This is a genomic window from Nitrosospira sp. Nsp11 (assembly GCF_900142705.1).
Classification (GTDB): Bacteria; Pseudomonadota; Gammaproteobacteria; order Burkholderiales; family Nitrosomonadaceae; genus Nitrosospira.
Map to the genome: position 1 here is coordinate 1 of NZ_FRBV01000012.1, position 57,671 is coordinate 57,671.

Annotated in this window: 58 protein-coding genes and 1 pseudogene (1 of these 59 running past the window's edge); 24 read left to right on the forward strand and 35 right to left on the reverse strand. The window is 51.0% G+C overall.

What is annotated here, in order from left to right; genetic code table 11:
- Positions 1-405 precede the first annotated feature (405 nt).
- The 13 genes from BUA28_RS11865 to BUA28_RS11925 all read right to left on the reverse strand — a co-directional run bounded on the left by BUA28_RS11865 (position 406) and on the right by BUA28_RS11925 (position 12,321).
- A complete protein-coding gene (locus BUA28_RS11865; RefSeq protein WP_072768336.1) occupies positions 406-795 on the reverse strand; it encodes a hypothetical protein in 390 nt (129 codons plus the stop codon).
- 61 nt (positions 796-856) lie between these two features.
- Positions 857-1,744: a succinate--CoA ligase subunit alpha gene (gene sucD / locus BUA28_RS11870; RefSeq protein WP_072768337.1), complete on the reverse strand. Its 888-nt coding sequence runs from the start codon at positions 1,742-1,744 to the stop codon at positions 857-859.
- Entirely contained in the window at positions 1,745-2,935 is a 1,191-nt protein-coding gene (locus tag BUA28_RS11875; protein ID WP_072768338.1) for a malate--CoA ligase subunit beta, read from the reverse strand.
- Between the two features lie 366 nt (positions 2,936-3,301).
- A complete protein-coding gene (locus tag BUA28_RS11880) occupies positions 3,302-4,252 on the reverse strand; it encodes an HpcH/HpaI aldolase/citrate lyase family protein (protein ID WP_072768339.1) in 951 nt (316 codons plus the stop codon).
- Between the two features lie 273 nt (positions 4,253-4,525).
- Positions 4,526-5,515 carry an endolytic transglycosylase MltG gene (gene mltG, locus BUA28_RS11885; protein WP_072768340.1) on the reverse strand — a complete coding sequence of 330 codons (990 nt, stop codon included), beginning with the start codon at positions 5,513-5,515 and terminating at the stop codon, positions 4,526-4,528.
- Positions 5,516-5,893: 378 nt separating this feature from the next.
- A complete protein-coding gene (fabF, locus tag BUA28_RS11890) occupies positions 5,894-7,141 on the reverse strand; it encodes a beta-ketoacyl-ACP synthase II (protein ID WP_072768341.1) in 1,248 nt (415 codons plus the stop codon).
- A 34-nt stretch (positions 7,142-7,175) separates the two neighbouring features.
- Positions 7,176-7,412 carry an acyl carrier protein gene (gene acpP, locus BUA28_RS11895; RefSeq protein WP_011380423.1) on the reverse strand — a complete coding sequence of 79 codons (237 nt, stop codon included), beginning with the start codon at positions 7,410-7,412 and terminating at the stop codon, positions 7,176-7,178.
- Between the two features lie 159 nt (positions 7,413-7,571).
- Positions 7,572-8,312 carry a 3-oxoacyl-ACP reductase FabG gene (gene fabG / locus BUA28_RS11900; protein WP_178298029.1) on the reverse strand — a complete coding sequence of 247 codons (741 nt, stop codon included), beginning with the start codon at positions 8,310-8,312 and terminating at the stop codon, positions 7,572-7,574.
- A gap of 82 nt (positions 8,313-8,394) precedes the next feature.
- Positions 8,395-9,345, reverse strand: a complete 951-nt coding sequence (fabD, locus tag BUA28_RS11905; protein ID WP_072768343.1) for an ACP S-malonyltransferase — start codon at positions 9,343-9,345, stop codon at positions 8,395-8,397.
- A 198-nt stretch (positions 9,346-9,543) separates the two neighbouring features.
- Positions 9,544-10,503 (reverse strand): beta-ketoacyl-ACP synthase III, encoded by a 960-nt coding sequence (locus tag BUA28_RS11910; RefSeq protein ID WP_072768344.1) that lies wholly within the window; start codon positions 10,501-10,503, stop codon positions 9,544-9,546.
- Positions 10,500-11,561: a phosphate acyltransferase PlsX gene (gene plsX, locus BUA28_RS11915; protein WP_072768345.1), complete on the reverse strand. Its 1,062-nt coding sequence runs from the start codon at positions 11,559-11,561 to the stop codon at positions 10,500-10,502. Before plsX ends, BUA28_RS11910 begins: the two co-directional genes overlap by 4 nt.
- 57 nt (positions 11,562-11,618) lie before the next feature.
- Positions 11,619-11,798 carry a 50S ribosomal protein L32 gene (gene rpmF / locus BUA28_RS11920; protein ID WP_072768346.1) on the reverse strand — a complete coding sequence of 60 codons (180 nt, stop codon included), beginning with the start codon at positions 11,796-11,798 and terminating at the stop codon, positions 11,619-11,621.
- Between the two features lie 25 nt (positions 11,799-11,823).
- A complete protein-coding gene (locus BUA28_RS11925) occupies positions 11,824-12,321 on the reverse strand; it encodes a YceD family protein (RefSeq protein WP_072768347.1) in 498 nt (165 codons plus the stop codon).
- A gap of 227 nt (positions 12,322-12,548) precedes the next feature.
- Here BUA28_RS11925 and BUA28_RS11930 point away from each other — a divergent pair, with 227 nt between their 5' ends.
- Together BUA28_RS11930 and BUA28_RS11935 are read left to right on the forward strand one after the other, a co-directional pair.
- Positions 12,549-13,145, forward strand: a complete 597-nt coding sequence (locus BUA28_RS11930; protein ID WP_178298031.1) for a Maf family protein — start codon at positions 12,549-12,551, stop codon at positions 13,143-13,145.
- A complete protein-coding gene (locus tag BUA28_RS11935) occupies positions 13,142-13,849 on the forward strand; it encodes an SAM-dependent methyltransferase (RefSeq protein WP_072768348.1) in 708 nt (235 codons plus the stop codon). The genes BUA28_RS11930 and BUA28_RS11935 overlap by 4 nt, the downstream gene beginning before the upstream one ends.
- Positions 13,850-13,868: 19 nt before the next feature.
- On the opposite strand, the gene BUA28_RS11940 is transcribed toward BUA28_RS11935, so the two are convergent.
- Positions 13,869-14,825, reverse strand: coding sequence for a S49 family peptidase (locus tag BUA28_RS11940; protein ID WP_072768349.1), 957 nt, complete (start codon positions 14,823-14,825; stop codon positions 13,869-13,871).
- A 182-nt stretch (positions 14,826-15,007) separates the two neighbouring features.
- Entirely contained in the window at positions 15,008-16,027 is a 1,020-nt protein-coding gene (locus tag BUA28_RS11945; protein ID WP_256598314.1) for an RluA family pseudouridine synthase, read from the reverse strand.
- 416 nt (positions 16,028-16,443) lie between these two features.
- Here BUA28_RS11945 and BUA28_RS11950 point away from each other — a divergent pair, with 416 nt between their 5' ends.
- Positions 16,444-19,272, forward strand: a complete 2,829-nt coding sequence (locus tag BUA28_RS11950) for an Rne/Rng family ribonuclease (protein ID WP_072768351.1) — start codon at positions 16,444-16,446, stop codon at positions 19,270-19,272.
- Positions 19,273-19,452: 180 nt separating this feature from the next.
- On the opposite strand, the gene BUA28_RS11955 is transcribed toward BUA28_RS11950, so the two are convergent.
- From BUA28_RS11955 to glnE, 5 genes are all read right to left on the reverse strand, one after another.
- Positions 19,453-19,950 carry a low molecular weight protein-tyrosine-phosphatase gene (locus BUA28_RS11955; protein WP_072768352.1) on the reverse strand — a complete coding sequence of 166 codons (498 nt, stop codon included), beginning with the start codon at positions 19,948-19,950 and terminating at the stop codon, positions 19,453-19,455.
- A 221-nt stretch (positions 19,951-20,171) separates the two neighbouring features.
- Positions 20,172-21,548 carry a phosphomannomutase/phosphoglucomutase gene (locus BUA28_RS11960; protein WP_072768353.1) on the reverse strand — a complete coding sequence of 459 codons (1,377 nt, stop codon included), beginning with the start codon at positions 21,546-21,548 and terminating at the stop codon, positions 20,172-20,174.
- A gap of 122 nt (positions 21,549-21,670) precedes the next feature.
- Complete coding sequence (locus BUA28_RS11965; RefSeq protein WP_072768354.1) at positions 21,671-21,877, reverse strand: zinc-finger domain-containing protein; 207 nt, start codon at positions 21,875-21,877, stop codon at positions 21,671-21,673.
- A 38-nt stretch (positions 21,878-21,915) separates the two neighbouring features.
- Positions 21,916-22,836, reverse strand: coding sequence for a branched-chain amino acid transaminase (locus tag BUA28_RS11970; RefSeq protein WP_072768355.1), 921 nt, complete (start codon positions 22,834-22,836; stop codon positions 21,916-21,918).
- Between the two features lie 162 nt (positions 22,837-22,998).
- The gene (gene glnE / locus BUA28_RS11975) at positions 22,999-25,788 is read right to left on the reverse strand and encodes a bifunctional [glutamate--ammonia ligase]-adenylyl-L-tyrosine phosphorylase/[glutamate--ammonia-ligase] adenylyltransferase (protein WP_072768356.1); all 2,790 of its coding nucleotides are present in this window, start codon (positions 25,786-25,788) and stop codon (positions 22,999-23,001) included.
- Between the two features lie 219 nt (positions 25,789-26,007).
- Between glnE and BUA28_RS11980 the strand changes: the two genes are divergently transcribed.
- The 4 genes from BUA28_RS11980 to tldD all read left to right on the forward strand — a co-directional run bounded on the left by BUA28_RS11980 (position 26,008) and on the right by tldD (position 33,566).
- A complete protein-coding gene (locus BUA28_RS11980; RefSeq protein ID WP_256598313.1) occupies positions 26,008-29,841 on the forward strand; it encodes a YhdP family protein in 3,834 nt (1,277 codons plus the stop codon).
- A 273-nt stretch (positions 29,842-30,114) separates the two neighbouring features.
- Positions 30,115-30,735: a GNAT family N-acetyltransferase gene (locus tag BUA28_RS11985; RefSeq protein ID WP_072768357.1), complete on the forward strand. Its 621-nt coding sequence runs from the start codon at positions 30,115-30,117 to the stop codon at positions 30,733-30,735.
- A 472-nt stretch (positions 30,736-31,207) separates the two neighbouring features.
- On the forward strand, positions 31,208-32,071 hold the full coding sequence (locus tag BUA28_RS11990; protein WP_072768358.1) for a carbon-nitrogen hydrolase family protein: 864 nt from the start codon (positions 31,208-31,210) through the stop codon (positions 32,069-32,071).
- A gap of 34 nt (positions 32,072-32,105) precedes the next feature.
- Positions 32,106-33,566: a metalloprotease TldD gene (gene tldD, locus BUA28_RS11995; RefSeq protein WP_072768359.1), complete on the forward strand. Its 1,461-nt coding sequence runs from the start codon at positions 32,106-32,108 to the stop codon at positions 33,564-33,566.
- 121 nt (positions 33,567-33,687) lie between these two features.
- Here tldD and BUA28_RS12000 read toward each other — a convergent pair whose 3' ends face one another.
- From BUA28_RS12000 to BUA28_RS12015, 4 genes are all read right to left on the reverse strand, one after another.
- Positions 33,688-34,167 (reverse strand): RDD family protein, encoded by a 480-nt coding sequence (locus BUA28_RS12000; RefSeq protein WP_371915218.1) that lies wholly within the window; start codon positions 34,165-34,167, stop codon positions 33,688-33,690.
- A gap of 73 nt (positions 34,168-34,240) precedes the next feature.
- Positions 34,241-34,627, reverse strand: a complete 387-nt coding sequence (locus BUA28_RS12005) for a DUF3106 domain-containing protein (protein WP_072768360.1) — start codon at positions 34,625-34,627, stop codon at positions 34,241-34,243.
- A complete protein-coding gene (locus BUA28_RS12010; RefSeq protein ID WP_072768361.1) occupies positions 34,609-34,977 on the reverse strand; it encodes a DUF3619 family protein in 369 nt (122 codons plus the stop codon). The genes BUA28_RS12005 and BUA28_RS12010 overlap by 19 nt, the downstream gene beginning before the upstream one ends.
- The gene (locus BUA28_RS12015; protein WP_072768362.1) at positions 34,974-35,546 is read right to left on the reverse strand and encodes an RNA polymerase sigma factor; all 573 of its coding nucleotides are present in this window, start codon (positions 35,544-35,546) and stop codon (positions 34,974-34,976) included. The genes BUA28_RS12010 and BUA28_RS12015 overlap by 4 nt, the downstream gene beginning before the upstream one ends.
- 757 nt (positions 35,547-36,303) lie before the next feature.
- On the opposite strand from BUA28_RS12015, the gene BUA28_RS12020 reads away from it, so the two are divergent.
- The 6 genes from BUA28_RS12020 to BUA28_RS12045 all read left to right on the forward strand — a co-directional run bounded on the left by BUA28_RS12020 (position 36,304) and on the right by BUA28_RS12045 (position 40,128).
- Positions 36,304-36,789 carry a TlpA family protein disulfide reductase gene (locus BUA28_RS12020; RefSeq protein ID WP_072768363.1) on the forward strand — a complete coding sequence of 162 codons (486 nt, stop codon included), beginning with the start codon at positions 36,304-36,306 and terminating at the stop codon, positions 36,787-36,789.
- Positions 36,790-36,805: 16 nt separating this feature from the next.
- Complete coding sequence (locus BUA28_RS12025) at positions 36,806-37,444, forward strand: energy transducer TonB (RefSeq protein ID WP_072768364.1); 639 nt, start codon at positions 36,806-36,808, stop codon at positions 37,442-37,444.
- Between the two features lie 3 nt (positions 37,445-37,447).
- On the forward strand, positions 37,448-38,212 hold the full coding sequence (locus tag BUA28_RS12030; RefSeq protein WP_072768365.1) for a MotA/TolQ/ExbB proton channel family protein: 765 nt from the start codon (positions 37,448-37,450) through the stop codon (positions 38,210-38,212).
- Positions 38,212-38,631, forward strand: a complete 420-nt coding sequence (locus tag BUA28_RS12035) for an ExbD/TolR family protein (protein WP_072768366.1) — start codon at positions 38,212-38,214, stop codon at positions 38,629-38,631. Before BUA28_RS12030 ends, BUA28_RS12035 begins: the two co-directional genes overlap by 1 nt.
- A 104-nt stretch (positions 38,632-38,735) precedes the next feature.
- Entirely contained in the window at positions 38,736-39,254 is a 519-nt protein-coding gene (locus BUA28_RS12040) for a FecR domain-containing protein (protein ID WP_072768435.1), read from the forward strand.
- A 157-nt stretch (positions 39,255-39,411) separates the two neighbouring features.
- The gene (locus BUA28_RS12045) at positions 39,412-40,128 is read left to right on the forward strand and encodes a type 1 glutamine amidotransferase (protein WP_072768367.1); all 717 of its coding nucleotides are present in this window, start codon (positions 39,412-39,414) and stop codon (positions 40,126-40,128) included.
- Between the two features lie 14 nt (positions 40,129-40,142).
- On the opposite strand, the gene BUA28_RS12050 is transcribed toward BUA28_RS12045, so the two are convergent.
- The 5 genes from BUA28_RS12050 to BUA28_RS12070 all read right to left on the reverse strand — a co-directional run bounded on the left by BUA28_RS12050 (position 40,143) and on the right by BUA28_RS12070 (position 46,472).
- Positions 40,143-40,628: a YajQ family cyclic di-GMP-binding protein gene (locus BUA28_RS12050; protein ID WP_072768368.1), complete on the reverse strand. Its 486-nt coding sequence runs from the start codon at positions 40,626-40,628 to the stop codon at positions 40,143-40,145.
- A gap of 76 nt (positions 40,629-40,704) precedes the next feature.
- Positions 40,705-41,946: an argininosuccinate synthase gene (locus tag BUA28_RS12055; RefSeq protein ID WP_371915219.1), complete on the reverse strand. Its 1,242-nt coding sequence runs from the start codon at positions 41,944-41,946 to the stop codon at positions 40,705-40,707.
- Between the two features lie 64 nt (positions 41,947-42,010).
- Entirely contained in the window at positions 42,011-42,934 is a 924-nt protein-coding gene (gene argF, locus BUA28_RS12060) for an ornithine carbamoyltransferase (RefSeq protein WP_072768437.1), read from the reverse strand.
- 88 nt (positions 42,935-43,022) lie between these two features.
- Entirely contained in the window at positions 43,023-44,195 is a 1,173-nt protein-coding gene (locus tag BUA28_RS12065) for an aspartate aminotransferase family protein (protein WP_072768369.1), read from the reverse strand.
- A gap of 297 nt (positions 44,196-44,492) precedes the next feature.
- The gene (locus BUA28_RS12070) at positions 44,493-46,472 is read right to left on the reverse strand and encodes an aminotransferase class I/II-fold pyridoxal phosphate-dependent enzyme (protein ID WP_072768438.1); all 1,980 of its coding nucleotides are present in this window, start codon (positions 46,470-46,472) and stop codon (positions 44,493-44,495) included.
- 144 nt (positions 46,473-46,616) lie between these two features.
- Here BUA28_RS12070 and BUA28_RS12075 point away from each other — a divergent pair, with 144 nt between their 5' ends.
- Positions 46,617-48,026 (forward strand): NfeD family protein, encoded by a 1,410-nt coding sequence (locus BUA28_RS12075; protein ID WP_072768370.1) that lies wholly within the window; start codon positions 46,617-46,619, stop codon positions 48,024-48,026.
- A 28-nt stretch (positions 48,027-48,054) separates the two neighbouring features.
- Positions 48,055-48,831, forward strand: coding sequence for a slipin family protein (locus BUA28_RS12080; protein WP_072768371.1), 777 nt, complete (start codon positions 48,055-48,057; stop codon positions 48,829-48,831).
- Between the two features lie 270 nt (positions 48,832-49,101).
- On the opposite strand, the gene rpsT is transcribed toward BUA28_RS12080, so the two are convergent.
- Entirely contained in the window at positions 49,102-49,368 is a 267-nt protein-coding gene (rpsT, locus tag BUA28_RS12085) for a 30S ribosomal protein S20 (RefSeq protein ID WP_072768372.1), read from the reverse strand.
- Positions 49,369-49,745: 377 nt separating this feature from the next.
- Here rpsT and BUA28_RS12090 point away from each other — a divergent pair, with 377 nt between their 5' ends.
- The 4 genes from BUA28_RS12090 (at position 49,746) to pgl (ending at position 51,709) form a co-directional block, all read left to right on the forward strand.
- A complete protein-coding gene (locus tag BUA28_RS12090) occupies positions 49,746-50,210 on the forward strand; it encodes a hypothetical protein (RefSeq protein WP_072768373.1) in 465 nt (154 codons plus the stop codon).
- 221 nt (positions 50,211-50,431) lie between these two features.
- Complete coding sequence (locus BUA28_RS16445; protein ID WP_371915220.1) at positions 50,432-50,503, forward strand: helical membrane plugin domain-containing protein; 72 nt, start codon at positions 50,432-50,434, stop codon at positions 50,501-50,503.
- Between the two features lie 13 nt (positions 50,504-50,516).
- Positions 50,517-50,927 (forward strand): DoxX family protein, encoded by a 411-nt coding sequence (locus BUA28_RS12100; protein WP_072768374.1) that lies wholly within the window; start codon positions 50,517-50,519, stop codon positions 50,925-50,927.
- A gap of 68 nt (positions 50,928-50,995) precedes the next feature.
- Complete coding sequence (gene pgl / locus BUA28_RS12105) at positions 50,996-51,709, forward strand: 6-phosphogluconolactonase (protein ID WP_072768375.1); 714 nt, start codon at positions 50,996-50,998, stop codon at positions 51,707-51,709.
- A 60-nt stretch (positions 51,710-51,769) separates the two neighbouring features.
- On the opposite strand, the gene BUA28_RS12110 is transcribed toward pgl, so the two are convergent.
- On the reverse strand, positions 51,770-52,411 hold the full coding sequence (locus tag BUA28_RS12110) for a helix-turn-helix transcriptional regulator (RefSeq protein ID WP_072768376.1): 642 nt from the start codon (positions 52,409-52,411) through the stop codon (positions 51,770-51,772).
- A 210-nt stretch (positions 52,412-52,621) separates the two neighbouring features.
- Between BUA28_RS12110 and BUA28_RS12115 the strand changes: the two genes are divergently transcribed.
- A complete protein-coding gene (locus tag BUA28_RS12115; protein ID WP_072768377.1) occupies positions 52,622-53,050 on the forward strand; it encodes a hypothetical protein in 429 nt (142 codons plus the stop codon).
- A 60-nt stretch (positions 53,051-53,110) separates the two neighbouring features.
- On the opposite strand, the gene BUA28_RS12120 is transcribed toward BUA28_RS12115, so the two are convergent.
- The gene (locus tag BUA28_RS12120; protein ID WP_072768378.1) at positions 53,111-53,893 is read right to left on the reverse strand and encodes an N-acyl homoserine lactonase family protein; all 783 of its coding nucleotides are present in this window, start codon (positions 53,891-53,893) and stop codon (positions 53,111-53,113) included.
- Between the two features lie 56 nt (positions 53,894-53,949).
- Positions 53,950-54,252, reverse strand: coding sequence for a hypothetical protein (locus tag BUA28_RS12125; RefSeq protein ID WP_072768379.1), 303 nt, complete (start codon positions 54,250-54,252; stop codon positions 53,950-53,952).
- A 434-nt stretch (positions 54,253-54,686) separates the two neighbouring features.
- Between BUA28_RS12125 and BUA28_RS12135 the strand changes: the two genes are divergently transcribed.
- Complete coding sequence (locus tag BUA28_RS12135; protein ID WP_072768381.1) at positions 54,687-55,097, forward strand: nitrosocyanin; 411 nt, start codon at positions 54,687-54,689, stop codon at positions 55,095-55,097.
- Positions 55,098-55,668: 571 nt separating this feature from the next.
- Complete coding sequence (locus BUA28_RS12140; RefSeq protein ID WP_072768382.1) at positions 55,669-55,827, forward strand: DUF3309 domain-containing protein; 159 nt, start codon at positions 55,669-55,671, stop codon at positions 55,825-55,827.
- Positions 55,828-56,145: 318 nt separating this feature from the next.
- On the opposite strand, the gene BUA28_RS12145 is transcribed toward BUA28_RS12140, so the two are convergent.
- Both BUA28_RS12145 and BUA28_RS12150 read right to left on the reverse strand, forming a co-directional pair.
- Entirely contained in the window at positions 56,146-56,613 is a 468-nt protein-coding gene (locus tag BUA28_RS12145; protein ID WP_072768383.1) for a nucleoside deaminase, read from the reverse strand.
- 231 nt (positions 56,614-56,844) lie between these two features.
- Positions 56,845-57,117, reverse strand: coding sequence for a helix-turn-helix domain-containing protein (locus BUA28_RS12150; protein ID WP_072768384.1), 273 nt, complete (start codon positions 57,115-57,117; stop codon positions 56,845-56,847).
- A gap of 135 nt (positions 57,118-57,252) precedes the next feature.
- Here BUA28_RS12150 and BUA28_RS12155 point away from each other — a divergent pair.
- Both BUA28_RS12155 and BUA28_RS12160 read left to right on the forward strand, forming a co-directional pair.
- Positions 57,253-57,593, forward strand: a pseudogene (locus BUA28_RS12155) (type II toxin-antitoxin system RelE/ParE family toxin).
- On the forward strand, positions 57,590-57,671 hold the start of the coding sequence (locus BUA28_RS12160) for a helix-turn-helix domain-containing protein (protein ID WP_072768385.1). It continues 251 nt past the right edge of the window; 82 of the gene's 333 nt are visible here — the first part of the coding sequence; the start codon lies at positions 57,590-57,592; its stop codon lies beyond the right edge, outside the window. Before BUA28_RS12155 ends, BUA28_RS12160 begins: the two are co-directional and overlap by 4 nt.

Consider the following 57,671-nt stretch of genomic DNA (forward strand, 5'->3'; position numbering starts at 1 on the left):
GTGACCAGCTTCAGCCAAGGTTTGACAACCATTTGTTCTCTCCTTTACTCCGTGTTGATTTGTTGTGTTCAATATCCAGACTTGAAACCATGATCGTCAAGCAATCAGGGCCTCTCCCTTGTCCGATATCTGTCTTTTCTGTAAAACCCCCAGGACTATCCCCAAGGCCTCCCTAAAACACCGCGTAGCCTAAACGTACAACTACTTTGTGTCAAGAAAATTGAGGGCGACGTAGCGAACAAATAAATTGTCCGCGCCTGTACAAATGATCTGTCCGAGCCTGTCATTCCGAAAAAAAGCGCGAACAAACGGCTGGAGTAGCCGCGAGAGATATGCAATACGAAGTTGGAAAAATCACAGGAGGAAAAAGATGCAAGTTTATAGGAAACGTTCAAGACCCGGACATTATCTCGTCGCCAGCCAGAATACGAAACCGGCCAGCACGCCAACCAATGAAATACATGCAATCAGCAGAATCTTTACCCGGACCCGAAAAACTTCGATAGCCTCAACGACAAGTGCATTCTGTTCGGCGAGCGATTTGATCAGCTCAGCAGACGACCTCTGTTCATTGCTCAATTCGATGATTTTTGCCTCTAACAGACGAACCCGTTTATCCAGCTTATCCGGATTAACCGACCCGTCGCCCATTGGCGAGCTTGAAGCCTCCGCAAAACTGCCCGGATCGGACTTTGCCGCGGAAAAAACCTGTTTCGCCGCTTTGACGATATGGGGCGCGGATTCCAGCACGCTTCCCCAGGGAATGATTTTTAACGCCGTTATCCAGATTGCCATTTTTAACCTCGCTCTCAATCACATCTGGCAATACCATGATTCGCCATGATTCGCGTAGAAGTTACATTCTGGACAATACCGCTGCAACTGTTTCACCAATGGCAGAAGGCGTCGGACAGATTGTGACACCAAGGTCTCTCAGCATAGCGACTTTTTCTGCCGCACTTTCGCCCGGAGATGAGATAATCGCGCCGGCATGCCCCATGCGACGACCTTCAGGTGCGGTCAAGCCCGCGATATAGGCAATCACCGGCTTGCTCATATGATCTCTGGCAAAAATACCGGCTTGAACTTCCTGCGGCCCCCCGATTTCGCCAATCATGACGACTACTTCGGTTTCAGGATCTTCTTCAAATTTTTCCAGGATATCACGATGGGAGCTGCCTATAATCGGATCTCCGCCAATGCCTACCGACGTAGATATGCCGATACCCAGAATCCTCATCTGGTCCGCTGCTTCATAACCTAGCGTTCCAGACCGCCCGATAACCCCGACTTTACCTTTCTTATAGATGTGCCCGGGCATGATCCCCAGCATTGACCGGCCTGGGCTGATCGTACCGGCACAATTCGGGCCTGTAAGCACCATTCTATCTTCGATAGAAAAACGCCGCAAAAAGTTCTTGACCGTCATCATATCCTGTGTGGGGATCCCGTCAGTAATAGCCGCACAATATCTGATACCGGCCTCCGCCGCTTCCATGATCGAGTCCGCTGCAAACGCGGGTGGCACAAATACGATGGTGGCGTCGGCGTCGACTTGTTCCACAGCTTCCTTTACCGTATTGAAGACGGGTAGACCCAGGTGTTGCTGTCCGCCCTTGCCGGGGGTTACGCCTCCCACCACGTTTGAACCGTAGTTGATCATGTCCTGCGCATGGAAAGTACCGGTTTTACCTGTAAAGCCCTGAATTATAATGCGTGTGTTTTCATCAATTAAAATAGCCATTTACATTCCTTTACATTCTTTCGCAATCACCTCATTACGGGCTTGGACAACTTTATCCGCAGCTTCCGCCAACGTTTTCGCCGTGATAATGGGGAGGCCGCTCTCAGCAATGATGCGCTGACCTTCCTCAACATTTGTACCTGATAAGCGCACAACCAGCGGGACTTTAATACCAATATTGTTTACGGCATGCACGACGCCTTCCGCGATCCAGTCGCAACGGTTGATCCCGGCAAATATATTGACCAATATTGCCTTAACCCCTTTATCGGCCAATACCAGACGAAAGGCTTTTTCTGTACGCTCAGCAGATGCACCCCCGCCAACGTCAAGAAAATTTGCTGGCTCTCCGCCAGCCAACTGAATCATATCCATGGTAGCCATGGCCAGACCGGCGCCGTTAATCACGCAACCGATGTCGCCATCCAGTCCGATATAACTCAGTCCTTGATCGCCAGCCGCCATCTCCCGCGGGTCTCCCTGAGTTTTATCGCGCAATTCAGCAACTTCATGACGTCGAAACAGGGCGTTGTCGTCAAAGCTCATTTTTGCATCCAGCGCGATGAGTTCGCCGCTAGCCGTAACAACCAGGGGGTTGATTTCCAGCATATTCGCGTCGAGATCGCGTAACGCGCGATAACAACCTTTTATCGTTTTGACAGCATGGGTTAATTGCGAAGCTTCCAACCCTAGCGCAAAAGCCATCTCCCGTGCTTGAAAATCCAGGAGACCGACAGAGGGCTCAATGTAAACTTTTTTTATGGCATCAGGATCTGTTTCAGCCAACTCCTCGATTTCCATTCCGCCTCGGGCAGAACCTATCATGACGACCCGCTCTGAACTCCGATCGATCAAAAAGCAAAGATAGATTTCTTTGGCAATTTGCGTCCCTGCTTCAACGTAAACCCTTGAGCAAATTTTACCCATCGGCCCGGTTTGATGAGTTATCAAATATTTTCCCAATAATTCTTCCGCAGCCGCTTTAACTTCATCATGCGTGTTGCAGATCTTGATACCACCGGCTTTACCGCGCGCTCCTGAATGAATTTGTGCTTTTACTACCCAAACATTCCCGTCAATTTCTCTAGCCCGCTGCACGCTTTCATCCGGGCTGTAAGCCAGACCGCCTTCCGCGATCTTAACGCCATATTTCGTCAGAATCTCTTTCGCCTGATATTCGTGTATATCCAAGATGCATCACCTTATTTTATTGTCAAATAGTTTTATCCGGTTATCTCATGAGGCTGTTCAGCAGAACAGACTACGCCAATCGATGAGAACCATGCCCGTCTTAACAAGTCCCGGTACGGAATTGATCATTTTTGAAGGCACGAAACCATCCGTGCGATGCTGCCAATCGAAACAGATCAAGATTCACGGGCGCCACCCCCTCAACGCTCTATCATACTGGGCAATGATGGCTGGAAACTGGCCATGTACAGATGGGACTTCGGTGCAGCTACTGTTTTCAATAGAAATGGTTTCCCGCAATTCCATAACCTGATAAATCAACGACCAACAAAGAAAAAGGCCGCTAAACGCGGCCTCGAAAGTGCATTACACGCCTTTGGCGCGCATTGCCTCCGCCATTTTGACTACGTTGTTGGCCATCCTTGCGGAAGCGGCGTCGATAAGTCGGCCATCCAATGCAGCTGCGCCTTTACCTTGAGCGGCCGCCTCTTTTAAAGCATCCAGAATTCGTTGTGCTTTTTCGATTTCCGCGGCAGGCGGCGTAAATACATCGTTGGCGAGTGCGACTTGAGAAGGATGGATAGCCCATTTGCCTTCACAACCTAATGCCGCAGCCCTTCTCGCCGCTAATTTGAAGCCATCCGGATCTTTTATATCACCAAACGGGCCATCGATAGGACGTAACCCAAAGGCACGGCACGCCACGGTCATGCGGCTAATGGCGGCATGCCATTGATCACCCGGGTAGTCCGGATTGAGCCCCCCAATATTTGTCGTCCTGGCGCGATTACTGGCAGCATAATCAGCCACCCCGAAATGTAGTGCTTCAAGGCGGCCTGTGGCGCCGTTACGTGCAATATCTTCTACATTTGCCATTCCTAAAGCGGTTTCGATCAACGCCTCAATACCAATTCTGTTTTTTAGCCCTTGTTGCATTTCCAGCTGGTTCAGCATGGCTTCAACCATATAGACATCAGAATAAACTCCTACCTTCGGAATTAATATGGTATCCACCTTATCGCCTGCTTTCTCAACCAGATCCACCACGTCGCGCACCATGAATTGCGTGTCCAGGCCATTTATGCGTACCGAGACGGTAATGCCGTGCGCTTTCCAATCCAGATCATTGAGCGCTTCGATAACGTTTTTGCGCGCGGTCAACTTGTCGTCGGGAGCAACCGCGTCTTCAAGATCGAGGAAGATGAAATCCGCGCCACTTTTCAACGCCTTTTCAAACATGCCGGGGTTCGAACCGGGAACAGCTAATTCGCAGCGTTGGATGCGCAAGACGGACGCTTCATATAATGTATGACTCATTAATCTTCCTGATAGAATTTAATTGATTTGGAGGCGGAGTTGGGGGGGAGCTGCGGTATTTTCAATGTTCAGCCGAGGTTGAACATTGCAACCTGGCCCCATTTTGTTGTTTATTGATAACTCGCCATTCTACTTTTGAAGATGGTAATGTCAATTTACTTTTAATAAATAGAGGAAATCATCGACCGGAGTCCAGGCAAGCATTAGATGGACCGTCAGTTCCACCGTATTTTTTCCGCGATTAAATACATTATGAATGAGCGCGTTCTGGCGCTATTGTTTTTGATATCTTGATACCGCGCGGTTATGCTCCGCCAAATCATTGGAGAAGTGCGATTCGCCCTTTCCTTTGCCGACAAAATAGAGCGCTTTCGTCGTGGCGGGATTGAATACAGCCTGAATGGAGGCCAGTCCCGGCAAAGCGATGGGCGTTGGCGGTAAGCCGCGGCGAGTATAAGTATTGTATTCCTGATCAGTTAAAAGGTCTTTTTTTCGGAGATTGCCATCAAATTTGTCACCAAGACCATAAATAACGGTGGGATCGGTTTGCAGCAGCATGTTTAGTCTCAACCGGTTGAGGAAAACACCAGCCACCAGGCCGCGATCACTTTCCTTTCCGGTTTCTTTTTCGACGATTGAAGCGAGAATCAAGGCCTCGTAGGGGCTTGCCAGCGGCAGATCTGCCGAGCGCTCGGCCCACGCTTTGGCCATATGGTTCTGCATCACGTGATAGGCGCGTTTCAAAATTGCCACGTCACTGCTGCCACGAGCAAAAAAATAGGTATCGGGAAAAAACAATCCTTCCGCTGCGGTTTCGGTTGCGCCGATCAGTTGCAGAATTTCGCCGCTGGTCAAACCGGCAGTGTCGTGCCGAAGAGCCGGATGCTCATCCAGCGTCTGCCTGAGCTGAGAAAAGGTCCAGCCTTCTATAAATCTGATCTCGGTCTGATTGATGTCACCACTGGTGATACGTTCAAGCAATTGCAGCGGCGAAATACTGCGACCAATCTCATAATCGCCCGCCTTGACCGATGATGCAACTCCCATTACCCGCGACAGCAAGACAAAGGACCACATGTCCGGCAAAATGCCTGCATCGGCTAATTGCTTTGCGATGCTTTTTAAACTGCTGCCCGGCTTGATGGAAAATTCGTAAGGGACCGTAGGGGGCTGAACGGGGACATTAAGTTGGTAAGCGAGCCATCCAGTGAACAGCAAGACTCCGGCAAAGGCAAGAAAGATCAAGCGTTTTAGCGTACGCAAAAGAACCTCTGAATAAGTCCATGAAGCGCTCGGCCGGCAGCTCGGTTGGCAAAATCGGGATGATCGCAAACGCGTGAAGCGAGCGAGGGAGGGCCAGGAGTATGACGGAGTGGATGGACCATTTTACCGTAACCGAAAGACAAGTAACTTACGGACGGCGTTGCCAGCTCGATGCCGAAAGGACACTCCTTGACGCTGCACGAGAGGTCCGCGAAGCACGATAGCAAATCTGGATGCGGTTGCCGGGCTTCTGGAGTTCGCTTTTCCCCCGGGATGGCGCCTGCTTCGAAAGGCATTACTCCACCTGCACGATCTGGCCCACTTTTATAGATTCCTTCGTTTATAGATTCCCTGGTTTAGATTCCTTAGCCGGGAAAATCAGGCTTTACGGAAAATGAGTGTACCATTTGTGCCGCCAAAGCCAAACGAGTTTGACATTGCCGCGTTAATTTCCATTTTCCGAGCGGTATTGGGAACGCAATCCAGATCACACTGGGGATCCTGATCGAAAATATTAATAGTGGGCGGCGCCACCTGGTGATATAAGGCCAAGGCGCTAAATATGGCTTCGATCCCGCCAGCGGCGCCGAGCAGATGTCCGGTCATCGATTTTGTAGAGTTCACTACAAGTTTTTTCGCGTGTTCGCCAAAGCAGCGCTTCACCGCGACAGTCTCCGCTATATCTCCCAATGGCGTCGAGGTGCCGTGCGCGTTGATATAGTCCACTTCTGTGGAATTCATCCCTGCATTTCTAAGTGCATTATTCATACAGCGCGCGGCACCTTCTCCATCTTCGGAGGGTGCTGTCATATGGTAGGCGTCCGCGCTCATGCCAAAGCCGGCTAGCTCAGCGTAAATTTTAGCGCCGCGACGTTTGGCATGCTCCAGTTCTTCCAGAACCAGGATCCCGGCGCCTTCCCCCAGAACAAAGCCATCCCGACCCTTGTCCCATGGCCGACTGGCGGTAACAGGATCGTCGTTGCGGGTCGACAGCGCCCGCGCCGAGGCAAAGCCGCCAATAGCCAGTGGCGTAACACATGACTCAGCACCACCCGCCACCATCACATCCACATCTCCATACTCGATCAGCCGAGCTGAGTCGCCGATGCAGTGGGTGGCGGTGGTACAGGCAGTGACAATGGCGAGATTCGGTCCTTTGAAGCCAAACATAATGGACAAGTTACCCGCAATCATGTTTATGATGGTGCTGGGAATGAAAAATGGAGAGATCTTGCGCGGACCGCCAGCGTGATAAACATCGTGCGTGGCCTCGATCATCGGTAAACCGCCGATGCCGGAACCGATATTGACACCAACACGCTCGGCATCAAGACGGGTACTGGCTATATCGTCAATACCTGCGTCCCGGACCGCCTGGATTGCTGCCGCCATACCGTAGTGAATGAAGATATCCATACGACGCGCGTCTTTAACGGAAAGATACTCCGTAACGTCAAAATCCTTTACTTCTCCAGCTATCTGAGAAGCAAATGCGGAAGCATCAAAACGAGTAATTCGTGTAATGCCGGATTTTCCAGCGAGAACGTTAGTCCACGCATCTGAGACGGTGTTACCGACAGGCGAAATCATGCCCAGTCCGGTGATAACTACCCTACGCTTGGACAAGGTGGCTCCGATTAGGATGTGCTTGAAGCAAAAATTAATTGCTGTGGGAATTGATGTAGTCGATAGCCTGCTGAACAGTATTGATTTTCTCTGCCTGTTCATCAGGGATTTCGCATTCGAATTCTTCTTCCAGTGCCATAACCAGCTCTACGGTGTCAAGCGAATCGGCACCCAGGTCATCCACAAAAGAAGATTCGCTCTTGACGTCGGCCTCATTCACTCCTAACTGCTCAGCCACTATTTTTTTTATACGCTGCTCTACATTTTCCATCTAAATACCTCTTCCGGTAAGAAAAACGCCGTCATTCTAGCAAGTTTTTGGCATTAATAAAATCTGAACGCTTTGAAGCTCAAAAGTAATCAACCTGGTTCATAAAGGGGTTTCCTTGGTAATTTACGGTTGAATGGCAAAAAATTTATGGATGCCCTATTAATCCATATACATTCCGCCATTCACATGAAGAGTTGCGCCGGTAATATACGCTGCGCTTGGCGACGCAATGAAAGCGACTGCAGAAGCGACTTCTTCCGGACGCCCCAATCTGCCCAGAGGGACTTGCTGGAGCAGAAGTTGCTGTTGTTTTTCGGTGAGAGAGCGTGTCATGTCAGTCTCTATGAAACCGGGTGCAATACAATTGACAGTAATATTGCGGCTACCCACTTCACGCGCTAAAGATTTGCTGAAGCCAGATATGCCGGCTTTGGCAGCGGCATAGTTAGCCTGACCCATATTGCCGGTAGAGCCTACTACAGAGGAGATATTGATTATGCGCCCATAACGGGCCCTCATCATGGCTCTAAGCACAGCGCGGCTCAAACGGAATACTGATTTGAGATCCGTTTCCATGATTTCATCCCATTCCTCATCTTTCATTCGAAGAAGTAAGTTGTCGCGAGTGATGCCGGCATTATTCACCAGGATTGCGATATCGCCAAATTCCTCTTGTACAGCTTTAAGAACGCTTTCAATCTGCGCAGCATCGTTTACGTTCAATATCATGCCCGCGCCCTTGAGGCCCGCCTCCTTGAGGTAGCCGCTAATGACCTGAGCCCCTCCCTCAGTGGTGGCGGTGCCTACCACAACGGCATCTTGTCTAGCCAGCTCAAGCGCAATGGCCCGCCCTATGCCCCGGCTGGCGCCAGTTACGAAAGCAATTTGATTTTGCAGCATTATTCTCCAGTTCGCCCAGTCAAATCAACAACGATAACCTCTGCGCTATAAAAGCCGCAAGGCTCATCAATGGTATTGCAACCTACAACAATATGTCGGCCGCATGGTGAAGCGCTACGCTATCGGCGAGCGCCAGGCTCTGCAAATTTGCATCTATGCGTTTATTAAGCCCAGACAGCACTTTTCCTGGCCCACACTCCACCACGTGGGTAACGCCGGAGGAAGCAAAAGAACGAACGGTTTCGGTCCAGCGCACCGGGCTGCATAATTGCCGTATCAGAATTTTTTTAATGCCTTCCGTATTTTCGTGCCGCTGCGCATCAGCATTATGCAACAGTGGAGTTTCCGGCGACTGGAGCATGAGCGGTTCTAACCGCTTATGCAGCTTGTCAGCCGCCAGGCTCATCAGGGAACAATGCGACGGTATGCTTACAGGCAACATCAGCGCCCGCTTTGCGCCTTTAGACCGGGCCAGTTCCATCCCGCGCAGCACCGCACTTTTGTGGCCGGCAATCACTATCTGCCCAGGTGAATTAAAATTTGCCGGCTCCAGCAATTCTCCACATGAAGAGTTTGTGATTTCGTCGCAAAGCGCTTCCACCACCTCATCGTCAAGTCCGAGAATTGCCGCCATGGCACCCGTACCTTCCGGTACGGCCTGTTGCATTACGTCAGCTCGAAAACGCACCAAGGGCAGCGCATCCGAAAAAGCCAGGGCGCCCGACGCCACCAGGGCGGTATATTCTCCCAAGCTATGGCCGGCCATGAGTACCGGGTTCACGTTCCCCAGGCTCCGCCAAGCTCGATACACCGCGATCCCGGCCATCAGCATCAGCGGTTGAGTATTAACCGTCAGATTAAGCTCATCGGACGAACCATCATTGACCAGCGTCCAAAAATCCTGCCCGAGCACAGAAGATGCTTCGTCAAAGGTTTCACGCACAACAGGAAAATCAGCATAACCTTTCATCATGCCTATTGATTGCGAGCCCTGCCCAGGAAAAACACATGCAAATTTTACGGAAGCAGTCATTGTTGCCCGCATTCATTTGAACAGAATCGGCTGATAATTCTTTGATATCTTTGGATGGGAGTAAAATCGGGATAATAGTGCCGTATTAAATTAGGGAATAGCATTCTTCTAGTGCCTTATTGCGACAAACAATAAAAGCGAGGGATAATCAGTTGGTAAAAACAAGCTTCTTGTGATTTACGCAGAGGTTAGCAGCTTCTACCATGAAATTAATACCGCTCCCCAGGTAAATCCTCCTCCTACACCCTCCAGCAGTACATGCTGACCGGATTGAATGCGGCCATCTCGGACGGCAACATCCAATGCCAACGGAATGGAGGCGGCTGAAGTATTGCCATGCTTGTCTAGCGTGGCAACCACCTTCTCCATTGGTATACCCAATTTTTTTGCAGTGGAAATAATGATACGGATATTAGCCTGGTGGGGAATCAACCAATCAATATCGGACACCTCCAGATTGTTTTCCGCCAAGGCCTCGCGTACCACATCTTCCAGAACTTTTATAGCAAATTTGAAGACTGCATTGCCTTCCATCATAACAAACGGGCTGCCTTGAATCCTGCCACGAGAAAAACTCCCAGGCGCCGTCAGAATATCTTTATAGCTTCCGTCCGCATGTAAGTGGCTTGAAATTATTCCCGGGCGATCGCTCCGGGTGAGTACAACAGCACCCGCGCCGTCGCCAAATAGCACGCAGGTACTGCGGTCGCTCCAGTCGAGTATGCGTGAGTAGACTTCGGCCCCTACGACCAAAGCCGTACGATATTTTCCTGCACGAATAAACATATCGGCGGTGGCAAGCGCATAGATAAAGCCGCTGCACACCGCCTGTACGTCAAATGCGGCGCAATCCTTCACACCGAGCTTATCCTGCAGAATGCAGGCTGTACTGGGAAAAATTACGTCCGGCGTGGTGGTGGCAACAATAATCAGATCGATCTCTCCAGCATCAACCTTCGCTGCCTTCATTGCTTCACGGCTGGCATTGAGCGCAAGATCGCTCGCCATCTGGTCATCCGTAGCGATGTGCCGCTGCGCGATACCGGTGCGACTGCGTATCCACTCGTCGCTGGTATCCACCATTTGCTCAAGATCACGATTGGTGAGAATTTTTTCAGGCAGATAGCTGCCCGTCCCGATAACCCTGGAGTACATCATGCGCGCTTCTCTTCTGCCAGGGGCCGAGGATATGAGGATGAGTTTTCCGGATGATGTGGCAGTTGCGCAACGCGTTCGCTGATGTGATTCAGCATTCCGCCGCGAACCTCATCCACCGCCCGGGCAATAGCAAAACCAAACGCGTGACTATCAGCCGAGCCATGGCTTTTAATGACGACCCCACGCAATCCCAGCAAGCTGGCGCCATTGTACCGGCGGTGATCCACTCGACGCTTGAATGCATTAATGACTGGCGAGGCAATGAGTCCCGCAAATTTCGTGAACAGATTGCGCCTGAATTCCTCACGCAAGTAAGTGGAAAGCATTTGCGCCACCCCTTCCGACGTTTTCAGGGCCACATTCCCCACGAATCCGTCGCACACAACCACATCAGTTGTTCCTTTATAAATGTCGTTACCCTCGATATTGCCGTAAAAATTAAGTCCGCTGTTACGTAGCAGCTCTGCTGCCCGCTTCACTACCTCGTTGCCCTTGATCTCTTCCTCGCCTATATTCAGCAAGCCGATGCTGGGCTTCTCGTTATTTTCCACGGAAGAAACCAACGTGGCCCCCATCAACCCGAATTGAAGCAGATGCTCCGCGTTACAATCCACATTGGCGCCTAAGTCGAGGACATATGTGTGTCCCTTTATGGTGGGCAATACCACAGCCAGAGCCGGTCGATCGATTCCAGGAAGTGTTTTCAGCACGAACCGGGAAGTTGCTATCAATGCGCCGGTGTTACCCGCGCTGACACACGCCTGTGCTTCACCGCTCTTTACCAGATTGATAGCAACTCGCATCGAGGAGTTTTTCTTGCCGCGTAACGCCAGCGCCGGCGACTCGTCCATGCCCACTACTTCACTTGCGGCCTGAATCCTCAACCGGGGGCCAAGTGCAGCCTTGGCGACGCGCAATTCAGCTTCGATAACGTCGGGCAGCCCTACCAGAATGATGTCACTTCCGGTGTTACGATGGAGATACTCGACGACTGCAGGAACCGTCACATGAGGGCCGTGATCGCCACCCATGCAGTCTACAGCTACGGTGATATTCAATTTTGGGACGCCCTTGAGATGGGGATAAATTTAATATCCCCTGAACGGCGGGGCGATTTAATCTCCTTTTGATTTGACGACCTTTCTGCCCCGGTAATAACCCGTCGGACTGATGTGGTGACGCAAATGTACTTCGCCAGTGCCGGGATCTACCGTCAACGGCGAACTGGTCAGAGAATCATGCGAACGGTGCATGCCGCGCTTGGATGGGGATTTCTTATTCTGTTGGACTGCCATGGTATTCAGCTCCTTAAATATATTTTCAATGCAGGTTTTTCAGTGCCGCCAGTGCAGCAAAAAGAGATCTTTCCCCTGCCGTGTCCTTACTATCCTGCTTGATCGAACATTCACTTTCCCCGTGACGTGGGGAAGTTGGCAAACTCAGGATTATTTCATCCTCAATCAGCGCCACAACATCCATGTCGGGGGTCGCCAGAACACACTCGACTGATTCATCTTCATCAAGGCGACACAGCTCATTTTCATTTTGCGCCAGCAGCAGATACGCCTGCAAATCCAGCACATATCCGTATTCCCCCAGACAACGCTGGCAACGGAGATTTATCGACCCCTGAACATCTATTTTCAGGAGCGGCCTGGCATTTATGTCCAGCGCGCCAGTAATCGCGTACTGCAACTCGCCGCCCCCGGACGTCAGATAATCCTGTAACCGCTCGAACTCGGACAGTGCGATTTTACCATGATGCGCTTCGGCATTACGGGCAAAATCGAGAGCATCAATGATGAGCCGTACCGCCATAGGAGTAGAAATCTTTTTTATAAAATGAAAATGTGAATATTCTCTTTTGCGTATCGCCCACTACGCTGCTTCAATTTCATCCGTCAATGCTGTTCAATTGATAAATTTGCGTATTTAAGATTAAAATCTCGCGGGCATGTATTCTTGTGTGCATGTATGTATACGGTATACGGCGCGCATAATATATTTTTTGCCTCTGAGTGTCAAAAACCTGATAAAGATAAACTTTGAAAACACAACAAATTGCCCAGCCACTTGTATTGGGATCCAGTTCCATATATCGCCACGAACTGCTTCGGCGCCTGCAAATTCCATTTGAAGTTTATAATCCGGAAATAGATGAAACTCCGCTGGCTGGAGAGAGTCCTGACACTACTGCCTTGCGCTTGGCGGCCGCAAAGACTCGCATGGTTGCCGTAAATTACCCTGGTGCCTTGATCATAGGCGCTGACCAGGTGGCGGTATTGGGAGGGATTCAACTCGGCAAACCACTCAATCATGCAAATGCCACCCAGCAGTTGCGCCTCATCCGCGGAAAAGAGGTAGTGTTTCATACTGCATTGAGCCTTCTTAATAGCGATAAAGACAATATGCAGATACGGCTCGTCTCGTCCCGCGTCAAATTCCGAAAATTAAGCGATCAGCAAATTGACAACTATCTCGATAGAGAACAGCCGTATCACTGCGCCGGAAGCGCCAAACTGGAAGGATTGGGGATAGCGCTGATCGAACATATAGTAAGCGAGGATCCCAGTGCACTGATTGGGTTACCGCTGATTGCACTGGTGGAAATGCTGACGCGCGAAGGGGTAGAGATAGTGTGAATTCCGGTACTCTCTATCTCATTCCCGCTCCCTTGGGCCCATGCGATATCACCTGGATAATCCCCCCCGCTGTCCGGCAATGCATAGCGGCGCTGGATCATTATATTGTCGAGCATCCAAAAACCGCGAGGCAATTTCTGAAACAAATCGGTTGCGTCCTGCCATTACAGCAAATCAGCATGCAGGTATTGGATGAACACACTCACGCCAGGGAATATGAAAAACTGCTTGCACCCCTCCTCGAAGGTAGCGACATCGGACTTTTGTCTGAAGCGGGTTCTCCGGCGGTGGCGGACCCTGGGGCGGGATTAGTGCGCCTTGCTCATCAAAAAAAAATCCGGGTGATGCCACTGGTAGGACCATCCTCCATACTGCTGGCTTTGATGTCGTCGGGATTGAACGGTCAGCGCTTCACTTTTCACGGTTACCTTCCCGTTGAAAATAACAGGCGCGCCAAAAAAATAGCTGAGCTGGAAAAAGATTCGATAACTGGCGATCAAACCCAGATATTTATCGAAACGCCATATCGCAACCAAAAGTTACTGGAATCTATTCTTTTTAACTGCCGCGATGACACTGCTCTTTGCATCGCCTGCAATCTGACCTTGACAAATGAATTCATTTCAACCAGAACAGTCAAAGAATGGAAACATACTTTACCCGATATTCATAATAAACCCGCTATCTTTTTGCTGCAGGGTTGACTGACAGGCAAAATTGTAATCACCGCAACCCTCCACCGATTCCCGTGGTAATCAGCGCCTCCGCCGCTACAGCGCCGAAACGGCGAGCGAGACGCTCGCTGAATCCTTCCCGGGTCGTGTAATCCACAATGCGTTCGGCCTTGATAATTTCCCGCGCGACGTAGTCCGCACTGCCCATTGCGTCGACGAGCCCCAGCTCTATGCTTTTTTCGCCCGTCCAGACGATGCCGCTGAATATCTCTGGCGTTTCCTTCAGGCGCACCCCCCTTCCCTCCTTCACCACCTGGATAAATTGTTCGTGGATATCGTTGAGCATTTTTTTGGCGTATTCCTCCTGGCTGGGGTTGGTAGGCGAAAAAGGATCAAGAAAGCCTTTGTTTTCCCCTGCCGTGAGCAACCGCCGTTCGACGCCAAGCTTTTCCATTGCGCCGGTAAAACCGAATCCGTTCATCAGCACGCCGATGGAACCGACCATACTGGCCTTGTCCACGTAAATTTTATCGGCGGCGACGGCGACATAATAACCACCGGATGCGCAGATATCTTCTACCACGGCATAAAGAGGAATTTCAGGATACTCGGCACGCAGACGGCGGATCTCATCATTGATGTAGCCCGCCTGTACCGGACTCCCCCCCGGGCTGTTGATACGCAGAATCACACCCTGCGTTTTTGCATCCTTGAATGCATGTTGCAAGCCGGCATTAATATTATCAGCGCTGCTAACGCTATCGGGGGAGATTACGCCCCGCAACTCGACCAGGGCAGTATGTTTACGGGACATGGACATATCGTCCCCACCGAACCAGCCAGAAAAGATGAATAACAAAATAAACAAATAGATAAATGTAAGCGACTTGAAAAATACGCTCCATTGACGCGCCTTGCGTTGTTCCTGCAAAGAAGACAGCGCTAATTTTTCAAGCACCTGCTTTTCCCAACCTTCGGTGCGATTTTCTGATTCTGAATCTGCCATGTTATTTCAACCCCTCAAATGAAGTGATATAGCGAACTGCGCGGAACCGGGCCTACCAAAAACGTTACGCTTTCTCATCTATTTCCGCAAACCCATACTTTTCCTCTTGCATGAGTCAGCGATAGAATCCTGGCAGGCTCCATCTGTCGAAAAAATCAGGTATATCGCTCCCGCCGAGCCTATTATGGGCACAAAGGGGTGGTATCGGCATCCAGCTCAAGCAAAAACTTGCTTAGATCTTCCGCCAGCGGCGCTTCAATACGAAGCTTTCTCCCGGTTACCGGATGCGTAACTTCGACTGTAAAGGCATGCAGGAACATGCGCTTGAGACCTCGTTCGGGACCGCGCTTCATCAACTCCCTGTTCAACGCGAAGTCTCCATACTTATCGTCGCCCGCAATGGGGAAACCCAGATGAGCGAGATGCACGCGAATTTGATGAGTACGGCCCGTTTTTAACTCCGCTTCCAACAAACTGAAATTCTTCCAGGATTTTTTCAGATTAAAAACGGTGTGAGCGCTCTTTCCCTCTTCGCTTCCCTTCCCCTCGGCGATCACCGCCACGCGCCGTTCGCCTGCGGGCGTCACGTATTTCTTGAGAAACAGCTTGACGCTTTGTCTTGTGTTGTGCCACTTGCCTTTTACCAGCGTCAGATATCGCTTTTCCATCATCCCTGCACGGATCACCCGGTGCAGTTCAACGAGCGCAGCCCGATTCTTGGCCAGGAGCAAAATCCCGGAAGTCTCCCTGTCGAGACGATGGACCAGTTCCAGAAATTTCCAATCGGGATGCTGAGCACGCAATTGCTCGATGACACCGAAACTTACGCCGCTGCCTCCATGTACCGCAACTCCCGCAGGTTTATTGATGACGACAAGGGCTTCATCCTCAAATAAAATTTCGAACGGAATAAACTGGCTTTCAGCTACTTTCTTTTTGAATGGAGAATTTCTTTCCGCCATCCTCACCGGCGGTATACGTACCATATCGCCCAGTTGAAGATGGCAATCCGCACCGATGCGCTTGCTGTTAAGTCGCACCTGCCCGCTCCGCAATAGCTGGTAGATATGACTTTTAGGCACGTTTTTAAGGCGCTTGATCAAGAAATTATCGATACGCTGGCCTTTACTGTCCTCGCCTATAATTTCTGTAACTGCCGGACTCAGAGGAAATTCTTTGCCTAAATCCTTAGTTCTACTTATACTTGTCAATTCGGGGTTCCAGCCTATCCTTTATCCGGTGCGTGAAGTGGCGCTGTTGATGGGATTTTTTCCGAGGTATAAGAGCCAATCCCGAAATCTGGTTAACGTCGCTCACCACTAAAGTAGCGATAGTAATGGATTTACGCGCTCGAAGCACACGTCGATTTCAGTTTTCAGTTTCGTAGCGCCCGCTTGCGGGCAGCCATAGTCGAAGCCTGATTGAAACTTAATTTCCTGGTTCTGCTTGTCAGAAAAGCAGGGCCACTGTGACAAGCCAGAGAAATAGTCATCTTACACCAGCAGCCCGACATACATGACAAAGTTGCCTGACTAAAAGCTCTCGTATACGCTGCGTCGGGGACTTTCCCCTTTGCGCGTAGGCTATCTACCCGTGACCAGAGCGCGGGGGGCATAAAATGAAACGCATGCTATTTAATGCGACACAGCCGGAAGAACTGCGTGTCGCCATTGTTGATGGTCAAAAGCTTATTGACCTCGACATTGAATCTGCCGGCAAGGAACAACGCAAGAGCAATATCTACAAAGCAGTTATTACCCGCCTTGAGCCGAGCCTCGAAGCCGCTTTTGTCGAGTACGGCGGCGAACGGCATGGCTTTCTGCCATTCAAGGAAATTTCCCGCTCCTATTTCAAGGAAAATGCAGACCCGGCACGCGTTCGCGTCCAGGATGCGCTTCGTGAAGGCCAGGAGCTCATTGTTCAGGTGGACAAGGACGAACGCGGAACCAAGGGAGCTGCACTAACCACCTATATTTCCCTGGCTGGTCGCTATCTGGTCCTGATGCCCAACAATCCTCGCGGCGGAGGCGTATCGCGCCGCATAGAGGGCGAAGACCGCGCGGAACTGCGTGATGTCATGGCGCAACTGAGCATTCCTTCCGGCATGAGCATTATAGCCCGTACTGCTGGAATAGGGCGAAGTGAAGAAGAATTGCAGTGGGATCTTAATTATCTGCTGCAACTGTGGCGTGCCATTGAAGATGCTTCCAGCAGCCAAAGCGGCGCTTTCCTGATTTATCAGGAAAGCAGCCTGGTAATCCGCGCCATACGAGATTACTTTCATCAGGAGATCGGCGAAATCCTGATTGATACTGAAAGTATCTACGAGCAGGCGTGCCAGTTCATGAGCCACGTCATGCCGGCCAATGTCAATCGGGTCAAGCTTTACCGCGACGATGTGCCGCTATTTTCGCGTTTTCAGATTGAGCACCAGATCGAAACCGCTTATTCGCGTCAAGTCACACTACCCTCGGGCGGTGCGATCGTTATTGATCATACAGAAGCGCTGGTGTCGGTTGACGTAAACTCGGCGCGCGCCACTCGCGGTTCGGATATCGAACAAACTGCGCTCAACACGAACCTGGAAGCCGCCGAAGAAATCGCTCGGCAACTGCGCCTGCGCGACCTGGGCGGACTCGTAGTCATTGACTTCATCGATATGGAAATCGCTCGTAACCAGCGTGAGGTGGAAAATCGGCTGCACGATGCGTTGCGTTATGACCGCGCACGCGTGCAGATGGGCAAGATTTCCCGTTTTGGTCTGCTTGAATTATCGCGTCAGCGCCTGCGTCCTTCGCTGGGTGAGAGTAGTTATATCTCCTGCCCGCGTTGCCACGGTACCGGACACATCCGCGGCACTGATTCCTCTGCATTGCATATTCTAAGGATAATTCAGGAAGAAGCGATGAAAGAGAATACCGCCGTGCTTCACGCTCAGGTACCAGTTGATGTAGCCACCTATCTACTAAATGAGAAGCGCGCGGAAATTCATGCAATCGAAGCCCGATTAAAGGTAAGCGTAGTACTGATTCCGAACATTCATCTCGAAACGCCAAACTACAACATCACCCGCTTGCGTCATGACGATGTGAAACTGGGTGAAATTCAAACCAGCTATCAAATGGTGGAGAAACCGGCCACCGAAATTGCGTTACCGTCAGCTGCGCAAGAGGCCAAGCCGGCACGGCAACAAGCTGCCGTCCGAGGTATTACTCCGCCGCAACCCGCTCCGATACGTGAGCGTAAATCTCATCATGAACCTGAGCAGCTTTCTTTTCTGGATAGAATATTCAGCTGGTTCAAACAGATGGGCGTGGCAGAAAACAATGTGCGGCCAGAACAGATAAAGACCGGCCTGCAACGAGCAGAGCGCGGCCGTGGCCGTCGAGAGCGCGGGCGCGAAGCGCGCGATGTTGAGCACGAAAAAACACCGCGAGTCACTCAGCGTGGGCGCGACGATCGTGGTGAGCATGGCAGTGAAGCCGCTAATGCATCGAGTCTTACCCGAGACGCTGCGCCTCAACGTGGGGAACGTAGTGATGGGAAGTTGCAGAGTGAGCGGCCCATTCAAAAAAAGCATCCGCGACCACCACGCGAAGAGAAGATCCGAACCGACCTCAAGCCGCGGCCAGAAGAACAGCCGGTGGCTGAAGAGACTTTGCAGCAGGTCGAAGATGGTGGCCGCCGCAGACGTCGTGGTGGGAGACAGCGTGATCGAGGTGACCGCACCGAGCGGGCATCCCATGAAAATAAACAGCCAGCGGTAGCAGATTCTCACACCCAGCACGCTGACCAAGCGGCGCGTGAAGAAAGCCCTGTTCCGGAAGCCCTTTCCGCATCAACACAAGAGGCGTCGGCGCTCATCCTTACCCTTCCTCCTCTGCAAGCGGCGGAGGCACCTTCGGAGTCAACGGGCAGTCCTCATCCTGAATCATTGCATGAGGATGAAAACATGCCGGTAAATATGCCCGTGATGGCCCAGCCAGTGTCGGCAGTGCCGACCTCGGCCTTACCTGTTCCGATAGTGCCTGAGCCGGAAACAGAGCAGGATAAACAGCAAACCGTTCAGGTGCCTGCTCATGAGCCTATCAAGGAACTGGCGACCGTAAGCCCACCCGCCTCTATCACAACCATGCGGGAACCGTCTCCGGATGAAATTGAAATTGGCAAAACAAACAATGAAACTGCCGCGGCCGAAATCGAGGTTATGGCTCCTGTATCAGAACGGGAAGAAACCCGATTGCCTCAACGATCGGATGTAATCGAACCGTTGAACCTGGTCGCGAGTGGATTGATCATGATCGAAACACAACCGGACAAGATAAAAACGGCTGAAGCCGAGGCGGCAACAGAATCAGCGCTACCGCAGCGGCGGCGGAAAAGAACGCCTCCTCCTCCGGTAGTGAACCAGGACGAACCGTTGGTGCAAGTCGAAACGCATAAATAGGAATCGATATTTGCAAAAGATAAAAGGCGGGACAGAACACTCCCGCCTTTTTACTGCACCTGCGAAGTACTGGTTCAGGCGTCATTCTCTAGCCTCTGTCGGACTTAAAGGAAATCGACTACAAAGCGTCTGGCCGGTTCATATTTCGCCGCGATTCTTCAAGCCCACAGAGGCTGCCAGCTATTTTTCACCACGAACCCGGATGAGCAATCCGCGTCCCGCTTCCTCGACCAAATTCAGTACGTGTTCGAAACCCTGATTTCCTCCAAAATAAGGATCAGGCACCTCCTCCACGCCTTCCGAATACCGCTCACTGTATTGCATCAGCAACCCAAGCTTATGGCTGTATTGGGGCGGACATTCTCGTTCGAGTATGGCCAGATTGGCCTTATCCATCGCCAGAATATAGTCAAAAACCTCAAAATCCGTTTCATCCACCTGACGGGCGCGCAACCCGGTTGCGTCATAGCCTCGCTGCGCCGCCGCTTTCTGAGCGCGCGCGTCCGGCGGTGCACCGATATGATAATCATGCGTACCGGCAGAATCGATGTGGATGGCGTTCTCAAAGCCGGCAGCGGTAACTTGATGTCTGAAGACAACCTCCGCAGTGGGAGAGCGACAAATATTGCCCATGCAAACAAACAGAACACGAGTCTTGGTATTTTTTCCTCTGTTCATAATAATCAACAATACCTCCTTGTGTCCCTATTCCCTTACCCGAACATAATATTATAATACATCGCAATATCAAGTATTACCGGTGCTGTCGAGCAAGTTGAAGAATCGATATTCTCTATCTCTGCAATAGCGAACTTTCGAACAAGTGCGACGGCGAAGCGTTCCGGTCCACTGACCTGATAACTGAACCGGACAGTGGGAACGCTGTTGTGGACGGTTATCTAATAGGGCAACTTTGCGTCCGGTTTGACCTGCAAAATAACCTTGCGAAAATCCTTCTGTATACGGTTTAAAGCTGCCTCGCTGTCGGCTTCAAATCGTAGCACGATCACTGGCATCGTATTGGATGAGCGCGCCAATCCAAAACCGTCCTTATATTCGACACGTAGTCCGTCGGTGGTAATCACACGCTCAGGATTATCAAAGCGCGCAGTTTTCTGTAATTGCGCGATAACGCGGTAGTTCTCACCTTCCTGTAATCTTATCTGCAATTCAGGCGTGCTAAGGGCGTCCGGGATTTCATTTAGTGCAAGATTGATATCTGTTTTGGAACTGAGTAGCTCCAGCAGGCGCGCACCTGCATAAAGCCCATCATCAAATCCATACCAGCGTTCATTAAAAAAAATGTGTCCACTCATTTCTCCAGCCAGCAACGCACCGGTTTCTTTCAATTTGCCTTTTATAAACGAATGTCCCGTCTTCCACATGATAGGCTCGCCGCCATGTTGCTTGATCCAGGGAGCAAGATTGCGAGTACATTTCACGTCAAAAATGATCCGCCCGCCCGGATTTCTGGACAATACATCGGCAGCAAACAACATCAACTGTCGATCGGGATAAATGATGGCGCCATTCTTGGTTACAACCCCCACACGATCACCATCACCGTCGAAGGCAAGACCTATTTCCGCATCGGCAGTCTTAAGAGCCTTAATCAGATCTCGCAAGTTCTCGGGAACGGACGGGTCGGGATGATGATTAGGAAAAGTCCCGTCGACCTCACAGAACAGCTCGGTTACCTCGCATCCCAATCTACGATATAGCGTAGGCGCATAGCGGCCGGGTACACCATTACCGCAATCAATGACGATTTTCATCGGACGCGCCAGCTTCACATCTCTGGTTATGCGCTGGAGATATGTTTCCGCAATATCGTGCGTGCGATAGTCGCCTCTGCCGTAAAAAAAATCGTTATTTTCAAGCCGCCCACTCAAGGCTTGAATGGATTCGGCGGCCAAGGTTTCACCGCCCAATACCATCTTCAAGCCATTATATTCCGGAGGATTGTGGCTGCCGGTAACCATAACACCGGAATAATTACACAACATATGGGCAGCAAAGTAGAGCATGGGGGTGGCTACCATCCCGACGTCTATCACGTCGATACCGCTTTTTTGCAAACCTTTCGCAAGTGCCTGTGCCAGTTCCGGGCCTGATAATCTGCCATCCCGCCCTATCGCTATCGATGCAAGTCCGCGTGCTCGTGCTTCAGATCCGATAGCCTGACCAATGGCTTCGACGATTTCAGCGGTTAGTGTTTTCCCGACAATACCTCTAATATCGTAAGCCTTGAAAATTTCGTGCGGGAATGTGTCCATTAGAGTAGCGTGAGGTTGAATAGCAATATTTGGGTACAGCTCAACTAATACTTGAAAAAACAGCCATAGTCACCGATCAGGACTATGGCTTTCTGTTTTCAGCAATCAAATACTTGCTTTCGTTAATGATGACCTGACGCCGCACCCCCTTTAAGGGTGTAGCGCGTACCACAGTATGGACATAGTGCTTCGCCTGTGCCTTCTATCGGCAAGAACACGCGAGGATGCGAATTCCATAACAACATTGATGGCATCGGGCAATGAAGCGGTAAATCATCAGTAGTGATTTCTATTTGGCGCTCTTTATTATTGCTGGCGTGATTCTGCATCGTTTCTCTCAGCTCGTATCAAATATAGATCAGCGGAATCAGACATAGGTGAGCCATTCGGCATGATTTTCAGTCTTGCCTCTGGCACAGTCAAAAAACATGGCTTGCAGCCTTTCGGTTATCGGACCACGTTTTCCGCTGCCGATTCTACGATTATCAAGTTCCCGAATCGGGGTCACTTCCGCTGCAGTACCGGTAAAAAAGGCTTCATCAGCACAATAAACTTCATCGCGGGTAATTCGCTTCTCGATTATCGGAATTCCGATTTCTTCGGCAAGCTCCAGAATGGAAGCACGCGTAATACCCTCGAGGCAGGAAGTCATATCCGGCGTATAGAGCTTCCCATGCTTGATGATAAATATATTTTCGCCCGCTCCCTCCGCTACATAGCCGTCCACATCCAGCAGCAGCGCTTCATCATAGCCGTCAGTCGCAACCTCCTGATGAGCCAATATTGAATTTGCGTAGGTCGCGACCGACTTGGCGCGGCACATGTTGACGTTGACATGATGGCGAGAGAATGAGGACGTCTTGACACGAATGCCGTTTTCCAGGCCATCCGTGCCCAAATAAGCGCCCCATGGCCAGGCTGCGATAGCGACATGCACAGAAAGCGTCGTCGCTGCAATACCCATGGCTTCGGAACCGTAGAAAACGATCGGCCGGATATAGCACGATTCCAGCTTGTTCTGCCTGACCATATCGCGCTGCGCCTCCATCAGCGTCGCCTTGTCATAAGGTATTTTCATCATGAAAATATGTGCAGAATTAAACAAACGGTCGGTATGCTCCTGCAAACGAAAAATCGCGGCGCCTCGGGGCGTCTGATAGGCACGCAAACCCTCGAATACGCCTAACCCATAGTGCAGGGTGTGGGTAAGCACATGAGTGGTAGCATCACGCCACGGAATTACTTTTCCATCGCTCCAGATCACGCCGTCGCGGTCAGACATTGACATTCAGGGACTCCGGAGAGAATTGAGAATTGCGTATTCTAACGCATTTTTCCTTGAAAAATGAAAACGCTGGCTGTATGCACCCACTCCACCCTATATCAGCAGTTATCGTTGAAATTCAACAGCGCGTTTGCAAAGAGATAAACACAGATCAAGGATGATCGTCTAAAGACGGGATGTACCAAATACTTCATCCCACAATCGCAATACAGCCAAAGACCCGTCTTTCAAATAGCCTCCTTCAACTCGTGCAAACTTTCGCGATTCGCTTTCCGTTGATGGTATTCCCGCAAGGCCCGAGTCCCCGCTCAATCTTAAACGATGTTGAATTCGCCGGAATTCCCGATAGGCGCTGAGCGCTCGCTCCGCAGTTTCCCTTTGGATAAGCCCAAGTTTTCCAGCCAGCCGCAGCAGCGCGATGTTGCCGATGTTGTTGGTCAATTCCGGATGGTCGCAGGCATGGCCCAGAATCAGGTATTGCACAATGAATTCAACATCAATAATCCCACCGCGGTCGTGCTTGACATCGAACAACCCGCTGGAATTGGGATGGGCATCAAGCATTTTTTGCCGCATGGCCGACACTTCGCGCTTCAGGCTTTCCAGCTCGCGAGGCTGGCGAAGAACTTCCTTGCGGGTATGCTCGAAAGCTTCCCCTACATGAACATCTCCCGCTACGAACCGCGCCCGTGTTAATGCCTGATGCTCCCAAACCCAAGCATGATTTCGCTGGTATTGATCAAAAGCCTGGACCGAACTTACCAGCAAACCGCTGCTGCCGTTCGGGCGCAAGCGTAAATCGGTCTCATACAACAGGCCGGCTGAAGTGTAACTTGTAAGCCAGGAATTGATGCGCTGACTCAGCCTGGCGTATATTTCGGCTGCATCGGGATGGTTGTCGTCATAAAGAAAAATAATGTCGAGATCCGACGCATAGCCCAATTCTTTCCCTCCCAGCTTGCCATAGCCGATGATGCCAAAAGCAGGCGGTTTATCCCGGTGCTTTCTTCTCAACCCTGACCAAGCCAAGCCCAATACGGCATCCAGTATCAAATCTGCCAGATCGGTCAGGTAATCACTCAGGGTTTCCAGCGGCAGCAATCCTTCTACGTCCTGGGCGAGCAATTGAAATACCTGAGCATGTTGAAAATGCCGCAGTACATCCATTTGCTGTTCGATATCACTGCCTCCGGGTCCACCCGTTTTGTTTAATTGCTGAATCAACCTTGCCCTGGCTCGAGACCAATCCGGCGCGGCCTGAAGATCAGCAGGATTGAGCAATTCATCCAGCAAGATGGGATGCCTGCCCAAGTACTCGCTGGCCCACTGGCTTATGCTGACAAGTTTGGCTACCCGCTCCAAGGCCTGGGGATACTCCAGCAGCAGCGCGAGATAGGCTGCGCGCCGGCTCACGTTTTCCAGTAACTGCAGTAAACGCTCGAGTGTAGTGTCTGCCGAGGGGAACCTGGCAGACACTTCGATCAGGGCAGGGACGAGCGCATCAACCCGCTTTTTGCTCGCTTGCGGCAATTGGCGATATCGGGTGCTTACATGAAACTCCTGTAAGCGCCGCACAATTTTTTCCGCACTGGAAAATCCCATCGTAACCAGTTGCGTAGTGGCGGCCTCGGCTTCGATCCCGTCATCGTTTCTTTCCGGCCACAACCATGCGAAGGTGTGATGAGTTTGCGGTTTGCGTGGAGCAGCAAATATGTCCTCAAAATGCCGGGTAACATTGCAGCGATGGGTATCGAGTCTCTGCAAAAATTCACCATAGGAAGAGAAGCCCATGGAAACCGCTATCAACGGCTGATCGGTATGCGTTTCCGGCAACATCTGCGTTTGTTGATCATCAAGATACTGTAAGCGATGTTCAAGATTGCGCAGAAAGTGATAAGCATTCGTGAGCTCTAATACAATTTTATCTGGCAGTTGCTGTTTTTCACGCAGCAACGCTAATGTGGCGAGTGTAGAACGGATGCGCAAATCGGCGTCCCGCCCGCCGCGGATCAGCTGGAACAACTGGGCAATGAACTCGATCTCACGGATTCCGCCCGGTCCGAGCTTGATATCCCCATGCGTCTCGCGGCGATTTACCTCCCGGCGTATTTGCGCGTGTAAATCCCGCATGGATTCGTAAGCGCCAAAGTCCAGATATTTCCGAAACACGAACGGTTGTGCTATTTGTTCAATAATCACCGCCCTTTGTGCATGCGGGCCCGCTATTGCTCGGCCTTTGATCCAGGCGTAGCGCTCCCACTCGCGACCTTGGCTGATGAAATATTCTTCAAGCATGGCAAAGCTCATCACCAGCGGGCCGCTTTCGCCGTATGGACGTAATCGCATATCCACACGAAAAACGTAACCGTCTGGCGTGATATCGTTGAGGCTCCCAATCAGTTTCCGTCCAAGACGAGCAAAAAAATCATGATTGGATATAGATCTAGGACCGCTGGTTTCGCCGTCTTCCGGATAAACGAAAATCAGGTCTACATCGGACGAAACGTTGAGCTCGCAACCGCCCAGCTTTCCCATGGCAATCACCAGCATTTCCTGAATTTTGTTTTCGGTATTTCTTGGCTGGCCATAGCGGTCGGTATCAGCCAGCCAAGTCTGTTGACGCTCGAGTGCGAAGTCAATAGTGAGCTCCGCCAAATCGGTCATGCTCGTCATCACCTCGGCAAGACTCGCCAGGCCTCCCAGATCCCGTGCTGCCAGCCGCAGCATTACCCGCTTGCGCAGGCTGCGCAAAACCTTATTTAGACATGCCTCGTCATTTACAGCTTTGGCATTCGTGTTCACGAATGCTTGCATATCCTCTCGCAGAAAAGGAGACTGCAAATTTTGCTTGAGCTCAGCCAGTAATTCAGGCTCACTCTCCAGTATCCGGTATGCGTAACGACTGAACGGAAGGATGTGTTCGATTATTTCAGTTGCAGAACGATCGGTATGCATGGTCGAGATTCGGAGTTACAATAAATTATCAAAATATCTTTATTCCATCTGCATGGGTATTATGAGGTCATCAGGCTTGAACAAAGATGGCGCGGATATCTCTAATCTCTCTTTCACGCTTTTGCACCTTATCGCTTAGATCAAGTACAAACATACTTCCCGCTCATCCACGGGTAGAGAAGAACATATCGCCCCACGCAAACAAACCGGATCTATTTATTGAACTTATCAATAACGCCTCCCCCTCCTCCACGGTCCGGCTTGCTGTCCCGGCTGCTGACATGGGCGCTGATCGTGGTTGCAGCCTGTTTTTCCTTGCTGCTGCTATTGCTACGCTACTGGCTGCTTCCTGACATCGAGCAATATCGGGAAAATATCGCTTCTGCCATCAGCCATGCTTCCGGGCAGCACATAACGATAGGCGAGATCAGCGCAAATTGGGACGGACTACGTCCTCATATGATGCTGCGCGCCGTAAAAGTACATGATGAAGAGGGCGACATTACGTTGCTGTTGAATCAACTGTCAGGCACGCTTTCGTGGCGCTCAATATTACACGGCAAATTGTACTTTCGCGAAATCGAGATCGAACAGCCCGATCTAATCGTGCGCCGTGATACCAAAGGTGTGATCCATGTCGCCGGGTTCGCGCTCAGCAAAGAACTGACTGGGAGTGAAAACGATTTTTCCGATTGGCTTTTGAATCAGAATCAAGTCCGGATCAATAACGCCAGCATTCTCTGGCAGGATGACCAGCGTGGCGCGCCAGAACTGGAGTTACTCGTCAACTTGCGTCTTGAAAACAGGGGTCACCGTCATCGCTTCGGCATACGTGCCACGCCGCCTGCCGAGCTTGCCGCACAGCTGGATATGCGCGGCGATTTTACCGGCGAATCGCTGGCCAACTCCGACCTGTGGCAAGGCCGGCTGTTCATGCAGATAGATAATGCCGATATTGCCGCTTGGGGTGTCTGGCTGCCCTTTCCACAAGAAATCAGGCTAAATCGAGGCGTTGGAGCGCTACGCATGTGGGCCGGAATTGATGGGACTGATATGAAGAAGCTGACTGCGGACATGCGCTTACGTAATGTCAAAGCACAACTGGCGCCCGATTTACCCGAATTAGACCTTATCCGTTTGCAGGGTAGAGTCGGATGGCGAAAGATTAACGGCGGAGGCACTGAAGTTTTCGCGCACAAATTGAGTACTTCTGCTCGTGGCAAACGAAAGTGGATATTACAGCCGGTAAGTTTTTCGCTGCAGACGATACCTTCTAATGTGACTGAACCTCATAGCACGAAATTGAGTATCGACAATCTGGAACTGGAAGTTTTGAAAGATGCAGCGAACTACTTGCCAATCAGCGCGCCATTGCGAGAGCAGCTCAGCAAGATAGCGCCCCGCGGAGAAATTCGTCATATGAGGGTGAACTGGAGCGGTGAACTGCCAGCGCCTCCCAATTTCAGCGCAAAAGGAGGATTCACCAATTTGGGTATGAGAAAATCCGGAAGGCTGCCCGCGTTCAGTGGCGTTTCCGGTAATATTGACATTACCGAGCGAGGCGGCGCCCTGACCCTGAACTCTCAAAACGTAATCGTGGAATTGCCTGAAGTATTTCGTGCGCCGCTGGCGCTGGAAATCATCACCGGTCAGGCGAGCTGGAATGTTTTAGCCAATAAAGATTCCATTGCATTCAGGTTCAACAACATTGCCTTTTCCAATAAAAATGCTGCGGGGTTGGCTTACGGAACTTATCGTTTTACAGCTGACTCCCCGGGAAAAATCGATCTGGTAGCCCATCTGGCGCGCGCCGATGCACCTTATTTGATGCATTACATGCCGATAGCAGTGAATTATCGAGATTGGCTTGACGATTCGATCGTTGAGGCGGGAACGCTGGAAGCCCGGCTTCATCTCAAGGGAGACCTGAGCCAGTTTCCTTTCGCCCATAGTGAAAACGGTATTTTCAGGTTACAGGCAAAGGTGTCCGGGTTAACGCTGGATCACATCCCCGGATGGCCCCGCATAGAGAATATGTACGGGAATTTGCAATTTCATAACAGCCGCATGGAATTTGACGCTTCTCAAGCTGATATCTTTGGAACAAAATTAAGCCGGGTGAACTTAAACATTGCCGACATGGCTGCATCCGATGCCATCTTAAGAAGCGAAATGCAAGCAAGCGGCTCGACGCGGCAATTCTTGAAATTCGCTAAATCGAGCATGGGCAGTAGTGATAACGGCAGCCTTGTCGATAATATCAGCATAACTGGGGAGGGAAGACTGCTGCTCAAGCTCGATATTCCGCTGGATCATCCGGAAGCGGTCAAGCTATCAGGCAACTATCAGTTTATCGATAATCAGATTGATCCAGGCTCTCGCCTGCCCAACCTGAATAACGTCAACGGTGTAATGGCTTTTACCGGCTCGGGGATAAAGACAGAAAATATAACTGCCCATCTCCTCGGTGGACCGGTGGTTATAAACTCCGCGGATATGCCGGACGGTAGCATACGTTTATCCGCCGCTGGCAAGATCAACCTCAACAAGATGAGCGAAATTCCGCAGGGGTCAGCGCGCGCCGCGCCATTGTGGAGACGCTATTTACGAGGCGATACCGATTGGCTGGCCATCGTCGATATACGCAACAAGTTGGCGGATATATCTATCGAATCATCGCTGGTCGGCATTACCTCCGATTTACCTGAGCCTTTTTCCAAGGCTGCCGCCGACACTGCACTGCTACGTTTCGAAAGGAAAGCCATGGATTCGAATAGCGATGAGCTAAGCTTAAGCTATGGCGATCTGGTAATGGCGAAATTCGAACGCGGCCAGGACGATGCCGGCAATTACCACGTAGAGAGGGGTATAGTAAGTTTTGGCACAGCACCTGCTGTTTTGCCCCAAAACGGTATATCGGCGAGTGGCGAGGTGCCATCCCTGAATCTGGACCGATGGCGCAACATATTGGCGCACGCCGGTAATGAACCTGGGCCGCCTCTCGGCCTGACAAGCATCAATTTCCATATTGGTGCGCTCGACTTTCTGGGCAGACACTTGAAAGACGTCACACTGAACGCCGACCGGGAAGACGGGATATGGTATTCCACCATCACAAGCGAGCACATCAATGGTGGTATCAGCTGGGACCCATCCAGCAACGGTAAAATAGTGGCGCGATTGAACAGGTTGATTATTCCCGCCAATTCCCGCCCATCTAAATCAACCGTACGAGCACAGATCCAGCAGGAGAAAGACTTGCCCGCTCTTGACGTAACGGTAGATAATTTTTTTATTGGCGAGAAACAACTGGGTCAGCTCGAACTGGTAGCCAGCCAGGAGGAGAGGAACTGGCGCATCGAGAAACTGCATATATCCAATTCAGACAGTGCAATAACGGCGCGCGGCATCTGGTACAATCGCGCCGCACAACCCATTATGCGAGCTAATCTTACAGTAGAGGCGAGTGATATTGGCCTGTTTCTGGCGCGCCTCGGCCACCCAGATCGCGTGAAACGCGGCAGTGGCAAGCTTGAGGGCGTCTTGTCGTGGTCTGGCGGCCCTCAATCAGTAGATTATCCTACCCTCTCAGGCAGCTTCAAGGTGGATGCCAAGCGAGGGCAATTTCCTAAATTTGAGCCAGGGATTGGCAGACTGTTCGGTATTTTCGACCTGCGATCGTTACCACGAAGAATCACATTGGACTTCCATGATGTGTTCAGCGAAGGTTTCGGTTTCGATAATATCTCTGGCGGCGTGAAAATCGGCCGTGGGATAGCTGTCACCGATGATCTCAAAATAGAAGGACCCGCAGCAAAGGTTGCCATAAACGGTGAAATAAACCTGGAAGCAGAAACCCAAAAACTGCATATCACAGTTAATCCGTCATTAGGATTGGCGGCTCCGGTGGTCGGCGTGGCCTCTGCAATTGCAAATACGGCAATGCAAAACCCAACCCCATCCAATGAATATGATATTACCGGTACCTGGACCGATCCGACCGTTATCAAAAAGGCCGGGCGAGCACATGAATCAAGCGAATATGAACAATAAAATTGGGTGGGGTAGATGGCGTTTAGCGACTTGTATTGAACACGACACCAATCAGCTTTTTGGGGCGATTCTCCAATGTAACGACGCCAGGGGCCTCAAATCAAATACAAATGAACGGAGCGCTGCGGATAGCGCGTCAGCCGAATCCCATAATATCCCGAACCGGAACCATGATGGCAGGGCCGTTCGCAAAAGATGCACTTCAGTCCAATAGGCAAACTTTACGCAGCTCAATAAACTCAACACCTGCAGTCAATAAAGTGATGCTGTTATTTGGAACCTGATATTGTTCAGACAAAACACCTTAAAAGCTTGGCTCGGCTTTTGCTTCGAGATTATTCTTTCTACCATATCTATAGGCGCAACTGCGCCGAAGAAAAATCTTTATTAACAGACGGATTAAGGTTTGAGACAATCGAAAAAAAGGAAATTGAAAGCGCCCGAGATAGGATAATTGCCGATCAAGCTTGGTATCATGGGCAGGATACTCACGCATATGCCTGTATTGAAGGCTCTCGGATCATCGGTCTATGTTTTTTCTGGTACGGGGAGCGCTATAAGAAAAGAAACTTCTGGCCGCTCACAAATCAAGAAGCGAAGTTAGTACAATTATTCGTTCTTCCCGACATGCGCGGGCAGGGCATCGGTAAAAGTCTCATACAGTTCGCTACGGGAGATATGTCTCGTCGAGAGTTCAAGTACGTATATGCGCGCATCTGGCGATCGAATACGCCGTCTTTAAAAGCGTTCAAAAGTGCCAGCTGGAATCGTGTGGCAACCGTAATTGAAATTTTCCTGCGGGGAAGGAATAAGCCCTTCAGGTTGGAACTTGGCAGAGTCATCCCTCAAGAACGAGTAGATCAAAGTCCATCGTCCATCGCTGACTATCCTTAATAGGGCACTTAATCTGCCAGTAGTACCTTCACCAGCGGGCGGGTTCGAATTGACAAACAGTATGGATCTGTTGCGGCAGATGCTCCAACAGCCATAACGTTTGCTTTCGTCAAGCGAGATGCACGGCCGCGTCGGAAGGGTGCACTGTTGACTCGGCTCGGGCTGCCAGAACTCCTCTGTACCTGTTTGGACCGCGCATCTCGTCCCCTCCTACAAGGTGCTGTGTCCTGAACCGCCGCCTTGATACAAAGCCTTTGAGCCTGCTAAATACGTATTCGATTGCAACGAGTTCACTTTCGGCAATGTATTTCACTACGTTTCGCTTTAAGCGCGCCCTTTATAAAGATATCGTTTTCAGTTACTCTGTCTCACCTGCCCTACCAAGTTTGATCCGGGGCGCCAAGTATGGGTGAACTCAATATGGGCGCATTGAAGCTTTCTTGTTGCGGTCTATGGAATCTACATCATAACAATGTTCGATAACTCAGCCGTTCGCGACACGGATACCTCCAGAGAAGTAAAAAGTGGGCCTATCCGTATTGCTGCCATTCAGATGTCGGCGGGACCTAAAATAGCCGGCAACCTGGAAGAGGCCGCCCGGCTACTGGAAATAGCCGCCGCCCAAGGGGCCAAGCTCGCGGCGCTACCTGAATATTTCTGCATTATGGGCATGGAAGATGCCGATAAGGTAGCGGTGCGCGAGCAGGTTGATAGCGGACCGATACAGGAATTCCTGAGCAATATCGCGAAGCGTCTCGGTATCTGGTTGGTGGGTGGCTCTATACCGTTGGTATCGTCGAGGCCGGATAAGGTTAGAAATAGTTGTCTGGTGTATGATGACCAAGGAAAGCAGGTTGCCCGATACGACAAGATACATCTATTTGGCCTGGAACTCGGGAACGAGCGCTATGCTGAGGAAGAAACCATCGAAGCCGGCTGTGGCGTCGTTGCCCTGAAGACACCGTTTGGCCGGATCGGTCTTTCGATTTGTTACGATCTGCGTTTTCCGGAGCTTTACCGTTCCATGGGACAAGTGGATATCATTTTTGCTCCGGCTGCTTTTACCGCAACTACCGGCAAGGCGCATTGGGAAACATTGATTCGTGCCCGTGCAATTGAAAATCTCGCGTATGTGGTTGCTCCCGCACAGGGGGGTTATCATATCAATGGGCGGGAAACGCATGGAGACAGCATGATCGTCGACCCTTGGGGGGTAATACTCAATCGTCTGCCACGCGGAGCAGGCGTAGTGATTGCGGAGATTAACCCCGAATATCAGGCCAGTTTGCGCAATAGCTTGCCTGCGCTTAATCACCGTATTTTGCATCACTGTTAAGATTACCGATGATTTTTTTGGACCCCTGGATATTATGATCACAGAACCCATCATTCAACCTGGCGATCTATTCGCCACCGCCAACCAATGCCTGCTGGCGCCTCACCAGATAGATACCGCCGGGCTGCAGAAGGTGTTTGGTCAAATGCTTACGCACCATGTCGAATATGCGGACCTGTATTTTCAATATAGTCGTTCCGAAGGCTGGGCTCTGGAAGAAGGCATAGTCAAATCAGGCACCTTTAATATTGATCAGGGAGTGGGTGTGCGCGCCGTGAGCGGCGACAAGACGGCGTTCGCCTATTCCGACGATATCAGCATGCCTGCTCTCGCTTCGGCTGCCGAAGCTACCCGTGCCATTGCGCGTACCGGTGTCGGGCAGTCGGTACAAGCAGTCAGGCGCAGCAAGGGACGCGAACTTTATCTGCCGCAGGACCCTATCGCCAGCCTTAAAGATACCGACAAGGTGGCGTTGCTCGAAAAACTCGAGGGCTACGCGCGCGCAGTTGACAAGCGCATTATCCAGGTAATGGCGTCTCTCGCGGGAGAGTATGAAGTGGTGCTGGTGGCGCGGAGCGACGGCCTGCTGGCAGCTGATGTCCGACCTCTCGTGCGGATCTCGGTGCAAGTCATCGCTGAAGAGAATGGGAAACGGGAACAAGGCGTCGCCGGAGGGGGCGGACGTTTTGATTATGCGTATTTCACCGACGAGGTGTTGCGCGATTATGCCGAGAAAGCCGTACATCAGGCCATCGTCAATTTGAATGCAAGACCTGCGCCGGCTGGAACCATGACGGTAGTATTGGGCGCGGGTTGGCCTGGAATACTGTTGCATGAGGCCATTGGCCATGGCCTGGAAGGAGATTTCAATCGCAAGGGTAGCTCCGCATTTTCTGGCCGCATCGGCGAACGTGTCGCTGCGACGGGCGTTACCGTGGTGGATGATGGCACGCTCGCACGGCGGCGCGGATCGCTTAATATCGATGACGAGGGAAATCCCACGCAGTGCACGGTCTTGATCGAAAACGGCATACTGAAGGGCTACCTTCAGGACAGCTTGAACGCTCGGCTAATGAACGTCCCGGTCACCGGTAATGCCAGACGCGAATCGTTTGCTCATATTCCTATGCCGCGCATGACTAATACGTATATGCTAAACGGGGATAAAAGTCCTGAAGAGATCATTGCGTCGGTGAAACATGGTTTATACGCAGTGAATTTTGGAGGCGGCCAAGTGGACATCACTAGCGGGAAATTCGTATTTTCCGCTGCTGAAGCGTATATGATCGAGGATGGGAAAATTTCTTATCCGGTGAAAGGTGCAACGCTGATAGGCAATGGTCCCGATATACTCACGCGGGTTTCGATGATCGGCAACGATATGTCGTTAGATCCCGGTGTCGGCACCTGCGGTAAAGAGGGCCAAAGTGTGCCGGTGGGCGTCGGTCAGCCTACGCTACGCATAGATGGATTAACGGTAGGCGGAACCGGTTAGAGGCTACAAATACGCAAACAAGCTGGAGTATCTCCGTTAACGCCGCGAACTTCGATAATCAGACACTCCCTGAAGCCGAAACCTGCACAAGAACCGATAATCTTTAGCGGGGCGTAAATAGTTACGGCCCGGCTGTGCTGCTCTTATCCGAAATCCCCTCCGACTTATCCTCAATTCTCATGATTCTGGTACCGGCCAACCTGTCATGCAGAAATTGGCGGTCGCGATCGAATAATGCCCAAACTATTCCGCCGCCAAAGAAAAAAACACCGATCACTGCAAATAAATAGCGCGCGAGGGCCTGTTTCAGATAAACCCGATCCCCGCTGGCGCTAACCACCCGAAGCTTCCAGGTTTGCATGGGCAGCGTTTGTCCGCCATGGGTCCAAAACCAGGTGAAATACATGCCCGCAATTACCAGAAGATAAAGCTGAAGCCCAGGCCGAAAAAATAGGGAACTGGTATCCCGGAACACCAGATGAAAAATAAAGCTGGCAATAAACAGAACAGCAATCAATATGAGAAATTCGTAAAGCATGCTCAGCAGTCGTCGCCCCAGTCCCGGGGCGGAGATTTTTATCGCTTCGGAAAACTCACTCACAGGACGTTCTTGTTATTTTTTGGATGCTGTTCTTGCTCTGATAGAGCGTCGGAAATATCTGGAACTAGCGCGTTCATTTGCTATTTCCCCTGTGATCTTCGGACGTCTGCTCGTATTCGCGCCATTTTCGCTTTATCTCATGACGCTTCTCCGGTGGCAGTTTTTTAATGGTTTTATATTTCTCCCGGACCAGCTCGCGCTGCTCAGGGGTGAGCGAAAACCAGTCGCGCATCTGCAACTGAGCGCGATGCTGCTCGGCAGGCGTCATGCCCGAGTATCGCTGGGCAATGCCTAGCCACTTCTTTTTTTTTGCGGAGTCCATATTGTTCCACTCCTGCGCAAGCGGAGCCAGGACTTCTCTTTGCTGCGGTTTCAATTTCTCCCAAGAGGGCTCGGCGGCCAAGGCGTCGGCGGAAAGTGAAAAACATAAGCAGAACACTACTAGTGCTGATCTAGCCATGCATCAAACCCGTCGTCTAGATAAGCATTTATCGGCAAATCGTCGACAAGTACCAGAATGTCGATTTCCTCGTTTTCGTCGCCTTGCTGCAGGGTCTGCCAGTAGAGAATACCCGCCAGGGTAAACAACAGCGCAATAATCGATAGCAACTTTCCCGTCTTGACCTGCCATTCATTCCCATTCCGCGCTGAGGCACCTTGTCCGACATTAGACACTGACTCGGCCGTATGGTAATTTTCGAGGGAAGCTCTGCGTGCAGATTGGAGTTGGTTTAGCGTACTCTGCTTGATATCATCAAGGCCGAGATCCAATAACTTCGTTATCTTCTTACCTACTTCGTGTTCGTTCATAGCTCGATTCCATTTTTTTCCAGCAATGCAGCAAGACGATGAGTTGCACGCGAGCAGTGAGTTTTCACGCTTCCTTCAGAACAACCCATGACCGCTGCCGCTTCTGCGACATCCATCTCTTCCCAGTAACGCAGAAGAAAAGCCTGCCGTTGACGTGCTGGAAGGGTTTCAATCGCTTTTTCCAGTAAATTAAGAAGTTGCGATTGCTCTAATTGCTCATGTGGATCACCAAAATTGGAGGGCCCATCCAGCTGTAAAGTTTCCAGCGGATCGTAATCTTCATTTTCCTTTTCCTGATTGCGGGGAATAAATGATGAAAACAGGGTAGTCCACAAGGAGCGGGTCTTTTGCCGCCGGTAAAAATCCCTTATGGTATTTTGCAGAATACGCTGAAACAGGAGAGGCAATTCTTCCAATGATTTGGAGGGATACTTTTCAACCAGTTTCGTCATCGAATCCTGAACAACATCCAGCGCCACATGTTCGTCTCTTACCGCGAACAATGCCTGTTTATACGCGCGCCGTTCGATTTCAGCTAGAAAACCGGAAAGTTCCTGTTGAGTAGCCAGGAGGGTTGCCTATTGGAAAATGAAAAAGCGGGAGATGATCTCATGCCCCGCCGCAATATTAGCAAATTTTTTTGGTTTGCCGAAACAGTTTACCTCTCACAAAGTCAGCTTCATAAGCTTATGATACGGCGGACCTTTAGAAAAGTAACATATTATCAGGCTGGCTTGGCCAGTCCCAGTAGGTACAGCTCATTTATCTACGGCGCACCAGCGCGAGGATGCGCCATAGTTGCGTGTTGGAGCAGTTGCACGCAAAGCACCACCAAAGATTCTGGAGCGCGCTGTCAACTGCGACCCCAGTATTGTGTTCCACTTGGGGTTTCGAAAGTGCTAAGGTCGAGATTCGTCGGGTTTAAGGTTTGCACTCATGCGACAATATGTCGCATTGCGATAATCATATTTCACGCCTATCATGGGCTTGTTTCAATCTGATAGACAACTTCGCGCAGGCCTCTGCACCTAAAAATCTCTGTATTACCCTCCATAATATCTATACGTAGGTATTCACGTTTAGTGGTAAAATTTCAAATACGGATTGCGACTGATTCTTAATTAGATTTACATTACTGATGCTCGATATTTTTGAAGCTCAAATTCTGAAAGTTCGGTCCGAGCCGGGCTTACTGGTAAGAAAAGCTCGCTATCGTTGTATCTGTAATTTTCTGCCCCAATCACGAATTATGCAGCTATTTTACCACTGCTCATGGGTAGTCCAAAAGAAGCTGTCTCTTATACTCAGCCCAGCGGAGGACATTCAATGATACGGCGTTTAGTTCTCATGTTAATGCTAAGTTTTGTAACTGCCGTTGCTGCGGCTGAAAGCGTCCGTCCTTTTACCGCGGGGAGCCTCCAGAAGGTTCTTGCGCCCCGGGAAGGTAAATCTTTCATTCTCGTTTTGTGGTCTCTTGAATGTCAATATTGCCCGACAGAGTTGAAGATGCTAAGCGAGCTCAAACGCAGCCATCCCAAGCTGGACGTCGTATTGATCGCCACCGATACAGTCAGCGATACGCCGCAACTTGCCTCCCGGGCGGAAAGCTACGGTATGAATAATACCGAGCAATGGGTTTTTGCAGAGGACATGCCAGAACGCTTGCGTCTTGAAATTGATAGTCGCTGGTATGGCGAAGTACCCAGGGCGTATTTTTATGATCGCAAGCACCAACGCGAGGTCAAGACCGGCCTCGTCAACAAAAAGTTTGTAGAAGATTGGCTGGCCCGCAATACGACAACCGACTCGTGATATCGAATATAAAGCGATGAAGCATAATCCTGCCTTTTTACCCGGCGTGATGTTTGTCCTCGCCGTCCATGGGGCGCTGCTCTACTATCTATTCAAACAACAATTGATCCCGCCGCCGCAACAGCTGGCGACGTTGATGGTGAACTTTATCCCTTCCTTCCAGCCGAAGGAAGAATCCAAGCCTGAGCCACCTCCCCCCTTGCCTAAGCCTCAGCCGCCAAAGAAGCCGAAATCACAGCAATTGGTTGCGGAAAAACCGGTAGTGGCCGAGAGTGAGCGGGTTGCACCCCCTTCCCTCCCCGAACCCGAACCAGAACCGGAGCCAGTGGCGGAAGCCGCTCCTCCCCAGATGTCGCCGGGACCCGTTACGCTCTCCTCGGAACTATCTGTCGCGTGCCCCGAACTGAACGCGCCCGCTTATCCCGCGCTTTCGCGGCGGCTAGGCGAAGAGGGCAAGTTGATGCTACGAGTGGAACTGGACGAAAAAGGTCATGTTAACGTAGTACAGGTAATCGATAGTAGCGGTTTTAAGCGTCTGGATGAAGCCGCCATGGCCGCGGTAAAAACCTGGCGATGCAATCCGCCCGTGCGCAATGGCCAGCCGGCCCGTGCCATTGCTCTGCAACCCTTCAACTTTGTACTCCAAGGAGATTGACCGATGGAAAAAAGTCTCGGCTTTTCAAATTTTCTCACCCAGCTCGATGGCGTGGGTATCAGCGTGCTTGTACTGCTCCTTACGCTTTCGGTGGCAAGCTGGTATTTGATACTCACCAAAGGTATCTCGAATTTTCTGGCCAACCGGCAGGCCGAAGCTTTTCTCAAGCGTTTCTGGAGCGCCGGTTCGCTACAGGAGGTGAACTCGACGCTGCACGAAGGCTCGGGTGATAATGCGTTTGCGCAATTGGCGCAACTTGCGTTGGAGGCTGCAGCTGACTCTGAAAAACACGGCTTGCAAAAACTTGCTGCGGCCGGCGGAGCAAGCGAGTTCATTACACGCGTATTACGTAATGGCCTCGACCAGGAAGCAACCCGCGTCGAAAACGGACTCACGGTAATAGCCTCGGCAGGTTCCGCCGCGCCTTATATCGGGCTATTCGGCACGGTATGGGGCATCTATCACGCACTGGTACAAATTGGACTATCCGGTCAGGGTACCTTGGATAAAGTCGCCGGCCCGGTGGGTGAAGCGTTGATTATGACGGCATTGGGACTGGCGGTGGCAATTCCGGCGGTTTTGGCCTATAACACATTCGTGCGGCGCAATCGCATCTGGCTGGCGCGCCTGGATGCCTTTGCTCACGATCTATTTGTACTGATTGCGGTGGGCGCCAAAAATAATAGCTCCGCTGGGGATGAGCGCCTGCTGCGCGTAGTCGCCCCCACAATGAATTCCGCGCTTGCACCCAATGAAAGGAGGTCGTGATGGCTTTTGGCAGCATGGATGGCGGCAACCGTCAGATGCCGATGTCCGAAATCAACGTGGTACCGTTGGTGGACGTGATGTTGGTATTACTTGTGATCTTCATCATCACCGCACCTTTGCTGACCCATTCAGTTAAAGTCGATCTGCCGAAAGCGTCGAGTAGCCCAAATATTACGCAACCGGATCACGTTGAATTTGCGCTTCGGGGCGACGCTAGCCTATACTGGAATGGTGAAGCGGTAACCATGGATCAGTTGGCGCCCCGGTTTGCCGCAGCGGCAAAACAGAATCCCGATATCGAGCTGCATATCCGCGCTGATAAGCATGTCCAGTACGAGCACGTGGCAAGGGTGATGTCTATCGCAGCAAAAGCCGGATTAGTACGAATTGGGTTTGTTACCGATCCGACTACACAATAGTAACGTCTGCCAAAACATAGTTGGGAAAACGGGATGCTAATGGCCAGAACTTTGAGCATATACATGCCATGTGGCAGACGCCTTGCCTCAACGGTCAGGATTATATGGCTCTAGCTGCTCGCACCCGATGGCGAAGCCTCCTGCTGCATGGTTCCATTGCTACCACGGCTCTCGGTCTGGGTTTGATGTCATGGTTCATCGCCAAGCCGATGGCCACCCGAATACACCAAACTGTACCAGGAGAACGGGTGACCATTACAGCCACACCGGATATTGACATCAGTCTGGATGCCGACAGCAGTGTAACTGTCAGCAACGCAAAGCCTCCCCAGATCGAATTGCTGCGAGGCAACGCTTATTTTGACGCCAAAGGCGGGGGGGCGGGCAAATTGCAAGTGAAAGTCGGTACAACGTATATCAACGATATCGGTACCCGTTTTAGCGTTAGTAAACGAGTAAATGGCGGTACTATTGCAGTGGCTGACGGTCAGGTAGAGATTCTGGTAGAGAATGGAACATATCTGGTCGGTGCCCACGAACAGGCGGATTTCGACGGCATAAGAGTCACCGGCCAGAGAGTGATCGCGGACGCAGACATAGCGGCGTGGCGCCAAAATCAATAAGAATCCGGCACAGCGTCACGTGGACCAACTTGCCAATGCGCTACCGATACCGCTATGTGATTTAATCATTCCCCTCAGCACTGCACCCACACCGGAAGCAGAGCAATGTTCGCCTCGGCGCCAACCTCAGGTGCATCAACTTTAAATAGCGCGTTTCATGAAACCCGTTGCAATCTTCAGGCACTTTCCAATAGAGGGTCCAGGTTATCTTGCCCCGTTTCTGGATTCCCATTCCATTCCTTACCAGCTCGTCAAGGTCGACTTTAATGAGGCATTACCCACCCGTGCCAACTATTTTAGCGGGCTGGTATTCATGGGTGGGCCCATGAGCGTAAACGATGATCTCCCATGGATTGCGCCCGCGCTTGCATTAATCCGGCAGGCGGTAACACACAATATTCCGGTTTTGGGCCATTGTCTTGGTGGGCAATTGATGGCGAAAGCGCTGGGAGGAGTGGTAAGCAGAAGCCCGGTCAGCGAAATCGGCTGGGGTAGAGTAAACGTCGCGGACAATCCTATTGCACGTGATTGGTTTGGAGAATTGTCGAGCTTTGAGGCGTTCCACTGGCATGGAGAAGGTTTTACCATTCCGGAGGGAGCGGCTCTCCTGCTTTCGAGTCCCTATTGCGAAAATCAGGCATTCGCAATGGGCACGCATCTGGCATTACAATGTCATGTCGAGATGACTGAGGAAATGGTGAAAGCCTGGTGCAAAGCAGGCGCTGAGGAAATTTCCAACAACCCTGGACCAACGGTGCAATCGGCAGAGGCAATACAGACGGGCCTGACCGAGCGAGTATCGGTACTGAATCAGATAGCTTGCCGCTTATATGAGCGTTGGATTTCCGGCCTTATGAACACAACAACCGGCTGAGATAATACGGCGAATCATTCGCGGAAATTCTGGAATTGCAGCGGAAATTCGGTGATCGATTTCTTGACGAGCTGTATCGCCTCTTGCAAGGTATCACGCTTTGCGCCTGAAATACGCACCGCGTCACCCTGGATACTGGCCTGAACCTTGAGCTTGCTATCCTTGATGAGCCTGATAATCTTTTTTCCAAGCTCGCTTTCCACCCCTGTTTTAACCGTGACTTGCTGTTTGACTTTATTGCCACTGATTTTTTCCGGCTTCCCTTCGTCCAGGCAACGCACATCGACACCACGCTTGGCGAGCTTGGCCATCAGAATATCCAGAACCTGACTCAGCTTGAAGTCGTCATCTGCGTAAACGGTAAGCGTGTAATCCGCTTGCTCCACGCGCGCATCCGATCCCTTGAAATCAAAGCGTGTGGTCACCTCCTTGTTCACCTGGTCAATTGCATTTCTGACTTCCTGCTTGTCAACTTCGGAAACAATGTCGAATGAAGGCACGATAGTCTCTTCCTGGTTTACGGACTGGGGCTGCGGCAAGTTTAACCGATGGAAAACATGAAGTGCAGCCCTGTAATTATTGCCTGTTTTTTAAATTTGCGGCGATACGCATTCGTAACGCGTTGAGCTTGATGAATCCAGCCGCATCCGTTTGATTATATGCGCCTTGATCTTCCTCAAAAGTGGCAATGTGCGAATCGAACAGAGAGTCTGTTTTAGAGTCTCGTCCGACTATGATCACGTTCCCTTTATAGAGCTTTATTCGCACCCAGCCGTTTACCGCCGTTTGGGATGCATCAATCATCGTTTGCATCATTCTGCGCTCCGGGCTCCACCAATAACCATTATAAATAAGTTCGGCATAGCGCGGCATCAGTTCGTCTTTAAGGTGGGCAACCTCACGGTCGAGGGTAATGGATTCGATGGCCCGATGCGCACGCAACATGATGGTGCCACCGGGGGTCTCATAGCATCCACGGGATTTCATGCCCACGTAACGATTTTCCACCAGATCCAGGCGCCCAATACCGTGCTTGCCACCTAACTGATTAAGTTCGGCAAGTACGTCCGCCGGGGAGAGTTTCCGGCTGTTTATGGCGATGATGTCGCCTTGCCTGAATTCCAGTTCGATATATTCTGCCTTATCCGGTGCGTTCTCGGGCGACACGCTCCATCGCCACATGGATTCCTCCGGCTCATGCGCAGGATCTTCAAGGATTCGACCTTCATAGGAAATATGCAACAGATTGGCGTCCATGCTGTAAGGGGACCCGCCCTTTTTCTTCATCTCCACCGGGATGCCATGCGTTTCCGCATATTTTAAAAGGCTTTCCCTGGAAGTAAGGTCCCATTCGCGCCATGGCGCAATCACCTGAATATCGGGCTGAAGCGCATAGTAGCCGAGCTCAAACCGCACCTGGTCATTACCTTTCCCTGTCGCGCCATGGGAAACCGCATTTGCTCCGGTTATCTGCGCTATCTCGATTTGCCGTTTGGCGATCAGCGGACGGGCGATACTGGTGCCAAGCAGATATTCGCCCTCATATACCGCATTGGCACGAAACATGGGAAAAACGAAATCACGCACGAATTCGTCACGCAGATCTTCGATGAAGATCTCCTTCACTCCCAATTGCGTCGCCTTTGCGCGCGCCGGCTCTACTTCCTCCCCTTGCCCGATGTCCGCAGTGAAAGTTACTACCTCACACTGATAGGTATCCTGCAACCACTTTAAAATTACCGATGTATCCAAGCCCCCGGAAAATGCAAGAACAACCTTATTAATTTTAGACACATCAACCTGCTTTATTTTTTTCATGCTTGGCTCGTCAATAGAAATGCGAATTGCGTTCTTGCAATATAACAGTTGAAAATTCGAGTTATCAGATTTCCGCCAACCTTCCCAACAGCAGATATTCTATCAATGCTTTTTGGGTATGCAGACGATTCTCGGCCTCTTCCCATACGATGGATTGAGGACCGTCGATAACCTCCGCCGCCACCTCTTCGCCGCGATGGGCAGGCAGGCAGTGCATGAACAGCGTTTCTTTCTTGGCGCAGGACATCATTTCCGCATCTACGCGAAAATCCGCAAAGTCTTTTTTCCGTTCCTCGGTTTCCGCTTCAAAGCCCATGCTGGTCCATACATCCGTCGTAACCAGATCCGCATCTCTCACTGCGTCATGCGGATCGGCAAATTCCTCATAGTGGTCAGTGCCGTAGAGGCCGGCTCGTTCCGGCTCCACTTCGTAACCGCGAGGCGTCGAGACATGCACGTTAAAATCGAACACCTCAGCTGCCTGGAGCCAGGTGTTGCAGACGTTATTTGAATCTCCGATCCACGCCACCGTCTTGCCGGAGATACTGCCGAACTGCTCAATAAAAGTAAAAATATCGCCCATGATCTGGCAGGGATGATATTCATCGGTCAGTCCGTTGATAACGGGTACTCGCGAGTGCGCCGCAAAACGCCTGATGATGTCGTGTTCATAGGTACGGATCATGACGATATCCACCATACGCGAAATCACGCGCGCTGCATCTTCTACAGGTTCGCCTCGGCCCAACTGGGTATCCCGGGTGGATAAATAAATCGCCGCACCGCCCAACTGATGCATACCGGCTTCAAATGAAAGTCGGGTACGAGTTGAATGCTTATCAAAGATCATGGCGAGAGTGCGATCCTGCAATGGCCAGTAGCGCCGGTACTGCTTGAACTCATGCTTGATCCAGCGTGCACGTTCGAACAGATATTCGAACTCCTCCCGGGAAAAATCGTTGAACTGTAAAAAATGCTTGATCTGCATGATATGCTGAACCATAGATTGAGCCGATTTGGAAAAATATGAGCTGGCCGTATTTTTCAAGGCTCATTTTTCGAGATTTACTATCTTGTCATGCCGCCAAAAATTCTTTCACCAGACCGGACAAGATGGCTACCACCTGTTCGGCCTCGTTCCGTTTAATCACTAGCGGCGGCAGGAGACGCACCACTTTATCCGAGGTTACGTTGATCAACAGTCCTTTCTTCAAGGCTGCCATTACGAGTTCGCCACAAGGTCTGGAGAGCTCGATGCCGATCATCAATCCCTGACCACGAATTTGTTTTACATCGGGCAAGTCGGCGAGCTGTGCCTTGAACATACTGCGCATGAAGTCGCCCACCTCCATCGCGTTCCTTAGCAAATCCGCTTCTTCGATTACCTTGAGCGTGGTCAGCGCAGCAGTACAGGCCAGCGGGTTGCCACCAAAAGTAGAGGCGTGGTTGCCGGGCTTGAATACTTCCGATGCCAAACCTTTTGCCAGACAGGCGCCAATGGGTACGCCCGAACCCAAGCCCTTGGCAAGTGTCACCACATCAGGAACGATGCCACTGTGCTGGAAAGCGAACCAGTTGCCGCTGCGGCCGATTCCACACTGCACCTCATCCAGCATCAGCAGCCAGCCGTTCTGATCGCACAAGTGGCGCAATCCTTGCAGGTAGCTTGCCTGCGGTACATTCACGCCGCCTTCGCCCTGATAGGGCTCAACCAATATGGCGACAACGTTCTTGTTGTGCACGCCCACCTGCGCCACTGCTTCCAGATCATTGTATGGAACCCGCGCAAAACCGGTGAGCAATGGTTCGAAACCTGCCTGCACCTTGCGATTGCCACTTGCAGTCAAGGTGGCCATAGTTCGGCCGTGAAAGGATTTCTCCATTACGATAATGGTGGGCAGATCTATATTTTTACCATGCCCATACAGTCTTGCCAGTTTGATCGCGGCTTCGTTTGCTTCGGCGCCCGAATTGCAGAAAAATGCGTTATCCATACCCGACAGTATGGCAAGCTGGCTGGCTAGCTGTTCCTGCTTTCCAATATGGTAAAGATTGGAAGTATGAATAAGCGTCCCGACCTGATGACAAAGCGCCTTCACAATCTCTGGATGGCAATGCCCCAAGCCGCATACGGCAACGCCTGCGAGGGCGTCGAGATAGCGGTTGCCCTCCTCATCCCACAGCCATACCCCCTCCCCCCTCGCAAATGTAACGGGCAGCGGCAGGTAGGTGTTCATCAAATTGGACATTTAAGAGGCCTCTGAATAAATTCTCTGTGAAGTAAACTGCCGGCAAAATCGGAATGATTGTATAGCGCGGGGCGAATATAGGGGCCGACTATAAAAAGCCAAAGCCGGGAAAGGCGCCGAGGTAGAGATATCTTCTGGCTGAGGCTCGCATGGGGCAGTGCTGTCGTCGGGCCCGCGTAGGACTTGTTCAGGGATTCCATAGTGGGTATCAATGTTTGCCAAGTCTGAAAGCGGCACGGCGGCCAAAGCCGCCGTGCGCCGCAAGAATAATTTTTAGGTGCAACCCATTATCTTTACCTATTTAACCAGCTTTTTCAAGCCCTTTTCCTCAGCAGCGGTAAGCAGCCTCAAACATGGCAAGTAGCCGTCGTAAACGATTCCATGCACTTCAACCCGTTTCTGGGAGCGCAGCATGCTGATAAGGTATCGCACAACCTCGTGCGTAATAGTCTGCCCCGGCACCAGCACCGGGATACCCGGCGGGTAGGGAGTAATTTGATCTGCGCAAACCTTGCCATCCAGATCGTTATTTATACGCTCCTGCTCATCCAGCAAAGGCATCAGTTCGCCACCGCAGTAGAACGCATCACGCGGCAGATATTTAAGATTGGTAAAACCGGGGATCTCCGGAATATGATAGAGCCTTCTTGGCGCGCGACCCTCACGCGCGATTCGCATCAGTGCATCATAAAGGCGCGACACTTTACTCCGGGTAGTACCAATGGTAAGAAGCAGAGTAAGAGTATTAAATGTAGACTTCTCCACTTGGATATTATAACGCTCGAACAATTCCCGGATCAAATCCTCCACGGCAAAGCCACAGCGGGAAATGTCCACGGTGACCTTGGTGCTGTCGAGCTGGATATTGTCATGCTTTACCTCATCAGGCATCAGATCGACAAGTTCCAGCACGCGAAAGACGCCGGTTGAATTGATCTGCTCGCGCACTTCCTGCGCCAATTCCAAAGTACGCGACAACAGCTTGTACCCTTCCAGCGTCGCCTGCTTACGGGCAACGTCGAGGCTGGCAATCATGCTGTACTGCGGACTGGTGGAAGTATGCATGTTGAAATTCTCGCGAAACAGATGCTCGTTGAAGCTGGGATCATTGATATGAATCATGCTGGACTGAGAAAAAGCCGACAGTACTTTGTGCGTACTCTGCGTCGCATAATCGGCGCCCGCCTCAAGCGCGGTCGGGCGGAAAGCCGGATGAAAACGGGCGAAACCGTACCAGGCTTCGTCGATGATAACTTTTATACCTTTCGCATGCGCTGCCTTGATGATGGGCGGCAAATCATAACGGAGCCCATCATAAGTGCAACTGGTAAGAATAAGCGCCTGCGCATCGGAATGTTCTTCGATGGCATTGAACAGAGTCTGTTTCGGTACCGGTCCATAAACACTGAATTTCTTGTTGACAGATGAGTCGAGATAAATCGGATGAGCGCCGGATAATACGACTCCATGGTGCACGGACTTGTGGCAGTTCCGATCGAGCAACAGCTTCTCGCCCGGGGCGAGCAACGTCTGGAATATCACCTTATTGGCAGTAGAGGTGCCGTTAGTGGCAAAGAAGGTTCTCCGCGCGCCAAAGGCCTTTGCCGCAACCTTTTGCGCTTCAGCAATGACGCCGGTTGGCTCCATCAGCGAATCGAGCATCGGTACCGAGACCGATAGATCGGCACGAAAAATATGCTCACCGATAAACTGATAAAAATCGCTGGCCCAGGGGCTGTCGCGTAGCGAATCGCCTGAGGAATGACCCGGCGTATGCCAGGCATCCTTAGCCATCAATACGTAATTTTTGAGCTGATCATAAAAAGGTGTGCGTGCTTTTTCCTGAAGCTGAGCATTAAGGATGCGGTACATCCCACGATAATCGCGCTCTTCGCGGTAGAAATAGCCATCAACCGTTTCGGTAAAGAGGGCATCCACCACTTCATCCTCTTTCTCCTGGGCAATTAAAATATAGATATCCAGCTCAGGGCGAAAACGGGTAATTTCCTGCACCAGCTTCAATGCGGTCATTTGCAGGTTGCGGGAACCCTTCTCACCATTTTTCAACGTATAAAGCGTATCGTCCACCAGTACCGATTGAATATCGCCGTCATCCTGGATCGCTTGCAGTGCTTCGCGTGCAGTGGTAACGCCGGCAAAAGTGATGCCCAACGGGTTTTCCAGGGACTTGGCGGCGCTATTCAATCCCTTGATGAATTCCTTCAGTATCAGGTTCTCGTCATTGATGATGAGAATTCGGCTCGTGGGTTTCTTCATGAACACCATTTCTTAAAATATGAAAATCGCTTTATGCGCCAAAACAATGGTGATTGCAAGTCGCAGGATATCTAAATAAACCGTCGCGAGTCGCATTTTTCCGGCTGAAATGCAGCCGGGGTTGGAACAGTCTATAGTGACAGGATGAAACTGTTCGTCCTCACGCTGCGTAGTGGTATGGCAGCAATGCTGCTCCTGTTGCCGACGTTCGTTCCGGCTGCGCCGGTGGTGGTAACGACGGTAGAAGGTCCTATTGCGCCAGCCAGCGCTGATTTCGTCCAGCGCAGCCTGGAGCGTGCAGCCGCCGAGGGTGCGCTACTTGTCGTATTGCAACTGGATACGCCGGGCGGCCTCGATTCTTCGATGCGGCAGATCATACGCGGCATTCTTGCCTCACCCGTGCCGGTAGCGGCCTTCGTGGCGCCGAGCGGAGCCCGGGCAGCAAGTGCCGGGACCTATATCCTTTATGCCAGCCACATCGCAGCGATGGCACCCGGTACAAATCTGGGTGCGGCGACCCCGGTACAGATCGGCGGTCTGCCTGAGCCTGAGCCGAAACCAGAGCCTGGGCCTGAAACCAGGCCCAAACCGTCTCAAAACTCATCCGCAAATCAGGCAGACGAGACCGGCGACCGGGATATAGCGACAGAAGACAGGATGCCCAAAAAAGACGCAATGTCGCGCAAAATAATCCACGATGCCGCGGCTTATATACGCGCGCTTGCGCAGATGCGAAAGCGCAACGTTGAATGGGCGGAACGCGCTGTGCATGAAGCCGTAAGCTTATCAGCAGCCGACGCCCTGAATCTCAAGGTCATCGATTATGTCGCTGCTGACGTGCCAGATTTGTTAAGGCAGCTGAATGGCCGGGAAGTGACCATACTCGGGCAGAACCTGACCCTTGATACCCTTTCAGCCACAATACAAGCTGTCCAGCCCGATTGGCGTACAAGACTACTCGCCGTCATTACCAATCCCAGCGTCGCATACATACTGATGCTTATCGGCATTTACGGATTGTTCTTCGAGTTTTCCAATCCAGGTTTTGTATTGCCCGGCGTGGCGGGCGCCATCTGCCTCTTGCTTGCCCTGTACGCATTCCAGTTACTGCCGGTCAGCTATGCCGGACTCGCCTTGATTCTGCTCGGCATCGCGTTCATCACGGCAGAAGCCTTTTTACCGAGCTTCGGCGCACTTGGCGTTGGCGGGATGATTGCTTTTATAGCCGGCTCGTTAATGCTGATCGACACCGACCTTCCCGGCTACGGCATTCCCTGGCCCATGATCGCTGGGATATCCGTGGCTAGCGCACTATTTCTGATTTCCGTCGCCGGCATGGCGCTGAAATCACGGCACAACCCCATCGTCAGCGGCCATGAAGCGATGATCGGCGCCGTGGGCGAGATGCTGGAGGATACTTCCAGCGAAGGCATGGTGCGCGTTCATGGCGAGTTGTGGAGCGCGCATAGTGAGCAACCTCTGGCCCGAGGACAGAAAGTGCGCGTAACAGAAATCGACGGTCTGGTTTTACATGTGGTCCCGGCAGAGAAATAGTCCAGAGAAATAACCAAAGGAGATTTCCATGTTCGCCAATTTTGGTTTTTTTAGTACACTCATTATCATCCTTATCGCAGTGCTTTTCTCGGCATTTCGCATATTACGGGAATATGAGCGTGGGGTGATCTTTCTGCTTGGCCGCTTTCAAACAGTCAAAGGCCCCGGCCTGATCATAATAATCCCCGGCATTCAGAAAATGGTGCGAGTCGACCTGCGTACTGTGGTCATGGATGTCCCCAGCCAAGACGTGATTTCGCGCGACAACGTTTCGGTAAAGGTCAACGCGGTGGTGTATTTTCGGGTAGTCGATCCACAAAAATCCATCATCCAGGTGGAAAATTTCCTTGCCGCCACCAGTCAGTTTGCACAGACTACTCTGCGTTCCGTGCTGGGCAAGCATGAGCTGGATGAAATGCTGGCGGAACGTGAGAAGCTCAATCTGGATATTCAGAAGGTGCTGGATATTCAGACCGACGCCTGGGGCATCAAGGTATCCAACGTCGAGATAAAACATGTGGATATTGATGAATCCATGATAAGAGCCATTGCCAGGCAGGCGGAGGCAGAGCGTGAGCGTCGCGCAAAAGTGATTCATGCCGAAGGCGAATTGCAGGCATCGGACAAATTGATGCAAGCGGCGCAAATTCTTTCCCAGCAAACCGGGGCAATGCAGTTGCGCTATCTCCAAACGCTCACAAACATCGCCAGTGATAAATCCAATACCATTATTTTTCCCATACCGATGGATCTGGTATCGCCTCTAATGGATGTCCTCAAGAATCGTAATCCGGAAATTCCCTGACGACTGAGGATCGAGGACGGCTGATTTTCTATACACCAGCCCCGCTGTATCTGCGTGAGCACCGATAACGCGGACTTCACCCGGCTAAAACCGATCCTTTCCTGCTCAAGACGCAGATTCGTGCGTATCCCGTGGCATGGTGTTGCACTCTAGCTCTACTTCGTTTGCTGTGATCGACTTACGGTGGGACTTTCACCCACAAGTGCGCCCCTATGCTGCCGCATAACAAAAAAGCCCGGAAACCCGGGCTTTTTTTATGCTGTCGAACGATCAGGAGGCCATCGTCTTAATGGCGGCCGATAGCCGGCTTTTATGGCGAGCTGCCTTATTCTTGTGGATGATACCCTTGTCCGCAATGGAATCTATAGTACCGATGGAAGCCGCGAACGCAGCCTGTGCAATGGTTTTGTCGGTAGACTCGATAGCTTTTCTCACATGCTTGATTGCGGTGCGCAATTCCGAGCGCAGGCTCGTATTACGGTCGCGCTGGCTGACATTTTGTCTCGCACGTTTTCTGGCTTGTGCACTATTGGCCATTAAAATTCCTCGAATTAAATGTTACGCAAATTTTATAAATGATACGGATGTTCCCGGCATATTGCAAGGAAAACCGAGAGTATTATAAGCCTTGGACGTCCCAAGATTCTCTAAACATCAACCGGTTCTTCTCAAAGGTATTACTTTGAGTTCTCTTTCATCAGGGGTTGCGTCAACGCAATGAATGTTAGGCTCCATCTCATGGATTCATCCATAACATACGTCGGTATAAATGCAAAGCCGGGTACTTTAAACATACTGAAGTTGACGAAGCCATACCTATCAGGTAGACTTTGAGTCAAGGAATATTCTGCGGTAAATTTCGTCTACACTTCAGTTCTTACGTCGGTAAAATACAGATATTAGAACACATCGAAATGAAAACAATAAATATTGTTGCCGCGTTGCCCCTGCTTGGCTTGCTGGCTTCGTTGAGTTCTCCCGTAACAGCAACCGTCGATAATTCCGATATCCCGCCGGAGCAGGATGCCCCAACCGGAAGCAACCACGAAGCCATAGCGAAATACTATGAAGATGAGGCCAGAAAGCGGCATGAGATTGTGGCCAAATACTATGAAGATGAAGCCAGGAAGGCACAGGCAAAGACGAGAGAATTAAAACTGTTACTTGAGCATTACGAGGAAAAAAGCTATCTCTACGGGAAAAAATCTCAGGATCTGCAAGCGCATACCACCGCGTTAATACGCAAGTATGAAAAAGCCGCGAAGGCGGATGCGAAGGAAGCTGCCACTCACCGGCAGATCGCCTTAAAATTTAAAGAAAAAAATTACGCTGCCGCACCCAGCGTACAAGAATTTAGGGTCGTAAATGAATCTCACTAGTGGGTTTCGACAGGATAACTGAGGATTTTTCGCCAGGCCGAGCAATCCCGCCAGCCTGGCGCAATGCGTTGGCATTGCCCCCACCCCTTCCACCCTATTGATCCTTAGCGCCCAAAATCCACCCATCTTTGCCGATGCGAATAAGGCGGTGTTGCGCTATCGGCGAGCACGGAAATCTTTAAAACCTGATCGACCTATGTCGGTGGTTTCCGACGCCGGGGTTGCTTCAACTGATGAAATCGATGAACGATCCGGACGTCCGGCGGGCGCTTTATTTCGTTATCTGCTTTTGAAGTCACCGGAGACATGATAGTGCGCAATCCGTTTCACAATGATAACCTCGGTAAATTGATCCTCCGCGTTACGGTAGGAACGCTGATACTTTTCCATGGCGTACACAAGATACTCAATCCAGGCTCTCTCGATTTCATCAGCAAGCAACTCACTGGCAATAATCTACCTCAGGCCCTGGCTTATGGGGTTTATCTGGGTGAGGTTATCGCACCCCTAATGATAATCCTGGGAATTTTTTCACGCCTCGGCGGTTTACTTGTTTTCGGCAATATGATGTTTGCACTTTTTCTGGCACACCGCAGCCAGCTGTTTACTTTGACGACTTCAGGTGGCTGGGCGCTGGAATTACAGGGTTTTTATCTATTTTCGGGTCTCGCGGTATTATTCCTGGGCAGCGGCCGGATGGCAATCAGACCGGATTAGTGTGGTAGCATAGTCAGCTCTACCGTTTAAGCTGTTTACAAGATTAATTAGCACGGGTAATTACCACCATGAGCACCGTCAATTCTGGAAAATACCGCTGGCATTCATTCGACGATCTGTCAGCTTTACAGGAAGCAGCGCTAGGCGCCATTCTCGACGGTGCCTCGATGGCGATACAGGAACGCGGACGTTTCAATCTCGTACTGGCTGGCGGTGAAACCCCGCGAGGAATTTATCAGCGGTTGCGATCGGCCCCTACGGATTGGACTGCCTGGCACATCTATTTTGGCGATGAGCGCTGCATGCCGCCAACGGTGGAAGAGTTGAATTTTTGTATGGCCGGGGAAGCATGGCTTAAGCATGTGCCCATTCCCCCCAGCCAGGTACATGCAATACCGAGCGAGATTCGTGCGGATAAAGCAGCTAATGAATATGCACAAACCCTACGGGGCGTTGACATGTTCGATCTGACCTTGCTTGGGCTCGGGGAAGATGGCCATACTGCAAGCCTTTTTCCCGGTAACGAATGGGGCACTGCTCCGGATTCTCCCGATGCACTGGCGATTTTCAATTCGCCCAAGCGGCCGCCCCAGCGGGTATCGCTCAGTGCCGCGCGGCTAAGCCGTTCACGTCAGATAATTTTTCTGGTGAGTGGCGCATCGAAGCATAAAGCAGTGGCAAGGTGGCGTGCTGGGGAGAATATCCCTGCGCGAGCGATAATGGGTGAAACGGGTGTCGATGTGCTGGTGGAATCCGCTTTATTGCTGCCGCTTGCGGGATGATGCACTGAACCCTCAGGCAGAAGAGAAAAGAAAGAGAAAGGCAAAAAAAAGGAGTAGAAGCTACTCCTTTTTAGGCAAAAATCTGAATCTACAAAGATCACCACCGCGAGCCATGCATTCGTGGTGCTCAACCTTGGTATCGGTAAACGTTTCCATCAGGCCTTTATCCAGGTGGCAGATTTCCAGATCTTTTACCGCCATCTGATGAAAGACACAGTTATCGGCTTCAATAACCGGCTCGCCGCCCGGCAATGTCGCATTTCTCGCATTGTAACCGAGCTGATCCATTACCTCGGCAAGCTTTTCAACCTTTTCCTGTTGCGTGGTCAGTTCCGGGTACTGGCTTCGTATCTGCCGCGCTATACCTGCGCCAATATCATTCAACCGCTTACCCATGTTTTCCGCACCTTCTTCACGCTGAACCGACGCCAGCACCAGTTGCGCAAGCCACGAATATTGACGGGGAAAACTTTCCTGGCCAAGCTCGGTGAGAACATAAAGTTGCTGAGGACGGCCTCCTCCAGATGGGCGCGTAGCACCTGCCGCAATCAATCCTGCCGCTTCCAGGGATGCGAGGTGCTGTCGCACGGCATTTCGGGTAATTTCAAGCCCTTTCGAAAGCTCATCCACACTCATGCCGGTTCTGTTTCCACGCAATAGCTTGAGTAACTGCTTTTGACGCGCACCCATTTTATTAACCATTTGGTTATACCTCCTTGCCCCCTCTGCTTTAAAAATTCGAAAAAATTGTTATAACGCATTTATCACTATACGCTATCTTGATACTTTACACATAAAATAGTTGACAAATTCAAGCTCATTCCATACAATTTTTTCTCAGATAAATAATTTATTGTAGCCCTTGCTTCGCCACTTTTGGAGCACTCGCTCGATTCTAAAGGAGAGCGCGGCATGAGAACAAGAAATTTATTCCCAGCCTTATCCCTCATCTTATTGGCCGCCTGCGCGCAGATGAGCCCTCACGAAGCCCTTCAGAACACCAATATCAGAAAAGCCTCCCAGAATGCCAGAACGCGCAGCGACCATGATGCTCTGACGCAGTATTTTGAAAATACAGCGAGAGAAATGCAGGCGAAGGCGAAGGAGCAAAAGAAATTACTTGAGCACTACGAAGAGAAAGGCTATCTCTATGGCCGTCGAGCCCAAGATTTGAAATCGCATACTTCTGCTTTGGTTCGTAAATACGAAGCAAACGCGGAAGAAAGCATAAAAGAAGCCGCGGCTCACCGGCAAATGGCATCAGAACAGGCACAACGCGAATTTGCCGCCCGCGAAGGGCAAATTGTAGATGCTGCGAAGCTCAATCCCAATTCCAATTAGGTTCCAACTGACCCCCAACGAAACCATCACGAAACATGCCGGTCTAGCCTGGCTGGCGGTTCAGTCCCTCCATGCCGGAAATCTTGGCAAGCCCAGGAAAAAATCCATATCGTGATTGGGCCAAAGCTGTGCGTTTTCTGCGCGCGCGAGCGCCTTTAGCTTACGAATGCTCGCGAGCGCCAGTGCTTCGTTATCCTGCCAGCAGTAGCCCGGAGCGATTTCTTCGTCCAGGTTTTCCACCAGATCCGCTGCATCCCCACACAAGATGACTGGCGGCCCTTTTTGCAGTTCAATGAACAGCGACATATGTCCGGCAGTATGCCCAGGGCTGGCAACCGCTTGCACGCCAGGGGTCAGCATATACTCTCCAGTCATTATCTCCCATTGCCCCGCACTCGCCAGCTCATCGGCAAACACGCTGCCATCCTGCCCGGTGCGCGCTGCCGCCACTTCCTCAGCCTGAACATGCACATCGCAACCCGGCAGGTCGCAAAGGCCGCCTGCGTGGTCGAAATGCAAATGCCCGATAAACACGACATCGATATCGGATGGCCCGAGCCCCAACCGTGCAAGATAGCGAGGGATACGTTGCCCTTCCTCCATGGCAGGCGGCGCGAATGAATGACGCATGGGCTCGAAATATTTTGTGCGCAACGCTGGATCAGCAAGCTTGCGATAGTCGCAACCGACATCATAGAGGATGCGTCCATTTGGCGTTTCGACCAAATAGGCAAGAATCGGCGCATCGATATACCTGCCATGGCCGCGGTTGCGTGTCGAGATTGTCTTCTCGTAGCGATGCGTGCCTGTCAACAGTGGCCAAATCTTCGTATCGCGAGACATATTAATTTCCCAGTGTTTCCAGACCTCGCCAATGCAGATTGACGTCCTCAGTCACTTCAATGGTGTTCAGTCTCGAATGCCGAGTGTTCTGACTGTTCGGGGTGTTCGGGGTGTTCGGGGTGTTCGGGGTGTTCGGCGGTTTCGTCAATACTTGAATGATTCATCTTGCCGAATATCAGATGAGCGGAAAAATTCAATCCCAAAGGCACCAGCAATGCAACCACCAGCAATGCCGCCAGTGCGGTGTTAACGCTTACGTCGATTTCTCCGCGCGCTATTTTCCTGAGAACCCATATAGCCAGACAAAGCAATCCAGTCAGGATTATGACGCTAATGATTACTAAACCGCTATCAGCCATGGTTTACCCGGTTTTTGATCGACAATATTACCGTAATTACGGGTTACTGTTACGCCCAAAATTACGGTTTAGCGTGCCATGAAATGCTGAATGCAACCAGAAAGCAGCAATGTCGAAACTGGACAAGCTCGAATGACACGGGCTTAATCGAATCGGCCAGAAAACCTATCTTAAACTTGGACTTGAGGGAAAGCTTGCGATTGACATCCTCGATTATCCCCTTTAGTATTAAGCCCGGATTCGCGCGGGGCGAACTCCGGAATAAAAACATAGGCAGAATTACAATTCTAACGATGAGTAGATCGCTAATCGTTAAGCTGGTCGCGTTCAAGGTGTTTTTTCCTTTGGCCAGGGATGTCGAGAATTGTAAGTACCGTTAAGCAAGAGCGGCTGCTATTTCATTAAAACGTAACGTATAGTAAAGGAAAGTGATTATGAAAAAAACCATAACGATGTTTGCGAGTCTAGCTTTGGGGTTGCTGTTAGTAGGAACCGCGCAGGCAAACGAGCAAAAATTCAAGGTAGTTATCAATGCTTATGACACTACAATTCCTGAGCTCAATATAGAAGGTGTGACAGTCAAGAATATTCGCGCGTTCAACGTTATCAACGCGCCCGAGACTTTGGCTGTGAAAAAAGATACCAAGGTAACGATTACCGTAGAAAACAAATCTCCCATCAGCGAGGGATTTTCCATTGACGAATATGGAATTAAAGAAGTACTCAAGGCCGGAGAAACAAAAGATATTACTTTGGTAGCGAAGAAGAGCGGTGCGTTTACAATCTACTGCCAGCTCCATCCTTTGAATGTCCATTTATCGGGCACCTTGAACGTCATAGACTAAAGTACTTTGTACGAAGCCTATGAAGTAGCAGGATCGGCGGCACAGTAGAAAAAACGGAAGCAGCGAAGCTAACATCGACAACAACAGATTGGCGTGCCAATTTGGTCAATGTCAGCTTCGAAGCTGCCGAGCGCCGAAGCAGAAGTGGTATGGCAGGGCTCTTAAGATCGGAATGCAATAGTTGATAAGGTGCATTTAATCTGCCATACCGTGGCTGTTCATAATAAGCCTGATACTGCTTAGAAAGGTTATGGAGTATTTCCAGGGAGTAAGTATTGCTCACCCGGAACAATGAAACCCGCTACGCAGCGGGTTTTTTATTTGTAGTAAGTAGCATCGATTTAACAGGATAAGCCTCTTCAAAAGCTGGATTACTAAGTTTGATAGAAGTGTGTCTTTATCGACTTGGGCGGCCACGCTCAACCGCTTCTGCGTAAACACCAACCCCTTCCTATCACGCCCATACTCCAACCCTTCATTATCGCTTGGATCGTATTTTGTATGCCACCGAACAGATAAAACTCGTCAAAAGAGCATAATAAAACCTCAAATCAAAACGAGGAGAATTAAAATGACTCTCGGAACGATTCTTATGATTGTGCTGATACTTGCCCTGGTGGGTGCGATTCCAACATGGGGTTACAGCAGCGGCTGGGGTTATGGACCGAGTGGCGGTATCGGATTCGTGCTGTTAATAGTGCTTATTTTGGTTTTGTTGGGGCACATCTAGCTTGCTAAGCTGAAAGCTATGCGGAATTACGAGAAGAGGCCCGCCAGTAGCGTATAGATGACAGATAGCCCCATGCCGAACCATGCGAGCTAGTAGTATTTGTATGAACTGGTGCGGGGATATCGCTACCAGGGCGACGAAGGCGATGAAGAAGAGGATGAGCAGGGCCATCGGCAAAAAAAAGTATATTCCCATACTTTCTGGGTGGAATAACATCAGTTGTTCAAATTTTTCTAATAACTGAAGAATCGCAGCATTAAATACCAATAGGGTCAGACTTAGTCTGACCCTATTGGCTCTCGATCGGGAGTCGCTGGTTTACGAAGTGCGGTCGGCCTGCTTTGCCTTCCACTGCGCGTAAAGGCCCTCTTCGTCCGCAGGCTTCAACGGCCGTAGCACTACTTCCTGCTGCAAGGGTGGGCGAGCCATCTGTGCATAGACGTCAGCAGTCGACAGTCCATATGGCTCGCCCTCATCGTTGGAATAGGCGAACCATGCCCGATGGATACCGCACAGGTGCATTGCGGCCAGGCACATGGGGCATGGGTGACCGCTGGCGTAGATTTCGCAGCCATCCAGATCGGGACGGCCCAGCACACGGCTGGCTTGGCGGATCGCCTGCATTTCAGCGTGACAGGTCGGATCCTGCGTACTATGAATCTCGTTTACCGCTTGGGCGATCACCTGCCCTTGGTATACCAGCACCGCACCGAAAGGCCGACCCCCGGCCTTGATATTGGCCCGGGCCAGCGCCAGGGCTTCTCGCATGTGCTGCTCGCTGCTCATGATTGTGCCTTCTTGTAACCCAAGGTCGAGTATGGCGAGCCAGTTGTTTCACCTCACTGATGATGAGGTAGCTTATGATTGCCCGTTCGTTGTTTATAGGACCATGCCGAGGGTTCTCGTTGTGGAGATATGCGGCTGAGATAACCAGCGTTTCAGTGTGAATATTAATAAAACAGGAAAGATATGGCAACAAAAACCCGCCTGAGCGGGTTCTGGGCTGCGGTACGAGGCTCATTCTGCCAGAAGGTCTACCGGCACATCCAGCGCGCGCGCCAACGCTGACAATACTGCTATTGTTCCTGTCCGCTTACCGTTCTCGATCTGGCTCAAGAATGCCTTGCTTATCCCAGCGCTATCTGCCAAGGCTTGCAGGGTCAACTTGCGATAATTGCGCCACGCCTTTATCCGATGCGCGCCGTCGAGAGTCGCATACAGGACTTCTGCAGGAATGCGGTTGCCATCGTCAGCCGCCTTAGCCGCTTCATAAAGCGCAATGTCGTCCATATCAATAAAAACCTATAATTCCGCGCACGCTTCGCGTCAGAAGACAATGATGATGTCCGCACCCAAGCATATTCCCAAGCGCAGATTGCTTTTTGCGCAGTTTCGTATAAAATTTTATACACAACTATACACCACATGAAGCCCAAAAAAGAGATTCGGTGGATAGGTTCCGCCTATGAAGACCTGCTGGCATTTCCCGACGACCCACGTCGCATAGCCGGATTTCAGCTAGGAAAAGTACAGGCCGGCTTGGAGCCGGAAGACTGGCGGGCATTCGACGAGGCGGGTACCGGTACACGAGAAATTCGCATTCGGGAAAGCAGCGGCATTTACCGGGTGATGTATGTAAATTCGAGGAAGCGGTATATGTGCTGCATTGCTTCCAGAAAAAAGTGCAGGCAACCAGCAGGCGCGACAAAGATATTGCAGAGGCGCGTTATCGTGCCGTAATCAGCATGAGGAGAGACAGGAAATGAAGATCGATATCGAAATCGGACATGTGACCAAGCCTGGAGCGAATCTGTTTCTGGAGCTTGGTTTCCCGGCCGAGGAAG

Coding starts and splice junctions, on each gene's coding strand:
- BUA28_RS11865 (WP_072768336.1), bottom strand. CDS start 795: ATGGCAATCTGGATAACGGCGTTAAAAATCATTCCCTGGGGAAGCGTG.
- sucD (WP_072768337.1), bottom strand. CDS start 1,744: ATGGCTATTTTAATTGATGAAAACACACGCATTATAATTCAGGGCTTT.
- BUA28_RS11880 (WP_072768339.1), bottom strand. CDS start 4,252: ATGAGTCATACATTATATGAAGCGTCCGTCTTGCGCATCCAACGCTGC.
- acpP (WP_011380423.1), bottom strand. CDS start 7,412: ATGGAAAATGTAGAGCAGCGTATAAAAAAAATAGTGGCTGAGCAGTTA.
- fabG (WP_178298029.1), bottom strand. CDS start 8,312: ATGCTGCAAAATCAAATTGCTTTCGTAACTGGCGCCAGCCGGGGCATA.
- fabD (WP_072768343.1), bottom strand. CDS start 9,345: ATGACTGCTTCCGTAAAATTTGCATGTGTTTTTCCTGGGCAGGGCTCG.
- BUA28_RS11910 (WP_072768344.1), bottom strand. CDS start 10,503: ATGATGTACTCCAGGGTTATCGGGACGGGCAGCTATCTGCCTGAAAAA.
- rpmF (WP_072768346.1), bottom strand. CDS start 11,798: ATGGCAGTCCAACAGAATAAGAAATCCCCATCCAAGCGCGGCATGCAC.
- BUA28_RS11925 (WP_072768347.1), bottom strand. CDS start 12,321: ATGGCGGTACGGCTCATCATTGATGCTCTCGATTTTGCCCGTAATGCC.
- BUA28_RS11940 (WP_072768349.1), bottom strand. CDS start 14,825: ATGGCAGATTCAGAATCAGAAAATCGCACCGAAGGTTGGGAAAAGCAG.
- BUA28_RS11950 (WP_072768351.1), top strand. CDS start 16,444: ATGAAACGCATGCTATTTAATGCGACACAGCCGGAAGAACTGCGTGTC.
- BUA28_RS11955 (WP_072768352.1), bottom strand. CDS start 19,950: ATGAACAGAGGAAAAAATACCAAGACTCGTGTTCTGTTTGTTTGCATG.
- BUA28_RS11960 (WP_072768353.1), bottom strand. CDS start 21,548: ATGGACACATTCCCGCACGAAATTTTCAAGGCTTACGATATTAGAGGT.
- BUA28_RS11965 (WP_072768354.1), bottom strand. CDS start 21,877: ATGCAGAATCACGCCAGCAATAATAAAGAGCGCCAAATAGAAATCACT.
- BUA28_RS11970 (WP_072768355.1), bottom strand. CDS start 22,836: ATGTCAATGTCTGACCGCGACGGCGTGATCTGGAGCGATGGAAAAGTA.
- glnE (WP_072768356.1), bottom strand. CDS start 25,788: ATGCATACCGATCGTTCTGCAACTGAAATAATCGAACACATCCTTCCG.
- BUA28_RS11990 (WP_072768358.1), top strand. CDS start 31,208: ATGTTCGATAACTCAGCCGTTCGCGACACGGATACCTCCAGAGAAGTA.
- tldD (WP_072768359.1), top strand. CDS start 32,106: ATGATCACAGAACCCATCATTCAACCTGGCGATCTATTCGCCACCGCC.
- BUA28_RS12005 (WP_072768360.1), bottom strand. CDS start 34,627: ATGGCTAGATCAGCACTAGTAGTGTTCTGCTTATGTTTTTCACTTTCC.
- BUA28_RS12010 (WP_072768361.1), bottom strand. CDS start 34,977: ATGAACGAACACGAAGTAGGTAAGAAGATAACGAAGTTATTGGATCTC.
- BUA28_RS12020 (WP_072768363.1), top strand. CDS start 36,304: ATGATACGGCGTTTAGTTCTCATGTTAATGCTAAGTTTTGTAACTGCC.
- BUA28_RS12025 (WP_072768364.1), top strand. CDS start 36,806: ATGAAGCATAATCCTGCCTTTTTACCCGGCGTGATGTTTGTCCTCGCC.
- BUA28_RS12030 (WP_072768365.1), top strand. CDS start 37,448: ATGGAAAAAAGTCTCGGCTTTTCAAATTTTCTCACCCAGCTCGATGGC.
- BUA28_RS12035 (WP_072768366.1), top strand. CDS start 38,212: ATGGCTTTTGGCAGCATGGATGGCGGCAACCGTCAGATGCCGATGTCC.
- BUA28_RS12040 (WP_072768435.1), top strand. CDS start 38,736: ATGGCTCTAGCTGCTCGCACCCGATGGCGAAGCCTCCTGCTGCATGGT.
- BUA28_RS12045 (WP_072768367.1), top strand. CDS start 39,412: ATGAAACCCGTTGCAATCTTCAGGCACTTTCCAATAGAGGGTCCAGGT.
- BUA28_RS12055 (WP_371915219.1), bottom strand. CDS start 41,946: ATGAAAAAAATAAAGCAGGTTGATGTGTCTAAAATTAATAAGGTTGTT.
- argF (WP_072768437.1), bottom strand. CDS start 42,934: ATGCAGATCAAGCATTTTTTACAGTTCAACGATTTTTCCCGGGAGGAG.
- BUA28_RS12065 (WP_072768369.1), bottom strand. CDS start 44,195: ATGTCCAATTTGATGAACACCTACCTGCCGCTGCCCGTTACATTTGCG.
- BUA28_RS12070 (WP_072768438.1), bottom strand. CDS start 46,472: ATGAAGAAACCCACGAGCCGAATTCTCATCATCAATGACGAGAACCTG.
- BUA28_RS12075 (WP_072768370.1), top strand. CDS start 46,617: ATGAAACTGTTCGTCCTCACGCTGCGTAGTGGTATGGCAGCAATGCTG.
- BUA28_RS12080 (WP_072768371.1), top strand. CDS start 48,055: ATGTTCGCCAATTTTGGTTTTTTTAGTACACTCATTATCATCCTTATC.
- rpsT (WP_072768372.1), bottom strand. CDS start 49,368: ATGGCCAATAGTGCACAAGCCAGAAAACGTGCGAGACAAAATGTCAGC.
- BUA28_RS12090 (WP_072768373.1), top strand. CDS start 49,746: ATGAAAACAATAAATATTGTTGCCGCGTTGCCCCTGCTTGGCTTGCTG.
- BUA28_RS12100 (WP_072768374.1), top strand. CDS start 50,517: ATGATAGTGCGCAATCCGTTTCACAATGATAACCTCGGTAAATTGATC.
- pgl (WP_072768375.1), top strand. CDS start 50,996: ATGAGCACCGTCAATTCTGGAAAATACCGCTGGCATTCATTCGACGAT.
- BUA28_RS12110 (WP_072768376.1), bottom strand. CDS start 52,411: ATGGTTAATAAAATGGGTGCGCGTCAAAAGCAGTTACTCAAGCTATTG.
- BUA28_RS12115 (WP_072768377.1), top strand. CDS start 52,622: ATGAGAACAAGAAATTTATTCCCAGCCTTATCCCTCATCTTATTGGCC.
- BUA28_RS12120 (WP_072768378.1), bottom strand. CDS start 53,893: ATGTCTCGCGATACGAAGATTTGGCCACTGTTGACAGGCACGCATCGC.
- BUA28_RS12125 (WP_072768379.1), bottom strand. CDS start 54,252: ATGGCTGATAGCGGTTTAGTAATCATTAGCGTCATAATCCTGACTGGA.
- BUA28_RS12135 (WP_072768381.1), top strand. CDS start 54,687: ATGAAAAAAACCATAACGATGTTTGCGAGTCTAGCTTTGGGGTTGCTG.
- BUA28_RS12140 (WP_072768382.1), top strand. CDS start 55,669: ATGACTCTCGGAACGATTCTTATGATTGTGCTGATACTTGCCCTGGTG.
- BUA28_RS12145 (WP_072768383.1), bottom strand. CDS start 56,613: ATGAGCAGCGAGCAGCACATGCGAGAAGCCCTGGCGCTGGCCCGGGCC.
- BUA28_RS12150 (WP_072768384.1), bottom strand. CDS start 57,117: ATGGACGACATTGCGCTTTATGAAGCGGCTAAGGCGGCTGACGATGGC.